This window comes from Nocardioides montaniterrae (assembly GCF_054782655.1).
The window spans coordinates 222,371-278,412 of sequence record NZ_BAAGSB010000002.1; the positions used below are offsets into that span (position 1 = coordinate 222,371).

The 56,042-nt window shown below is 70.8% G+C and carries 54 protein-coding genes and 1 tRNA gene (2 of these 55 running past the window's edge); 32 read left to right on the plus strand and 23 right to left on the minus strand.

The features are described from left to right. Window positions 1–222: the beginning of a hypothetical protein gene (locus ACYVJ3_RS04490; RefSeq protein ID WP_460851312.1), read on the minus strand. The gene continues 498 nt to the left of window position 1, outside the view; only the first 222 of its 720 coding nucleotides appear in the window; the start codon lies at window positions 220–222; its stop codon lies beyond the left edge, outside the window. Between the two features lie 80 nt (window positions 223–302). Here ACYVJ3_RS04490 and ACYVJ3_RS04495 point away from each other — a divergent pair, with 80 nt between their 5' ends. Next, window positions 303–719 carry a Fur family transcriptional regulator gene (locus ACYVJ3_RS04495; protein WP_460851313.1) on the plus strand — a complete coding sequence of 139 codons (417 nt, stop codon included), beginning with the start codon at window positions 303–305 and terminating at the stop codon, window positions 717–719. Window position 720: 1 nt separating this feature from the next. Further along, the gene (locus ACYVJ3_RS04500; RefSeq protein ID WP_460851314.1) at window positions 721–1,476 is read left to right on the plus strand and encodes a trypsin-like serine peptidase; all 756 of its coding nucleotides are present in this window, start codon (window positions 721–723) and stop codon (window positions 1,474–1,476) included. Window positions 1,477–1,515: 39 nt separating this feature from the next. Here the strand turns inward: ACYVJ3_RS04500 and ACYVJ3_RS04505 are convergent, their stop codons facing one another. Further along, on the minus strand, window positions 1,516–2,202 hold the full coding sequence (locus tag ACYVJ3_RS04505; protein WP_460851315.1) for a hypothetical protein: 687 nt from the start codon (window positions 2,200–2,202) through the stop codon (window positions 1,516–1,518). Between the two features lie 35 nt (window positions 2,203–2,237). Then, window positions 2,238–3,386, minus strand: coding sequence for a hypothetical protein (locus tag ACYVJ3_RS04510; RefSeq protein WP_460851316.1), 1,149 nt, complete (start codon window positions 3,384–3,386; stop codon window positions 2,238–2,240). Window positions 3,387–3,706: 320 nt separating this feature from the next. Between ACYVJ3_RS04510 and ACYVJ3_RS04515 the strand changes: the two genes are divergently transcribed. From ACYVJ3_RS04515 to ACYVJ3_RS04535, 5 genes are all read left to right on the plus strand, one after another. After that, window positions 3,707–3,779: transfer RNA gene (locus tag ACYVJ3_RS04515), tRNA-Lys, on the plus strand. 281 nt (window positions 3,780–4,060) lie between these two features. Beyond that, window positions 4,061–4,264, plus strand: a complete 204-nt coding sequence (locus ACYVJ3_RS04520) for a cold-shock protein (protein ID WP_460851317.1) — start codon at window positions 4,061–4,063, stop codon at window positions 4,262–4,264. Between the two features lie 181 nt (window positions 4,265–4,445). After that, window positions 4,446–4,598 (plus strand): hypothetical protein, encoded by a 153-nt coding sequence (locus ACYVJ3_RS04525; protein ID WP_460851318.1) that lies wholly within the window; start codon window positions 4,446–4,448, stop codon window positions 4,596–4,598. Window positions 4,599–4,639: 41 nt separating this feature from the next. Further along, window positions 4,640–4,843, plus strand: coding sequence for a heavy-metal-associated domain-containing protein (locus tag ACYVJ3_RS04530; RefSeq protein WP_460851319.1), 204 nt, complete (start codon window positions 4,640–4,642; stop codon window positions 4,841–4,843). After that, entirely contained in the window at window positions 4,840–6,981 is a 2,142-nt protein-coding gene (locus tag ACYVJ3_RS04535; RefSeq protein ID WP_460851320.1) for a heavy metal translocating P-type ATPase, read from the plus strand. Before ACYVJ3_RS04530 ends, ACYVJ3_RS04535 begins: the two co-directional genes overlap by 4 nt. Window positions 6,982–6,997: 16 nt before the next feature. Here ACYVJ3_RS04535 and ACYVJ3_RS04540 read toward each other — a convergent pair whose 3' ends face one another. Further along, window positions 6,998–8,023, minus strand: coding sequence for a hypothetical protein (locus ACYVJ3_RS04540; protein WP_460851321.1), 1,026 nt, complete (start codon window positions 8,021–8,023; stop codon window positions 6,998–7,000). A gap of 49 nt (window positions 8,024–8,072) precedes the next feature. Between ACYVJ3_RS04540 and ACYVJ3_RS04545 the strand changes: the two genes are divergently transcribed. From ACYVJ3_RS04545 to ACYVJ3_RS04570, 6 genes are all read left to right on the plus strand, one after another. Continuing rightward, window positions 8,073–8,963 carry an NUDIX hydrolase gene (locus ACYVJ3_RS04545; RefSeq protein WP_460851322.1) on the plus strand — a complete coding sequence of 297 codons (891 nt, stop codon included), beginning with the start codon at window positions 8,073–8,075 and terminating at the stop codon, window positions 8,961–8,963. A 151-nt stretch (window positions 8,964–9,114) separates the two neighbouring features. Continuing rightward, the gene (gene pstS / locus ACYVJ3_RS04550) at window positions 9,115–10,185 is read left to right on the plus strand and encodes a phosphate ABC transporter substrate-binding protein PstS (protein WP_460851323.1); all 1,071 of its coding nucleotides are present in this window, start codon (window positions 9,115–9,117) and stop codon (window positions 10,183–10,185) included. A 106-nt stretch (window positions 10,186–10,291) separates the two neighbouring features. Continuing rightward, window positions 10,292–11,227 (plus strand): phosphate ABC transporter permease subunit PstC, encoded by a 936-nt coding sequence (gene pstC / locus ACYVJ3_RS04555; protein ID WP_460851324.1) that lies wholly within the window; start codon window positions 10,292–10,294, stop codon window positions 11,225–11,227. Beyond that, window positions 11,224–12,303 carry a phosphate ABC transporter permease PstA gene (pstA, locus tag ACYVJ3_RS04560; protein WP_460851325.1) on the plus strand — a complete coding sequence of 360 codons (1,080 nt, stop codon included), beginning with the start codon at window positions 11,224–11,226 and terminating at the stop codon, window positions 12,301–12,303. The genes pstC and pstA overlap by 4 nt, the downstream gene beginning before the upstream one ends. A 12-nt stretch (window positions 12,304–12,315) precedes the next feature. After that, the gene (gene pstB / locus ACYVJ3_RS04565; RefSeq protein WP_460851326.1) at window positions 12,316–13,095 is read left to right on the plus strand and encodes a phosphate ABC transporter ATP-binding protein PstB; all 780 of its coding nucleotides are present in this window, start codon (window positions 12,316–12,318) and stop codon (window positions 13,093–13,095) included. Continuing rightward, window positions 13,092–13,775, plus strand: a complete 684-nt coding sequence (locus tag ACYVJ3_RS04570) for a response regulator transcription factor (RefSeq protein ID WP_460851327.1) — start codon at window positions 13,092–13,094, stop codon at window positions 13,773–13,775. Before pstB ends, ACYVJ3_RS04570 begins: the two co-directional genes overlap by 4 nt. Window positions 13,776–13,781: 6 nt before the next feature. Here the strand turns inward: ACYVJ3_RS04570 and ACYVJ3_RS04575 are convergent, their stop codons facing one another. From ACYVJ3_RS04575 to ACYVJ3_RS04585, 3 genes are all read right to left on the minus strand, one after another. After that, window positions 13,782–14,780 carry an inorganic phosphate transporter gene (locus tag ACYVJ3_RS04575; RefSeq protein ID WP_460851328.1) on the minus strand — a complete coding sequence of 333 codons (999 nt, stop codon included), beginning with the start codon at window positions 14,778–14,780 and terminating at the stop codon, window positions 13,782–13,784. Window positions 14,781–14,788: 8 nt separating this feature from the next. Beyond that, window positions 14,789–15,406 carry a DUF47 domain-containing protein gene (locus ACYVJ3_RS04580; protein ID WP_460851329.1) on the minus strand — a complete coding sequence of 206 codons (618 nt, stop codon included), beginning with the start codon at window positions 15,404–15,406 and terminating at the stop codon, window positions 14,789–14,791. A 154-nt stretch (window positions 15,407–15,560) separates the two neighbouring features. Next, window positions 15,561–17,726: an RNA degradosome polyphosphate kinase gene (locus ACYVJ3_RS04585; RefSeq protein WP_460851330.1), complete on the minus strand. Its 2,166-nt coding sequence runs from the start codon at window positions 17,724–17,726 to the stop codon at window positions 15,561–15,563. A gap of 58 nt (window positions 17,727–17,784) precedes the next feature. Between ACYVJ3_RS04585 and ACYVJ3_RS04590 the strand changes: the two genes are divergently transcribed. Then, on the plus strand, window positions 17,785–18,813 hold the full coding sequence (locus tag ACYVJ3_RS04590) for an alpha/beta hydrolase (RefSeq protein ID WP_460851331.1): 1,029 nt from the start codon (window positions 17,785–17,787) through the stop codon (window positions 18,811–18,813). An 18-nt stretch (window positions 18,814–18,831) separates the two neighbouring features. On the opposite strand, the gene ACYVJ3_RS04595 is transcribed toward ACYVJ3_RS04590, so the two are convergent. The 3 genes from ACYVJ3_RS04595 to mshD form a co-directional block, all read right to left on the minus strand. Beyond that, window positions 18,832–19,464: a hypothetical protein gene (locus ACYVJ3_RS04595; protein ID WP_460851332.1), complete on the minus strand. Its 633-nt coding sequence runs from the start codon at window positions 19,462–19,464 to the stop codon at window positions 18,832–18,834. Then, window positions 19,446–24,707 carry a hypothetical protein gene (locus tag ACYVJ3_RS04600; protein WP_460851333.1) on the minus strand — a complete coding sequence of 1,754 codons (5,262 nt, stop codon included), beginning with the start codon at window positions 24,705–24,707 and terminating at the stop codon, window positions 19,446–19,448. The genes ACYVJ3_RS04595 and ACYVJ3_RS04600 overlap by 19 nt, the downstream gene beginning before the upstream one ends. 90 nt (window positions 24,708–24,797) lie before the next feature. Next, entirely contained in the window at window positions 24,798–25,628 is an 831-nt protein-coding gene (gene mshD / locus ACYVJ3_RS04605) for a mycothiol synthase (RefSeq protein WP_460851334.1), read from the minus strand. Window positions 25,629–25,697: 69 nt separating this feature from the next. On the opposite strand from mshD, the gene ACYVJ3_RS04610 reads away from it, so the two are divergent. Further along, the gene (locus ACYVJ3_RS04610) at window positions 25,698–27,242 is read left to right on the plus strand and encodes an FMN-binding glutamate synthase family protein (RefSeq protein ID WP_460851335.1); all 1,545 of its coding nucleotides are present in this window, start codon (window positions 25,698–25,700) and stop codon (window positions 27,240–27,242) included. 240 nt (window positions 27,243–27,482) lie between these two features. Here the strand turns inward: ACYVJ3_RS04610 and ACYVJ3_RS04615 are convergent, their stop codons facing one another. Next, window positions 27,483–28,205, minus strand: coding sequence for a response regulator transcription factor (locus ACYVJ3_RS04615; protein ID WP_460851336.1), 723 nt, complete (start codon window positions 28,203–28,205; stop codon window positions 27,483–27,485). Between the two features lie 80 nt (window positions 28,206–28,285). Between ACYVJ3_RS04615 and ACYVJ3_RS04620 the strand changes: the two genes are divergently transcribed. Beyond that, window positions 28,286–28,564, plus strand: a complete 279-nt coding sequence (locus ACYVJ3_RS04620; RefSeq protein WP_460851337.1) for a MoaD/ThiS family protein — start codon at window positions 28,286–28,288, stop codon at window positions 28,562–28,564. A gap of 29 nt (window positions 28,565–28,593) precedes the next feature. Here ACYVJ3_RS04620 and ACYVJ3_RS04625 read toward each other — a convergent pair whose 3' ends face one another. The 3 genes from ACYVJ3_RS04625 to ACYVJ3_RS04635 form a co-directional block, all read right to left on the minus strand. Further along, complete coding sequence (locus ACYVJ3_RS04625; protein WP_460851338.1) at window positions 28,594–29,307, minus strand: sugar transferase; 714 nt, start codon at window positions 29,305–29,307, stop codon at window positions 28,594–28,596. Window positions 29,308–29,501: 194 nt separating this feature from the next. Beyond that, window positions 29,502–30,695 (minus strand): glycosyltransferase family 4 protein, encoded by a 1,194-nt coding sequence (locus ACYVJ3_RS04630; protein ID WP_460851339.1) that lies wholly within the window; start codon window positions 30,693–30,695, stop codon window positions 29,502–29,504. 32 nt (window positions 30,696–30,727) lie between these two features. Next, window positions 30,728–31,711 (minus strand): NAD-dependent epimerase/dehydratase family protein, encoded by a 984-nt coding sequence (locus ACYVJ3_RS04635; protein ID WP_460851340.1) that lies wholly within the window; start codon window positions 31,709–31,711, stop codon window positions 30,728–30,730. Between the two features lie 203 nt (window positions 31,712–31,914). Between ACYVJ3_RS04635 and ACYVJ3_RS04640 the strand changes: the two genes are divergently transcribed. Next, window positions 31,915–32,868 (plus strand): GDP-mannose 4,6-dehydratase, encoded by a 954-nt coding sequence (locus ACYVJ3_RS04640; RefSeq protein ID WP_460851341.1) that lies wholly within the window; start codon window positions 31,915–31,917, stop codon window positions 32,866–32,868. On the opposite strand, the gene ACYVJ3_RS04645 is transcribed toward ACYVJ3_RS04640, so the two are convergent. Further along, window positions 32,859–33,935, minus strand: a complete 1,077-nt coding sequence (locus ACYVJ3_RS04645; protein WP_460851342.1) for a glycosyltransferase — start codon at window positions 33,933–33,935, stop codon at window positions 32,859–32,861. The two genes, ACYVJ3_RS04640 and ACYVJ3_RS04645, sit on opposite strands and share 10 nt — an antisense overlap. 43 nt (window positions 33,936–33,978) lie before the next feature. Here ACYVJ3_RS04645 and gmd point away from each other — a divergent pair, with 43 nt between their 5' ends. From gmd to ACYVJ3_RS04665, 4 genes are read left to right on the plus strand one after another with little or no spacing between them, the layout of a single operon-like run. After that, complete coding sequence (gmd, locus tag ACYVJ3_RS04650) at window positions 33,979–34,953, plus strand: GDP-mannose 4,6-dehydratase (RefSeq protein WP_460851343.1); 975 nt, start codon at window positions 33,979–33,981, stop codon at window positions 34,951–34,953. Further along, window positions 34,950–36,233 (plus strand): O-antigen ligase family protein, encoded by a 1,284-nt coding sequence (locus ACYVJ3_RS04655; protein WP_460851344.1) that lies wholly within the window; start codon window positions 34,950–34,952, stop codon window positions 36,231–36,233. The genes gmd and ACYVJ3_RS04655 overlap by 4 nt, the downstream gene beginning before the upstream one ends. Then, a complete protein-coding gene (locus ACYVJ3_RS04660; RefSeq protein ID WP_460851345.1) occupies window positions 36,230–37,246 on the plus strand; it encodes a glycosyltransferase family 2 protein in 1,017 nt (338 codons plus the stop codon). Before ACYVJ3_RS04655 ends, ACYVJ3_RS04660 begins: the two co-directional genes overlap by 4 nt. Then, window positions 37,239–38,261: a hypothetical protein gene (locus ACYVJ3_RS04665; RefSeq protein ID WP_460851346.1), complete on the plus strand. Its 1,023-nt coding sequence runs from the start codon at window positions 37,239–37,241 to the stop codon at window positions 38,259–38,261. The genes ACYVJ3_RS04660 and ACYVJ3_RS04665 overlap by 8 nt, the downstream gene beginning before the upstream one ends. Before the next feature lie 180 nt (window positions 38,262–38,441). Here ACYVJ3_RS04665 and ACYVJ3_RS04670 read toward each other — a convergent pair whose 3' ends face one another. The 3 genes from ACYVJ3_RS04670 to ACYVJ3_RS04680 are packed head-to-tail and all read right to left on the minus strand — an operon-like array spanning window position 38,442 to window position 40,646. Then, window positions 38,442–39,218, minus strand: coding sequence for a class I SAM-dependent methyltransferase (locus ACYVJ3_RS04670; RefSeq protein WP_460851347.1), 777 nt, complete (start codon window positions 39,216–39,218; stop codon window positions 38,442–38,444). Window positions 39,219–39,226: 8 nt separating this feature from the next. Next, entirely contained in the window at window positions 39,227–39,793 is a 567-nt protein-coding gene (locus ACYVJ3_RS04675) for a serine O-acetyltransferase (RefSeq protein ID WP_460851348.1), read from the minus strand. A gap of 4 nt (window positions 39,794–39,797) precedes the next feature. Then, complete coding sequence (locus tag ACYVJ3_RS04680; RefSeq protein ID WP_460851349.1) at window positions 39,798–40,646, minus strand: class I SAM-dependent methyltransferase; 849 nt, start codon at window positions 40,644–40,646, stop codon at window positions 39,798–39,800. 139 nt (window positions 40,647–40,785) lie between these two features. Here ACYVJ3_RS04680 and ACYVJ3_RS04685 point away from each other — a divergent pair, with 139 nt between their 5' ends. The 9 genes from ACYVJ3_RS04685 to ACYVJ3_RS04725 all read left to right on the plus strand — a co-directional run bounded on the left by ACYVJ3_RS04685 (window position 40,786) and on the right by ACYVJ3_RS04725 (window position 49,004). Beyond that, on the plus strand, window positions 40,786–41,742 hold the full coding sequence (locus ACYVJ3_RS04685; protein WP_460851350.1) for a hypothetical protein: 957 nt from the start codon (window positions 40,786–40,788) through the stop codon (window positions 41,740–41,742). A 90-nt stretch (window positions 41,743–41,832) separates the two neighbouring features. Beyond that, window positions 41,833–42,780 (plus strand): hypothetical protein, encoded by a 948-nt coding sequence (locus tag ACYVJ3_RS04690; protein ID WP_460851351.1) that lies wholly within the window; start codon window positions 41,833–41,835, stop codon window positions 42,778–42,780. Window positions 42,781–42,815: 35 nt separating this feature from the next. Then, window positions 42,816–43,538: an acyltransferase gene (locus ACYVJ3_RS04695; RefSeq protein WP_460851352.1), complete on the plus strand. Its 723-nt coding sequence runs from the start codon at window positions 42,816–42,818 to the stop codon at window positions 43,536–43,538. 90 nt (window positions 43,539–43,628) lie between these two features. Next, the gene (locus ACYVJ3_RS04700; RefSeq protein ID WP_460851353.1) at window positions 43,629–43,874 is read left to right on the plus strand and encodes a hypothetical protein; all 246 of its coding nucleotides are present in this window, start codon (window positions 43,629–43,631) and stop codon (window positions 43,872–43,874) included. After that, entirely contained in the window at window positions 43,871–44,611 is a 741-nt protein-coding gene (locus tag ACYVJ3_RS04705; RefSeq protein WP_460851354.1) for an SDR family NAD(P)-dependent oxidoreductase, read from the plus strand. The genes ACYVJ3_RS04700 and ACYVJ3_RS04705 overlap by 4 nt, the downstream gene beginning before the upstream one ends. Beyond that, complete coding sequence (locus ACYVJ3_RS04710) at window positions 44,611–45,447, plus strand: SAM-dependent methyltransferase (protein ID WP_460851355.1); 837 nt, start codon at window positions 44,611–44,613, stop codon at window positions 45,445–45,447. Before ACYVJ3_RS04705 ends, ACYVJ3_RS04710 begins: the two co-directional genes overlap by 1 nt. Window positions 45,448–45,460: 13 nt before the next feature. After that, window positions 45,461–46,813 (plus strand): class I adenylate-forming enzyme family protein, encoded by a 1,353-nt coding sequence (locus tag ACYVJ3_RS04715; RefSeq protein WP_460851356.1) that lies wholly within the window; start codon window positions 45,461–45,463, stop codon window positions 46,811–46,813. 17 nt (window positions 46,814–46,830) lie between these two features. Beyond that, entirely contained in the window at window positions 46,831–47,712 is an 882-nt protein-coding gene (locus ACYVJ3_RS04720) for an FkbM family methyltransferase (RefSeq protein ID WP_460851357.1), read from the plus strand. Continuing rightward, complete coding sequence (locus tag ACYVJ3_RS04725) at window positions 47,709–49,004, plus strand: MATE family efflux transporter (RefSeq protein WP_460851358.1); 1,296 nt, start codon at window positions 47,709–47,711, stop codon at window positions 49,002–49,004. The genes ACYVJ3_RS04720 and ACYVJ3_RS04725 overlap by 4 nt, the downstream gene beginning before the upstream one ends. Window positions 49,005–49,207: 203 nt before the next feature. Here the strand turns inward: ACYVJ3_RS04725 and ACYVJ3_RS04730 are convergent, their stop codons facing one another. Next, window positions 49,208–50,269: a sulfotransferase family protein gene (locus ACYVJ3_RS04730; protein ID WP_460851359.1), complete on the minus strand. Its 1,062-nt coding sequence runs from the start codon at window positions 50,267–50,269 to the stop codon at window positions 49,208–49,210. 60 nt (window positions 50,270–50,329) lie between these two features. Between ACYVJ3_RS04730 and ACYVJ3_RS04735 the strand changes: the two genes are divergently transcribed. Further along, on the plus strand, window positions 50,330–51,100 hold the full coding sequence (locus tag ACYVJ3_RS04735) for a methyltransferase domain-containing protein (RefSeq protein ID WP_460851360.1): 771 nt from the start codon (window positions 50,330–50,332) through the stop codon (window positions 51,098–51,100). A gap of 112 nt (window positions 51,101–51,212) precedes the next feature. Here ACYVJ3_RS04735 and ACYVJ3_RS04740 read toward each other — a convergent pair whose 3' ends face one another. The 3 genes from ACYVJ3_RS04740 to ACYVJ3_RS04750 form a co-directional block, all read right to left on the minus strand. Next, a complete protein-coding gene (locus ACYVJ3_RS04740; RefSeq protein ID WP_460851361.1) occupies window positions 51,213–52,265 on the minus strand; it encodes a hypothetical protein in 1,053 nt (350 codons plus the stop codon). Then, window positions 52,262–52,816, minus strand: coding sequence for an RNA polymerase sigma factor (locus ACYVJ3_RS04745; protein WP_460851362.1), 555 nt, complete (start codon window positions 52,814–52,816; stop codon window positions 52,262–52,264). The genes ACYVJ3_RS04740 and ACYVJ3_RS04745 overlap by 4 nt, the downstream gene beginning before the upstream one ends. A gap of 105 nt (window positions 52,817–52,921) precedes the next feature. Beyond that, window positions 52,922–53,989 (minus strand): putative sugar O-methyltransferase, encoded by a 1,068-nt coding sequence (locus ACYVJ3_RS04750; RefSeq protein WP_460851364.1) that lies wholly within the window; start codon window positions 53,987–53,989, stop codon window positions 52,922–52,924. A gap of 164 nt (window positions 53,990–54,153) precedes the next feature. On the opposite strand from ACYVJ3_RS04750, the gene ACYVJ3_RS04755 reads away from it, so the two are divergent. Beyond that, window positions 54,154–55,221, plus strand: a complete 1,068-nt coding sequence (locus tag ACYVJ3_RS04755) for a glycosyltransferase family 61 protein (protein ID WP_460851708.1) — start codon at window positions 54,154–54,156, stop codon at window positions 55,219–55,221. A gap of 4 nt (window positions 55,222–55,225) precedes the next feature. Here the strand turns inward: ACYVJ3_RS04755 and ACYVJ3_RS04760 are convergent, their stop codons facing one another. Continuing rightward, window positions 55,226–56,042 carry the 3' portion of an SGNH/GDSL hydrolase family protein gene (locus ACYVJ3_RS04760; RefSeq protein WP_460851365.1) on the minus strand. 50 nt of this gene lie beyond the right edge of the window, so only the last 817 of its 867 coding nucleotides appear in the window; the start codon falls outside the window, past its right edge — the gene reads right to left on this strand; the stop codon is at window positions 55,226–55,228.

Below are 56,042 nucleotides of genomic sequence, written 5' to 3' on the forward strand. Positions count from 1 at the left end.
GGGTGTGGGAGCGGGTGTGGGAGCGGGTGCGGGAGCCGGGAGCTCGGTCGGCACCGACAACGTCAGCGGGGGCAACGGCTCCTCGGGCGGAGGGGCCGCGGTGGTCGGCTCGGCGCTCGGGATCGGCGCGGAAGACCCGCGATCGGCGGCGTACTCCGCGCGCTTCTCCAGCCAGGCCCGGATCGATGCTGTGTCCGGCCCGAACTCGTCACCGCTGCCCACGACGAGGTCTCCCTTCCTCCGGCGCAGAGGCTACTCCTAGGCTTGACCCGTCCAGCGTGCCGATCGAACGAGGAGGAGCGATGCCGGATCCCGCGCAGCAGACCGCCGGCCTGCGTCCCACGCGACAGCGCCTCGCGATCACCGAGACGCTCGGTCGGGCCGACGACTTCCAGAGCGCGCAGGACATCCACGACGCTCTGCGGCAGGCCGGCGACAAGGTCGGCCTGGCCACCGTCTACCGCACGTTGCAGGCGATGGCCGACGCCGGTGAGGTCGACGTCCTGCACGGTCCTGCCGGCGAGACGACGTACCGCCGCTGCAGTCCTGACCACCACCACCACCTGGTCTGTCGCTCCTGCGGCCGGACCGTCGAGGTCGTCGCGCCGACCGTCGAGGCGTGGGCGCGGTCCGTCGCGGCCGAGCACGACTTCGTCGAGGTCAGCCACACCGTCGAGCTGGTCGGCCTGTGCGCCGACTGCCGGGCGAGCGGCGCCTGACGTGCGCCGCCTCGCCGCCGCTCTCGCCGTCCTGATCGGGACGGTCGTGGGTGGTCCGGCGAGTGCTGCGCCGGTGCCGGCGGTGCCCGTCGCGCCGACGCCGACCACGGGCGCGCTGTTCTTCCCGTCCGTCGCCGGCCTGGCCGTGGCGCTGCACCTGCCGCACTTCTGCACCGCGAGCGTGCTCCACTCGACGACCCGGGACCTCCTGGTCACCGCCGCCCACTGCGTCTACGGCACCGGGGTGACGATGGAGTTCGCGCCCGGCTTCCACGACGGGGTCGCGCCCTACGGCGTGTGGGCCGTACGCCGGGCCTACGTCCCACCCGCCTGGCGATCGGGCCAGGACCCGGCCGCGGACGTCGCCGTCCTGGAGGTCGGCCCGAGGGGTGGTCGGCGGATCGAGGACATCGCCGGCGGCTTGCGTACGACGTCCCCGACGGCCGGTGAGGCGGCGAAGGTGATGGGCTACCCGCTGGGCGTCGGTGGTCGTCCGGTCGCCTGTCGCGCGCCGCTGCGCCTCGTCGACACCTATCCCGCCGTCGACTGCCCCGGTCTGACCGCCGGCGTCAGCGGCGGCCCGTTCCTGCAGGACGGTCGCCTGGTCGGCGTGATCGGTGGGCGTGAGCAGGGCGGCTGCGGCGCGACGACGTACTCCTCGCCGATCGGCCGCTACCTACCCGTCCTCGTCGCCCGCGCCGAGGCGGCGGGGCCGACCGACCTCGTCCCGGTCGGCTTCCTCGCCAACCTCTGCTGACGCTCAGAACGCGTCGCAACCTGCGGCGGTCCGAGCCGCCTACTTGTTCCCCGGCAGATGTGAGATCGGGACGTCGCACTGTGCGCGCAGCGCGCGTGCCGTACCGCACGCCGTGATCTTCCATGGGACCCGCAGCACTCCGGCCTGGCCGTCGCTGTTGAAGTGGATGTCGAACCCGTTGACGGATCCGCCTTGCTTGCCGACCTTCAGCGTGATCACCAGCTCGTAGGCGACCGAGAGGTTCGGCACCCTTCCGTTCAGAACGGCTTGCTGCTGAGTGGCGCGCTGCTTGCAGGTCGCCGCCACGCGGGTGCCAGCAATGGCCGTCGACCATTGGCCGCGTGCGACGAACGTGCGCTGAGGGTCGCGCCACATCGGTGGGGTGCCCTTGGAGTTGACGCCTTCGAAGTCTCTGCGCTTGAAGGCCGGGGTGTTCTTGACGGCAGACCGTGTCGTGGTGCGAAGCCAAGTCGTCACTGACAACGGTGGTGCGGCGGCTGAGGGGTGCGGCACGACGGAGGTAATGGTCGCTTCGGTGGCGGCTCGGGTGACGCAGAGAAAGAACTGACCGTCTGAGAAGTCCCAAGGTGTGTGCGGCGACGCGTCGGCCGCGAAGCCCCCCGGCCCGCTGTACGCCGAAAGGGGGCTCTTTGTTGCCGGCCCATCTACGTAGGTACGCACCATCGAAGGCGCATCGCTCGAGCTGCAGCTGGCCAGGAAGCTCACGGCCAATAGCGCCCCGATCAGACCGCCGGTGCTTCTCACAGACGTGGCTTCTCGATGATCTGGCTGGCGTATGGCGGCATGTCGTTGCTGCCGCACAGGCGCTGGCCTTCCTTGGTGTGGTACTTCAACTCAGCATCCAGATTGTAAGCGCGCTCGCTGCTGCCCGACCAGTTCAAGAACGCGAGTTGGGCTCCTCTTGAGGCGGTGAACGACGACCCGGCGGCCCGGTAGCGCGTGAACGTCCCGGCGGACTGGCGCACGCAATAGTGCCAACTGACAGGCCGCGTGACGTTGTAGACCGAGCGAGTTCCGCCGTTGTATCGGCCCGGCGCCCATGTGCTGTAGCTGCAGTAGACCCCTTGGTAGCACTCGAGGTCGGAGAGGTGGGTGATGGCGTGGACATAGGTGACTCCGACCTGGAACTTCCTTCCCGCGCTGTTCGGATCCCACTCGAAACCGAAGCTGCGACTCACCGTCTGGGTGCCTGACTGATTCCAGTTGGCGGATGCGTCGGCCCCCTTGGCCACGCTGTAGGAGATCGCGACACCGAAGCTGGAAGTGAACGTGGATGAACTGTTGTTCTTCCACGTCATCCATGAAGTCGACCCGCCGACCGGATACCCGGTCCCGATCGTGGCCCACGCTTGCTTCACGCCGACGTAATCGGTGTAGCTGCGCTTCGCGACCGCTCGTGAGGCTCGCGCTGGCGCCGAGGCCGTCGCGGCCACATGCGTGGAAACGTCGACCCCCGAGATTTGGGCGGCGCGCGCCGTTCGCGGACTCGAAACCGCGTGGATCGGGTCGGTCCAGTGGGCCGTCGAGCCGTTCTGTGCGGGGACGTAACGGGCGGTCGCGGTGTGCACCGCGTACTTCAAGGTCGACTGGTTCTCGGTCAAGGTCACGAAGGTGACGTCCCCGTTTCGGTCACGTACCGAGGTCGGCAACGCACCGTTGGAGATGTTGACCGAGTACGACGACCCTGACACCGTGACCGTTGAGTCGGGTAGCCGGTACAGCGTGTTCTTGGAGCCCACTGAGGAGGCCTGCGTCGAGGGCTTTGGCAGCGCGTAGACGGCGACGTACATGTTGGTGCCGCCGCCAGTTATGGACCCGTGCAGTGCGACGGGTGCGGCAGCGTCCGCAATCGCTGGAGCGGACGGGACTGCGATCGTCGCGGTTGGCACGACGATTCCTACGCCGACCAGTGCGCACAGACGCTTCAGATGTGACGGAGACATAGGTGGTTCAACTCCTCCGGTCCGAGATGCCCGCCCTCAACGGGCGGTGCTGGCTCGCCTACCCACGCTGGATCGGCTGCAAACGCAGTGTCTGTGATGCCACTTTGCTCGATGCGATCCGAATGCCGAGCAGCCCCGGTGCGCGTCGGTCACGCCTGTGGCTTCCGCCGGGCGAGTGATCCGCTGAACATTTGGCACCACGCATCACGGCGTACGGCGGCGCTGCGATACTGACGGCGCGCAGGGCCTCGCAACAGGCCTCGTGCGGGCCCCTAGCTCAATTGGCAGAGCTGAGGACTTTTAATCCTTAGGTTGTGGGTTCGAGTCCCACGGGGCCTACCTCTGGAGCATTTCCCGGGCCGTCACATCGGCGTCGCGCAACTTTCACGAACGATCTTGAGAAGTGTTGTGTTGAGAGGTTTCGGCCGTCGTTCAGATTGATAGTGTCCCTGTTGCACCCGGTGCAAGGTTCGAAAGGTTTTGACGCCTGGAGTCTTTGTGGCCGACGGCGTTTCTGGTTTGTGGTACCACCAATCACGGGTCCGGAGCGACGTGTCATTCGCAGCGGGTGCGGGTCGTCGAGGTGACGGCTCTCGCCCAGACACAAGGAGTAACGAGCAATGGCTCAGGGCACCGTGAAGTGGTTCAGCGCCGAGAAGGGCTTCGGTTTCATCGAGCAGGACGGCGGCGGCGACGACGTCTTCGTCCACTACTCGGCGATCCAGACCAACGGCTACAAGTCCCTCGAGGACGGCCAGAAGGTCGAGTTCGACGTCACCGCCGGCCCCAAGGGCCCGCAGGCCGAGAACGTCCGCGCTCTCTGATCGAACCACTCGATCGCACTCGCGCCCCGCTGCTCCGGCAGCGGGGCGCGAGTCGCTTTTCGGTCGCATTTCCTGCGTGATCCTGGTTTGGCGCGGTGGCACAGTGGGTAAGGCGGCATGCAGATTTATGTTCTGTCGGTTGGGGGGCCGGCGTGGCTTGCCGATCGGGAGGAGCAAGCACGTGGAGGACCAGTTCGAGGTGCAGCTGGACGACGACGACCTGTTGTCCGAGGTCGAGCTGACGACCAACCTGATCATCGCGGCGACCGCCTCGGAGCGTCGCCTGCCTCAGGTGGAGATCGACCGGATCCTCGGCATCCGCCCCGCGTCGTAGGGACACTGGATCGATATACCCCTGGGGGGTATGCTGGCCACATGGAGACCAGCACCTGGATCGTTGACGGCATGACCTGCGGCCACTGCGTCGCCTCCGTGACCGAGGAGCTCGGCGAGATCGACGGCGTCAGCGCTGTCGACGTGACGCTCGAGGACGGCACGGTCGTCGTCACCAGCGCCGCCGCGCTCACCCGTGAGGCCGTCGAGGCGGCGGTCACCGAGGCGGGGTACACGTTGCGATGAGCACCGTCGACCTCGAGCTGACCGGGATGACCTGCGCCTCGTGCGCGAACCGGATCGAGCGCAAGCTCAACAAGCTCGAGGGCGTCACGGCGTCGGTCAACTATGCGACCGAGAGGGCGCGGGTCGAGTTCCCACCCGGCACCGCGCTCGGCGAGCTGATCGGTGCGGTGGAGGCAGCCGGTTACGGCGCTTCGCCGTACGTCGAGAGCGCCGACGTCACCGCTCCGAGCGAGCTGGACGCCCTGCGCCGCCGCCTGCTCGTCAGCGCCGCCCTCGCGGTCCCCGTCCTGCTCGTCGCGATGGTCCCGCCGCTCCAGGTCACGGCCTGGCCGTGGATCGCGTGGGCGCTCGCCACGCCGGTCGCCACCTGGGGCGCCTGGCCGTTCCACCGCGCCGCCCTGGCCAACCTCCGCCACGGCAGCGCGACGATGGACACGCTCGTCTCGACCGGCGTGAGCGCGGCGTACCTCTGGTCGGTGGTCGCGCTGCTCGTGGGCGATGCCGACATGACCTACTTCGAGACGGCGGCGGGCGTGACCACCTTCCTCCTCGCGGGGAGGTACGCCGAGAAGCGGGCCAAGCGGCGAGCGGGCTCCGCGATGCGTGCCCTCGCCGCGTTGCGCGCGCGGGAGGTGACGCTGCTGCCCGACGGCCTGGGCGGTCCCGAGTCGGTCGTCCCGATCGAGCGGCTCGGGGTGGGCGAGCTGTTCGTCGTACGACCGGGGGAGCGGGTGGCGACCGACGGCGTGGTCGTGACGGGCTCGTCGGCCATCGACGCCGCCGCGTTCACCGGTGAGTCCGTGCCGGTCGAGGTCGGCGACGGTGACGACGTGCTCGGCGCGACGCTCAACACGACCGGCCGGCTGGTGGTGCGTGCGACCGGGGTGGGCGAGTCCACCCAGCTCGCGCAGATCGCGCGGCTGGTCGAGGACGCCCAGGCGGGCAAGGCCGCCGTGCAGCGCCTGGCCGACCGGGTCTCGGCGGTCTTCGTGCCGTTCGTGATCGCCCTGTCGCTGGCCACGCTCGCCGGCTGGGCGATCCTTGGGCCGACCTGGACCGACGCCTTCACCGCAGCCGTCGCCGTCCTGATCATCGCCTGCCCGTGCGCGCTCGGGCTCGCCACGCCGACGGCGCTGATGGTCGGCACGGCCCGGGGTGCCCAGCTCGGCATCCTGATCCGCGGACCCGAGGTGCTCGAGGCCGCGCGTGCGATCGACACGGTCGCGCTGGACAAGACCGGCACTGTCACCGAGGGGCGGATGCGCGTGGTGTCGGTGGTCGCGGAGGGCTCCGCCGAGGACGTCGTACGCCGCAACGCCGCCACCGTCGAGTCCGCCTCCGAGCACCCGATCGCCCGGGCGATCGCCGGCAGCGCCGGCGCCACCGGCACGGGCGAGCTGACGGAGTTCAGCAACCACGCCGGCCTCGGCGTGACCGGCTCCGTCGACGGGACCCAGGTCGTGGTGGGCCGCGCCGGGTTCCTGCGCGAGCAGGGCATGACCGTCCCGGCCGCGCTCGAGCGCGCCGTCGACGAGGGCGAGGGTGCCGGCGCGACGGTCGTCCTCGTCGGCTGGGAGGGCGTCGCGCGGGGGGCGTTCACCGTGGCCGACACGGTCGCTGCGGGGGCGGCCACCGCCGTCGAGCGGCTGCACGCGCTCGGCCAGCGGGTCGTGCTGCTGACCGGCGACAACGAGCGCGCCGCCCGCCACGTCGCCGACCAGGTGGGGATCGACGAGGTCGTGGCCGGCGTGATGCCGGCCGACAAGGCGGCGTACGTCTCGCGCCTGCAGGACGAGGGTCGCCGGGTCGCGATGGTGGGGGACGGCATCAACGACGCCGCCGCCCTGGCCGGCGCCGACCTCGGCATCGCGATGGGCGCCGGCACCGATGTCGCCCAGGCCGCGGCCGACCTGACCATCCTCGGCTCGGACCTCGGGCTCGCCGTCGACGGCATCCGGCTGTCGCGGCGTACGTTCCGGATCATCCGGTCCAACCTGGTCTGGGCCTTCGGCTACAACGTGGCCGCGCTCCCGCTCGCCGTCGCCGGCCTGGCGACCCCGATGCTCGCCGGCGCCGCCATGGCGCTGTCCAGCGTGTTCGTGGTCGGCAACTCGCTCCGGTTGCGACGATTCCGGTAGGGACTACCGAGCCCCCTCAGCAGCTGGCGAACAGCAACGGCCCGTTGTCCAGGTCGGAGAGGACGTACGTGTCGGGCTTGGGCCGGAGATCCATGGTGACGACGTCGCCGTCGGCGGCGACCCGGCCGAGGGTGAACCGGTCGGTGAACGAGCCGCCCTGGCCGGGGGCGGGACCGACGGCCAGCCGGGAGCGGGTGTCGGCGTTGGTGCGTGCCTGGTCGGAGCTCTCGAAGGCCATCGCGACGCGCACGAGCGAGGCCGACCGGTGCGCGATCGCGAAGGCGTCCATCGGGTTGAGCTTCCCGGCCTCCTGGATCAGTCGGGCGCCCTCGACCTGGTCGGCGTCGTCGGCGCGGTTCATGGCCAGGGCGCTGCAGGCGTAGTCGCCGGCGTAAACCGACGCGGAGCGCGCGGAGCCGATCGCGTCGGTGACCGAGGCCAGCGCGTCCGAGGACGTGCCCCGCTCGAGACCACGCCACCTGCCGAGGAAGGCGGCGTTGTCGGAGGCGGCCAGCACGTGGTGGTCGGAGTCGATGGTCAGCGCTGTCAGCTCGGGGGTCAGGTCGCCGATGTCGCCCAGCGATGGATGCGTCCACAACCCGTCGGCGCTGGACGGCGCGCGGTAGCCGATCTTCTCCAGCGTGCGGCGCAGGTCGCCGAGGTCGAGGTCGGCCGGCAGGCCCATCAGCTCGACGGCGCCGTCGGTGCCCTGGGCGTAGAGCTCCCAGTCGAGGTCGGCGGGGGAGAACCCGAACGACCGGGCGAGCACGGGAGCGGAGTCGACCAGGGCCGACTCGGAGTCGAGGTCGTGGTCGAAGGCCGTGCTCAACAGCTGCGCCACCGGCGTCGAGGACGACAGGCCGAGCTCATCGCGTACGCCGGCCCAGTCGGTCCAGCTGAACCGGACCGCCGTGCGCGGGGCGAGCGCGAGGGCGGCGGCCAGGCGGCTGGACGGCTCGGAGCGGTGGTGGAGCCAGGCGAGCGCCCCGCCACCGAGGAGGAGTGCGACCAGCACGGTCAGCACCACCCAGCGCCGCTTCATCCATCGACCTTCTTCCGCTGCAGGAGCCCGGATAGGTGACACTAGCGCCGTGGCCACCACCACCCGCCCCCCGATCGTCGCTGCCGGCGTCGTGGTCTTCCGCCCTGGGCGGCAGGTCCTGCTGGTGCACCGCCCGAAGTACGACGACTGGTCCTTCCCCAAGGGCAAGCTCGAGCGCGGCGAGCACCGCGTGGCCGCTGCGGTCCGTGAGGTGGCCGAGGAGACCGGCCTGCACGTGCGGCTCGGCCCACCGCTGCCGGACCAGGGCTACCCGGTCAACGGGCGTCCGAAGGTGGTCCACTACTGGACCGGCCGCGTGGTCGGCGACGACGACGTGTCCGGCTACCGGCCCAACGCCGAGATCGACGAGGTCGCCTGGGTGCCCGTCGACCGGGCCACGGACCTGCTGACCTACGACTACGACCGCGAGACGCTGGCCGAGGCCCTCGGCGTACGTCGACGTACGCGGGCGCTGGTCGTCCTGCGGCACGCCAACGCGCGCTCCCGCACCCACTGGGCGGGCGACGACCGCCTCCGTCCGCTCCTGCAGACCGGGCTCACCCAGTCGGACCGGCTGGTGCCGCTGCTCGCGGCGTACGACGTCAGCCACGTGGTGACCTCCTCGAGCACCCGCTGCGTCCAGACGGTCGAGCCGTACGCCGCCACCACGGGCTTCGACCTCGACCTCCGGCGTCAGCTCAGCGAGGAGGACGCCTCGCCGCGCAGCGTGGAGAGGATCGTCGACGAGCTGCTCGAGGACGAGCACGGCGCGGTCCTGTGCAGCCACCGGCCCGTGCTGCCACTCGTGTACGACGCGCTCGGGCTGAGCAAGAAGCAGCGCTCGACAGCCCTCGCCGAACCGCTCGCGCCCGCCGAGATGCTGGTGCTGCACACCCGCAAGGGCGCGGTCGTCGCGTTCGAGCGACACCGGACGGCGTGACGCCGACCACGTGCCGTCGTACGTCGCTCAGCGACTGTTCACCTCGCGTTCAGGCATGCCGCAGGGTTGCGTTACCCGGCCTCCCTAGCTTCGTCCTGTCCAGTTCGAAAGCCGAGGGTGCACAGAGCCCCTCAACTCGAGAGGCATCGTCTTGAACCTCAACACCATCCGCCGTGCCGCCCTCCCCGGCATCGCCGCCGTCGCGCTCGCGACCTCCCTCGCCGCGTGTGGCTCCAGCAACGACTCGGGCAGCAGCTCGGTCGCCGCCGGCGGCTCGACCGCCCAGGAGAAGGCTCAGGAGTCGTGGCGCGGTGGCTACGCCGCCACCAACTCCGACGCCACGATCACCTACGACGCCATCGGCTCGGGTGACGGTCGCGCGGGATTCATCAAGGGCACCTACTCGTTCGTGGGCTCGGACTCCCCGATGGACGCCGACGAGCTGAAGCAGGCCAAGGCGACCTGTGGCGCCGACCCGATCGAGTTCCCGGTCTTCATCTCGCCGATCGACGTGGCCTTCCACCTCAAGGGCGTCGACACCCTCAACCTCGACTCCTCGACGATCGCCAAGATCTTCACCGGCAAGATCACCACGTGGAACGACAAGGCCATCGCCGCCCAGAACAAGGGCGTCAAGCTGCCGGCCGAGAAGATCATCCCGGTCCACCGCTCGGACTCCTCCGGCACGACCGACAACTTCACCGACTACCTGCACCAGACGGCCGCTGCCGACTGGTCCACCGAGCACGACTCGGACTGGCCGACCACCAAGGGTGAGGCGCAGGACGGTGGCTCCGGCGTCGTCGGCGCCGTCGTCGACAACGAGGGTGCCATCACCTACGCCGACGACTCGGCCGTGCAGGGCCAGGGCCTCGGCCTGGTCAGCATCAAGGTCGGCGGCACGTACGTCGCCCCGTCCGCCGACGGTGCGGCCAAGGCGCTCTCCTCGTCCAAGAAGACCGCCGGTACGCCGGCCAGCGTCCTGCAGTACGACCTGAACCGCACCTCGACCGACCCGTCGACGTACCCGCTGTTCATGGCGTCCTCCGAGATCGCCTGCCCGTCGTACAAGGACAAGGGCACCGCCGACGTCGTCAAGGGCTTCCTGACCTACATGCTCTCCGAGCAGGGCCAGGCCGTCGCCGCGAAGAACGCGTTCTCCGCGCCCCTGCCGACCGAGATCTCCGCTGCCGCGCAGAAGCTGGTCGACCAGATCAGCTGATCGCCGCGTCGATCACCACGGTGAGCGGCGGACCCTTCGGGGTCCGCCGCTTCGCCCATGTTCCGCCCGATGCGCCCCCGGCGCAGCAACCACCTGGAGGTCCGGAGTGACCGCGACCGAACCCACCGCCACGCGACGTCATCGTGCGATCGGGGACACCCTCTTCTTCTCGACGGCCCTGTCGGCCGGCGTGCTGATCATGGTCGTCCTGGCCGCGGTGTTCGTCTTCCTCGCCGTGCAGGGCGTACCCGGCCTGCACACGGCCAAGGAGGTCTACGAGCCGGCCGCGTCGAGCTTCTGGTCCTACGCCGGCAAGCTCCTCTTCGGCACCGCGTTCGTGGCCGTGCTGGCGATGTGCCTGGCGGTCCCCTTCTCGCTCGGTCTCGCGCTCTTCATCTCGCACTACGCGCCGCGCCGGCTGGCCGTGCCGGTGGCCTACCTGATCGACCTGCTGGCCGCCGTGCCGTCGGTCATCTTCGGCCTGTGGGGTGGGCGGGTCGTCACCCACGCCAGCATCCCGCTGCAGGTCTGGCTCCACGAGCACCTCGGCTGGATCCCGCTGTTCGGCGGCGAGCCGTCGGGCACGGGCTCGACGGTCCTGATCGCGGTCATCGTGCTCGCCATCATGATCATCCCGATCACCACCGCCATCGCGCGTGAGGTCTTCCAGCAGACGCCCAAGCTCCAGGAGGAGGCCGCGCTCGGCCTCGGCGCCACCCGCTGGGAGATGATCCGGCTGGCAGTGCTGCCGCACTCGCGCTCGGGCATCGTCGCCGGCGCCATGCTCGGCCTGGGTCGCGCGCTCGGCGAGACGATGGCCGTCGCGATGGTGCTCAACGGCAACCCGCTCGTGTCGATCCACATCCTGACGACCGAGGCGCCGGCGACGATCGCGTCGAACATCGCCTCGCAGTACAAGAACGAGGACTCCCGCATGCAGGCGGTCCTGATCGCCACCGGTCTGGTGCTCTTCGTCTTCACCTTCATCGTCAACTTCGCCGCGCGAGCGATCGTGGCCCGTGCGGAGAGGAAGCTCCGATGAGCGCCGCCGTCGCTGTCACCGCCCCGCCCTCCACCCTGTCGATCCGTGGGAACCGGCTGCCGGTCTTCGCGCCGTACCTCGTGCTGGTCGGCTCGGCCTCCGCCGCCGCCCTGGTCGCGCTGCTGCTCGGGTGGGGCTGGGTCCCCATCGGGATCCTCACCGTGCTCATCGCCGACGTCGCCCTGCCGCTCTGGTCGCGGATCGTCGAGGGCCGCCGCGCCGCCGCCGACCGGTTCATCACCTGCCTGGTGTGGACCGCGCTCGCCTGCGCGCTCGTCCCGCTGGTCTGGGTGCTCACCGAGGTCGTCATCAAGGGGGCGCCGCACATCGACGGCTACTTCCTGACCCACGACTCGACCCCGCACTTCGACCCGAAGACCCTCGAGGTCAGCGGTGGTGGCGGCGCGCTGCACGCCCTCGTCGGCACGCTGCTGGTCACGCTCGGCGCGATCGTCATCTCGGTGCCGGTCGGCCTGATGGCCGCTATCTACCTCGTCGAGTACGGCCGCGGCACCTGGATCGCCCGGGGCATCACGCTGCTGGTCGACGTGATGACCGGCATCCCCTCGATCGTCGCGGGTCTGTTCGCGCTCGCGCTGTTCACCGAGTTCGGCAGCCCCGGCACCCGCATGGGCCTGATGGGCTCGGTCGCGCTGTCGCTGCTGATGGTCCCCACGGTCGTCCGCGCGGCCGAGGAGATGATGCGGCTGGTCCCGAACGACCTGCGCGAGGCGGCGTACGCCCTCGGCGTGCCGAAGTGGCGCACCATCGTCAAGGTGGTCCTGCCGACCGCCATCGGTGGCGTCGTCACCGGTGTGATGCTCGCCGTCAGCCGGGTGATCGGCGAGACCGCGCCGCTGCTGGTCGCGGTCGGGACCGTCGACTCGATGAACTGGAACCTGTTCAACAGCCGCATGGAGACGCTGCCGACCTTCATCATGCAGAACTACTCCGGCACCCACGACATGTACAAATGGGCGTGGAGCGGGGCCCTGCTGCTGATCCTGATCGTCATGATCCTCAACCTCGTCGCCCGCATCGTCGGGAAGATCTTCGCCCCCAAGACCGGGCGCTAAGGAGTCACTGCAATGGCCAAGAGCATCGACGTCTCCGACGTCAACATCTACTACGGCGACTTCCTCGCGGTCGAGGGCGTCAACATGTCCATCAAGGCCGGCGCGGTCACCGCGTTCATCGGGCCCTCGGGCTGCGGCAAGTCGACCATGCTCCGCTCGCTCAACCGCATGCACGAGGTCATCCCCGGCGCGCGCGTCGACGGACAGATCATCGTCGACGGACAGGACCTCTACGGTCCGGGCATCGACCCCGTCGCCGTACGCCGGACCGTGGGCATGGTGTTCCAGCGGCCGAACCCGTTCCCGACGATGTCGATCTACGACAACGTCCTGGCCGGCAGCAGGCTGAACGCCAAGAAGATCAAGAAGGCCGACGCCGACGTGATCGTGGAGCGCTCCCTCCAGGGCGCCAACCTCTGGAACGAGGTCAAGGACCGCCTGGGCAAGCCGGGCATGGGCCTCTCCGGAGGCCAGCAGCAGCGCCTGTGCATCGCCCGGGCGATCGCCGTGCAGCCCGAGATCCTGCTGATGGACGAGCCGTGCTCGGCCCTCGACCCGATCTCGACCTCGGCCGTGGAGGACCTGATCCACGAGCTCAAGAGCGACTACACGATCGTGATCGTCACCCACAACATGCAGCAGGCGGCGCGGGTCTCGGACGACACCGGCTTCTTCAACCTCAAGGCGACCGGCGAGCCCGGTCACCTGGTCGAGTTCAACCCGACCAAGAAGATGTTCGCCAACCCGGACAACGAGTCGACCGAGGCCTACATCTCGGGCCGCTTCGGATGAGCCTGAGCCGCCGGTGGGCCGAGGCGACGGGCGCGCAGCTGCTCGTGGTCGACCCGTCGGCGGACAAGGAGCACCTCACGGACGCGATGGCCGACCGCGGCGTGCACCTGGTGTGGGTCGACTCGACGGTCGACGGGCTGGTCGAGTTCGGCCGGGTCCACCCCAACGCGGTCATCGTCGACCCGAGGGCGCCCGGCATCCCGGCGGCCGAGTTCGTCGCCGCGATCCGCCGGCACGGTGCGGCGTACGTCGTGGCGGTGCTGGAGCGCAGCGATCCCGAGCGTGCCGGTGAGCTGCTGCGGGCGGGCGCGAGTGCGTTGATGCCGACGTCGTACACCGCGCACCACCTGTGGGAGGCGCTGACGGCGTCGCCCGAGCCGCTCTCGGAGCGGGCGCACCTCAGCGTCGGGCCGATCGAGCTGGACGCGGACGCCTACACCGTCTCGATCGACGGCGTACGCCTCAAGGACCTGCCGCTCAAGGAGTTCGAGCTGTTGCGGGAGCTGATGCGTCGCGCCCCGCGAGTGGTCACCGACGAGGACCTCAGGGCCGCCCTGTGGGGCGAGGGCGAGGCCACCGGCAACACCATCGCCATGCACGTCACGCGGCTGCGTGCGCGGCTGGGAGCGGCCGCGACGGTACGCCGGATCCGCGGCCGGGGCTACGGGTTGATGGTCTGAGCCGGCTCAGGTGAGGATCGGGTTGAGCAGGCCGTACGCCGCTGCCGCGACCAGAGCGGCGCAGGGGAAGGTCAGCACCCAAGCCAGCACGATCGCGCCGGCCATGTTCCACTTCACCGCGCCCTTGCCCCGGGTCGCTCCGGCACCCATCACCGCCGAGGTGATGGTGTGCGTGGTGGAGACGGGCGCCTTGAAGTGCAGCGCCATGACGTAGAGGACGCCGGTGGCCACGGTCTCGGCGGCGAAGCCGGACGGCGGGTCGAGCTTGATGATCTTGCGTCCGATGGTGCGCATGATCCGCCAGCCGCCGGAGTAGGTGCCGAAGGAGATCGCTGCGGCCGAGCCCAGGATGACCCAGAGCGGGAGGTGGTCGATGTTGTACTTCTGCGGGTCGTAGGTGACCAGCGCGAGCAGGATGACACCCATCGTCTTCTGCGCGTCCTGCAGACCGTGACCGAGGGCCAGCGTCGCTGCCGAGAAGACCTGGAGGGCCCGGAAGTTGCGGTTGATGGCGTGCGGGTTGCGCTTCCGCAGCAGCCACAGGAACGACATCATCAGCGCGAACGCCATGGTGAAACCGATGACCGGGGAGGCCACCATCGGGACCAGGACCTTCTCCTTGATGGTGGTCCAGTTGACCGTTCCCCCGCCGACGATGCCGGCGCCGACCAGCGCGCCGATGAGGGCGTGCGAGGAGGACGAGGGGAGGCCGAAGTACCAGGTGACGAGGTTCCAGGCGATGGCGCCGATGAGGGCGCCGAGGATGATGACCAGGCCTTGGCGCCCGTCGATCGTGCCGATGGTGTCGGCGACCGTGTGGGCGACCTCGGTGCCGATGAGGGCACCGATGAAGTTCATGACCGCGGCGAGGGTGAGGGCGATGCGCGGGGTCAGCGCCCGCGTGGAGACCGAGGTCGCGATCGCGTTCGCCGCGTCGTGGAATCCGTTGGTGTAGTCGAACGCCAGGGCGATGACGACCAACGCGATGAGGATCGCGAGCTCCATGGCGTTGCTCAGGACTCCTTGACGGCGATCTGCTCGACGATGTTCGCCACCCGCTCGAACGCGTCGATCGCAGCCTCGAGCGACTCCACGATGTCCTTGAGCTTGAGGACCTCGATCGTCTTGTACTCGCCCGAGAAGAGGTGGGCCAGCATCCGGCGGTGGTTGCGGTCACCGGTGTTCTCGAGGCGGTTGACCTCGATCCAGTAGTCCTCCAGCGACTTCATCGACTGCAGGCGCGGCATCGCGGCGGCGGTGAGCTCGGCGCAGCGCTGGATCACGTCGACCTGGGCCGAGAGCTCGGCCGGGAAGATGGCGACCTCGTACAGCAGGATCAGGTCGACGGTCTCGTCCATCATGTCCATGACGTCGTCGAGACCGGAGCCGAGGGCGTAGATGTCCTCGCGCTCGAAGGGCGTGACGAAGGTGCTGTTCACCTTCTTGACGATCGCGTGCGTCGTCTCGTCGGCCTCGTGCTCGGCCGTGCGCATGCGCTCGGCGACGGCCTCGTGATCGGCGTTGTCGGCGAGCATCTCGGCGAGCAGGCCGGCGCCCTTGACGAGGTGCTGGGCGGACTCGGTGAACAGGTCGTAGAACGACGTGTCGACCGGGCGAAGTCGGAATCCCACGGTTTACTCCCGTTGAGGCATAGGCGAACGCGCTCAGCCTAGGGGGTGAACGAGCGGAGTTGGCAACATCGGCGTGCCCAGAACGCCCCGAAGTGGCGATCCGCACGCAGAGCCGGGCTGCGGCGTGAACAGCGGGTGAATGGACGGTGAACGATCAGCGGTTGCGGCGGCGCTGGCGCTCGATCAGCGTCTCGTGCAGGTGGTCGGTCCCGGCGTTGGCCTCCCAGTGGCCGTCCACACCGAGCTCCCACGCCTGCGTGCTCGGCGCGAACGCCAGGTCGAGCAGAGCCTGGACCTCCTGCTTGGCCTTGTCGCCCGGCAGCCGCACCAGCACCTCGACGCGGCGGTCGAGGTTGCGGTGCATCATGTCGGCCGAGCCGATCCAGTACGTCGGGTCGCCACCGTTCTCGAACGTGAAGATCCGGCTGTGCTCGAGGAACCGGCCCAGGATCGACCGGACGCTGATGTTCTCGGACAGGCCGGGTACGCCGGGCCGCAGCGCGCAGATGCCCCGCACCAGGAGCTCGACCGGCACGCCCTCGGCAGAGGCGAGGTAGAGCGTGTCGATCAGCTTCTCGTCCACGATCGAGTTGGCCTTGATCCGGATCCGGGCGGGTCGTCCGGCACGGTGGTGGGCGATCTCGTCGTGGATCTGCTCGATCAGGCCCGAACGCACCGAGTCGGGTGCGACCAGGAGCTGGTCGTACTTGGCGTTGCGCGACCAGCCCGAGAGGTTGTTGAACAGGTGGGCGACGTCCTCGCCGATCACCTCGTCGATGGTCAGCAGGCCCAGGTCCTCGTACATCCGCGAGGTCTTCGGGTTGTAGTTGCCCGTGCCGATGTGGGTGTAGCGGCGGATGCCCTCGGGTTCGTCGCGGACGACCATGGCCAGCTTGCAGTGGGTCTTGAGCCCGACCAGGCCGTAGACCACGTGGCAGCCCGCCTGCTCGAGCTTGCGCGCCCACCTGATGTTGGCGGTCTCGTCGAAGCGGGCCTTGATCTCGACCAGGACCAGGACCTGCTTGCCGGCCTCGGCGGCGTCGATCAGGGCGTCGACGATGGGGGAGTCGCCGGAGGTGCGGTAGAGCGTCTGCTTGATGGCCAGGACGTGCGGGTCGGCCGCGGCCTGCTCGATGAACCGCTGCACCGAGGTGGCGAAGGAGTCGTAGGGGTGGTGCAGCAGCACGTCGGTGCGGCGTACGGCCTTGAAGACGTCGACCGGGGCCGCGGACTCGACCGGTGCCAGGTCGGCGTGGGTGGTCGGCACGAAGGAGGGGTACTTCAGGTCCTCGCGCGGGAGGTCGGCGATGCCGTGCAGGCCGCGCAGGTCGAGCGGACCGGGGACCTTGAAGACCTCCGCCTCGCTGATGTCGAGCTCGGAGACGAGCAGCTCGAGAACGGTCGGCGCGATCGACTGCTCCACCTCGAGACGCACCGGTGGGCCGAACTTGCGCCGCAGCAGCTCCTTCTCGAGGGCGGCGAGCAGGTTCTCGGCGTCGTCCTCCTCGACCTCGACGTCCTCGTTGCGGGTGACGCGGAAGGTGTGGGCCTCGAGCACCTCCATGCCTGGGAAGAGCCGACGCAGGTGGGCGCTGATCAGGTCCTCGAGCGGCACGAAGCGCGAGTTGCCGAGCTTGATGAACCGGTCGATGTTCGAGGGCACCTTCACGCGGGCGAAGTGCTCCTTGCCCGTCTTGGGGTTGCGGATCACGACGGCGAGGTTGAGCGAGAGGCCCGAGATGTAGGGGAACGGGTGGGCCGGGTCGACCGCCAGCGGCGTCAGGACGGGGAAGATCCGGTCCTTGAAGAGCTTCTTGCAGGCCTTCTGCTCGTCGCGGTCGAGGTCGGCCCAGCGGACGAGGTGGATCTCCTCCTTCTCCAGCGCAGGGATCAGCCGGTCCCGGAAGATCTCGGCGTGGCGCTGGCTGAGCTGGTCGGCGCGCTCCCAGATCATGTCCAGCTGCTCGCGTGGCATGAAGCCGCTCGCCGCCCGGACCGCCAGGGCGGTCGCGATGCGGCGCTTCAGGCCGGCCACCCGGACCATGAAGAACTCGTCGAGGTTGCTGGCGAAGATCGCCAGGAAGCGCGTGCGCTCCAGCAGCGGGATCGACTCGTCCTCGGCCAGCTCGAGCACGCGCTCGTTGAAGCGGAGCCAGGACAGCTCGCGGTCCAGGAAGCGGTTGCCGACGGCCTCGATGGTGGCGACGAGCGCCTCGTCGGGGACATATCCGGGGGTGAGGTCCTCGGCCGGGGCGGGCTCGATCGAGTCCTCGGATCCATCGCTCGGGTGGTGCACGGAGCGCTGCGCTTCGATCGACATGAGCCGATCTTCCCACCGCCGGGTGAACGTCGGGTGACGTGCTGCGTAGGGTGCTGGCGTGAACCTTCGCTCGACCGTCGAGGGCCTCGGCCTGCGCGCCCTCACCGCCCTGCCCGCCCAGGTCCAGCGCACCCTCTCCGGGGGCGCGACCGTGCGCGACGGCCAGACCCTCGCACCGGACCTCGGCCTGATGCTGAAGGTGCAGAACCTGACCCGCAGCGACGCCGAGCTCCCGGTGGAGCAGCTGCGCGAGCGGATGCGCGTCGATGCGGCGCTGGTCGGCGGCCGTCAGCCGATCGGATCGGTCCGATCGCTGACCGTGGCCGGCCGTCCCGCGCGCCACTTCCTGCCGTCGGTGCCCCTCGCCGCCTCCGGCGAGGCGGGACCGCTGCTGGTGTACGTCCACGGCGGCGGCTTCGTCGAGGGCGACCTCGACACCCACGACGCCACCTGTCGGCTGCTGGCCGAGCTGTCCGGCGTACCCGTCGTGGCCGTGACGTACGGCCTCGCGCCGGAGGCGAAGTTCCCGATCGGGCACGACGACGCGTACGCCGCCTACCTCGACGTGCTCAACCGGGCCGACGAGCTCGGTGCGGACCCCGCACGGATCGCCGTCGGCGGCGACTCGGCGGGCGGCAACCTCGCGGCGTGGATCGCGATCCGGGCTGCTCGCGAGCGGTTGCCCGTCGCGTTCCAGCTGCTGATCTACCCGACGGTCGACGGCCACCACGCGACCGAGAGCAAGCGGCTCTTCGGCAACGGCTTCTTCCTGACCGACGAGTCGATGGCCCGCTACGACCGCGAGCTCATCAACGGACCCGCCGACCTCGACGACGAGCGGATCAGCACGATCCGTGCCGAGCTGCCGGCCGGCCTCGCGCCGGCGTACGTCTGCACCGCGGGCTTCGACCCGTTGCGCGACGAGGCCGAGGCCTACGCCAAGCGGATGGCGACCGAGGGCCACGTGGTGGAGCTGGAGCGCTTCAGCGACCAGATCCACGGGTTCGTGAACATGCTCCTGGTGCCGAGCTGCCGAGCGGCCACCGGTGCGGTGGCCGCGCGGCTGCGGACGGCGATGACCGCCTGAGTCAGGGCGTCGCGGCCCTCAGACGTCGGCGCGCCACTGGCGCACCTGCGCCATGAAGTCGGTGGGGTCCGGCACCATCGAGGCGTTGATGACGTAGGGCTCCATGCCCTTGCGGTCGAACTCGAGGCGCCAGTCGGCATCGCCCGGGCGACCGACCTCGCGCACGACGGTCGCAGGACTGCGTACGTCGAACCGGTTGGTGTTCTCGCCCTTCTTCACGTAGACGAGACCACGCACGACGCTGACCTCGATCGGCTCGACCTTGGTGCGCATGGCGGCGTACGCCAGACCGATGGTCACCGCGAGCATGAAGATGCCGAAGATGCTGAACAGGTTGTGGTTGAGCAGCGCGAGCAGCACGACCATGCCGGAGACGACGGCCGTCGCCCACAGCACTGCCGAGAGCACCCGCGGGTCGCTGCCGTCGCCGGTCAGGCCGCCGCCGTTGTAGTCGCCTCCCTCGAAGAGGGACAGCTGCGTCTCGTCGGTGGTCGGCGGTCGCGACTCGAGGGCAGCGATGCGCTCACGCGCCTGCTGGAGCTCGGCGGTCAGCCGTTGGACGTTCGCCTCGCTCTCGGCGTACTTGAGAGCGAGGTTGTCGTCGGCCTGAACGTGCTTGGCCGGGTCTGCTTCTACAGGTCCGGTCGCCACTGGCGGAGTGCCTCCATGAACTTCTTGGGGTCAACGAGCTTGGCGTCGATGGTCACCGGCGACATGCTCTTTCGCAAGACCATGATCTTCCATCCCCGTTCGCCGGCGTTACCCGCCTGGTCGATCTTGGTGTTGGGGCTGGTCAGGTCGAAGCGACTGCTCATGTCTCCGACGGAGACCTTGAGCAGTCCGTTCTCGTCGATGTCGACGGACTTCTGCGAGCTGTTGACCTTCAGGGCGTAGCCCAGGAGGACCGCTGCGATGCCCGACAGGATGGCCGCGAGGGGGATGTCGCTGCGGAGCGTGTGCAGGAACGCCATTCGCCCGACGACCGCCGCGCAGCCGAGCGCGATCAGGATCGCCACGGGCGCGAGGCTTCCGGAGCCGCGCTTGGCGTGGAACGTCTTGCCGGTGCCCGGCGCTGCGGCAGCCGGGGCCTCGATCGCGGCAGCGTGCTCCTCGGCCTCGTCGGCCTCGGGGTCGGCCTCGGGGTCGGCCTCGGGCTCGGCGGCGACGACCGGAAGTACGGCGGTCTCCGGCTCGGTCTCGGGCTCTACCTCGGGCTCGGTCGGGGTCGGGGCCAGGGAGAATGCCGGCTCGGGGTCGGCCGTGACGTCGTCGCCGGCCTCGGGGGCCTCGCGGGCCTCGGGGGCCTCGGGGGCCTCGGGCTCCTGCAGGTCGGGCTCGTCCGCGGTGGAGTCGTCGTCGGTGGCGTCTACGGCGACGTCGTCCGCAGCGGCCGGCTGGGCGATCTCGTCCGCGTCGTCCTCGACGATCGCACGGCTGCGCCAGCTGTCGAGCAGGCTGCTGGTCGGGGTGAGCGTCTCCTCGACCTCCGGCTCGTCCTCGTCGGGCTCGGTCGCTTCGGGCTCTGCGACGGCCTCGGTCTCGGCCTCGGCCTCGGGAGTGACGTCAGTGGTCTCCGCGACCGGCTCGGCGGCGTCGGTCTCGGCGACAGACTCGGCCTCGGGCGTGATGTCAGCAGTCTCCGCGACAGGCTCGGCGGAGGTCGGCTCGGCGATCGTGGGGGTCTCGCCGGTGGCTGCGCGAGCAGCGTTCCAGCGGTCGAAGAGATCGGCGCCCGCGGCCGGCTCAGCGGTGTCGGCGGACTCGGCGGGCTCAGCGGTGTCGGCGGACTCGGCGGGCTCGGCAGTGTCGGCGGACTCGGCGGGAACCTGGGCGGCGGGTTCGTCCTGCGTCGCGGTCTCGTCATCGGCGCTGTCGGACTCGTCGTCGTGGTGCGCGACGATGGCGGCGCCGGCCAGGCCGGCCGCGACAGCTGCTGCCGCGCCGGCCGACTGGCGGCTGGCCGCCAGGTTGCGCCACCTGTCGACGACCGATGCCCGCTCGTGGTCGGGCTGGGCCTCGGCAGCGGGCGTCTCGGCTTCTGCTGCGGGAGTCTCGGGCGCGGTCGGCTCCTCCGTGTGACGCGAAGCGCTCCAGCGGTCGAGCAGCTCGTTGGGCTCGGCGGTCTCGCTTGACGCAGCGTCGGCCTCGACCGGCGTCTCGGCCGGAGCGTCGACAGGCGCCTCGACGTCGCGCGCCGCGCTCCAGCGGTCGAGCAGGTCATGGGGCTCGGCTTCCACGGCCGGCGTCTGATCGGCGTCGGCGGAGCCGGACATCTCCTCGACCGCGTCCGTCGGGGGAACCGCTGCGGCGGCCTCGGCCTGGCGGCGGGCCTCTTCCTCGGCGGCGGCCTCGGCTTGGCGGCGGGCCTCTTCCTCGGCGGCGGCCTCGGCCTGGCGGCGGGCTTCCTCCTCGGCGGCGGCCTCGGCGGCGAGCCGGGTCTTCTCGTCGGCAGCCTTCGCGCGCTCCTCCTCCGCGAGGCGTGCCTGCTCAGCGGCTGCCTTGGCGCGCTCCTCAGCCTCGGCACGAGCCTCGGCCCGGGCGGCCTCGAGGGCACGCTCGCGCTCGTCGGCCCGTTCCTGGGCCTCGGCGGCTGCGGCGTCCTCGCGGGCCTTGGTGGCCGCTGCGTCGGCGGCCTCGCGAGCCTGGAGCTCCTGACGGGCTGCCTCGACCTCGGCGGCGAGGGCGGTGGCGCGGGCCTCCGCCTCCTCGCGGGCACGGGCGTGCTCGGCTGCGCGGCGCTCGGCGTCCTCGCGGGCGGCGGCGGCCTCGGCGGCCAGCTCCTCGGCGCGCTGCTCGGCGCTCTGTCGTGCATTGGTCTGTGCCTCGAGGTCGGCCATGCTGCGCTGGTGGGCGTCGACCAGCTCGGCCGACCGGGAGTCGGCGTCGCGGGTGGCGTTCTCGTGGGCGGTGGCCGCGCTCTCGGCGGCAGTACGGGCCTCGGCCGCCTCAGCGGCCAGCTGCTCGGCGCGCGCTTCCGCATGCAGACGGGCCTGCTCGTGGAGCTGGGTCACCTCGGCGGCCTCAGCACGGGCCTGCGCGGCCTCGGCGGCGAGCGCGTTCGCGCGTGCCTCGGCCTCGGCACGGGCCTGGGCGTGCTCGGCGGTGGTGGCATCGGCGGTGGCACGGGCTTCGGCTGCCTCGTGGGCGAGGGCGAGCGCCCGGTCGTCGGCGTCGGCGAGTGCCTGGGCGTGCAGCTCGATCGTGGCGCGGGCGTCCGCCTTGGCCTGGGCGGCCTCGGCGGCGAGCTGGTGGGCGCGCGCCTCGGCTGCGGTGCGGGCGGCGGCGTGCTCGGCGGTGATCCGGGCGGCGTCTGCCTTGGCACGCTCGACCTCGGCGGCGAGCTCCTCGGCACGCGCCTCGGCCGCGGCGCGCGCCTCGGCCTGGCTGTGGGCGACCTCGAGACCCCGCTGGTGGGCGACGACCAGCTCGGCGGCGCGGGCTTCGGCCTCGGCACGTGCCTGGGCCTGCGCGGCGGCAGCCTTCTCGGCCTCCGCGCGTCCGCGGGCAGCCTCGAGCAGCTGCTGCTGCACGGCGACGAGCTCGCTCTGCACGACGGACAGCGAGGCGCGGTGGTCCTCGGCCGCCTGCTGCAGCTGGGTGAGCGCGGTGGCGGCGCGCTGCTCGGCCTCGGTGCGGGCCATGTTCGCGCTGGTCGCGATCTCGGCGGCCTGGGCGAGCGCGGCGGTGGTGGCCTTGTTCTCCTCGGCGAGCGAGGCGGCGGTCTGGTGGGCGGCGGCAGCCGCGGCCTGTGCCTCACGGGCCAGGTCGAGCTGTTCGCGCGCGGCGACCTCGGCGAGGCGGCGGGCCTCGTGGGCCTGCTCGGCCGCGCGGGCCTGAGCGGCGGCGGACTCGTCGGCGGCAGCGCGTGCGGTGATGTGCTCCTCGGCCCGGGCGGCCGCTTCCTGGGCACGACCCTGCGCGGCCTCCGCGGTCTCCAGGGCGATGCGCGCGAGCTCGGCCTGCTGGCGGGCGGCGTCCTCGGCGGCACTGCGGGCGTCGTGGGCCTCCTGGGCGAGGCGGGCGTGCTCGGCGGCAGCGGCTTCGGCGGCGGCACGTTCGGCGGCGGCCTGGCGAGTGCGCTCGCCGTGCTCCTCGGCGCTGGCGGCGGCCTGCTCGGCCAGCATCAGCGCGCGCTCCTCGGCGGCGGTCGACGCCTCGTGCGCAGCGAGGGCGAGTGCTGCCTGCTGGCGGGCAGCTTCTTCAGCGAGGGTGCGGGCCGCGGCGATCTCGGCCGAGCTGCGCTCCGCGGCCTCGCGGGCCTCGAGCATGTGGCGGGCGAAGTCGGCGTGCTCGGCGGCCATCGCGGCGGCCTGCTCGGCGAGCGAGCGGGCGCGGTTCTCGGCGGCGGTGCGGCCTTCGTGGGCCCGGCTGGCGGCGGCGGCGTACTCCTGTGCCTGGGCCTCCGCCTGCTGGCGCGCCTGTGCGGCGGCGGCGGCGAGCTCGGCCTGCTCGCGGGCGTGCCGCTCTGCCTCCTCACGCTTGGCATGCGCGGCGGCGGCGAGCTCGGCCTGCTCGCGGGCGAGGCGGTCGGCCTCCTCGCGCTTGGCCGACTCGGCGTCGGCGAACTCGGCGCGCTCGCGTGCCGCGCTCTCGGCGGCCTCGCGGGCCTCGGCGGCCTCGCGGGCGAGCGTCTCGGCCTCGGCTCGGGCGTGATGGGCCTCGGCAGCGGCCTCGGACTGCTCGCGGGCCAGGCGGTCGGCCTCCTCGCGGGCCTGGCTGGCCTTGTGAGCGGCCTCGTCGGCGGCGATGCGCTCAGCGGCCTGCACGGCGGCCGCCATCTCCGCGTCGCGCCGCAACCGCGCAGCCTGCTCGGCAACGGCATGGGCGCGCGCGGCGTCGGCGCCGCTCAGCGGCTCGGCGACCTCGGCGGCAGCGGCGGCCAGGTCGGCCTCGGGCATGGGCGCGGCGACCTGCGGAGGCGCGGGCAGCGGCTGGGTGCCGGCCTCCTTGCGCCGGTTCCACATGCGGCGCTGGACGGCAGGCGGGTTCGGATCGGCGAAGCCGCCGCTGAAGGCCTGCGCGATGACGCGTCGGCTGTCCTCGTCGGTGTCCTCGTGCAGGCCGGGGCCGTCGTCATGGGCGTCGTCATGGGCGTCGACGGTGGGCTCGTCGATCGGCTCGTCGGCGACCGCAGGCAGGGGGTCGGTGAGCGGGTCGACGGCGGTGGGCTCCTCGGCAGCAGGGGCCTCGGCAGGCTCGACCACCGGTTCGTCGGCCGCGTGCTCGTCGGACGGGGTCTCGGCAGGCTCGACGACCGCTTCGTCGACCTGCGGCTCGTCCCAGACCAGGGGCAGCTCGGCGGTCTCGCCGGCGTCGGCGGCGGACCCGGCGGGCTTGACGGTCGCCCACCAGTCGTCGAGCGTGGCGTCCTGCGGTGCGCCGGTCGCCGTGGGAACGGCGTCCGCGGTCGCGTCCTGGTCGCCCTCCGGCTCGGTCGGGAGGTCGATCAGCTGGGTGGCCGGTACGTCGTCCGTCTCGGGCGCCTCGTCCTCAGCCGTGGCGGGCTCGTCGGCGGGCGCGGCGGGCGTCTCGTCGACGGGAGCATCCGGGGTGGTCGACGTGGCGGGCTCGGGCATGCCGCGAGCGCCATCGGGGATCACGAACGCCGACCAGTTGACGCTGGGATCGCCGTCCGGGACCTCGGTGTTGGTCGACGTGCGGCTGGGACCACGGTTGGCCACGAGCTGGGCGATGTCGTCACCGTCGTCGTCGCCATGGTCCAGCTGAGCGCCGTCGAGCGCGATCAGCGCCGCGGCATCGGCAGCGTCGAGCTCCTCGATCTCGGGGACCTCGTCCTTGTGCCGACGGAATCGGTCGACGATGCCGCGCTTGGGGCGCGAGCCTCCGAGACCGGACCCCTCAGGGGTCGGCTCGTCGTCAGTGACCGAACTCATAACGGCAGATGCTACCTAGGGGAAGAGGTGAAGTAGGCAGGTTGGCCGGATCGACCACCTCCCGGACCTTAGCCCGATCGGTGTTCCTCGTCAGGCCTCTCGGCGGTACTGGACGTGCGTGTCGGTGCGCAGATGGGTGAAGCCGAGCGAGGTGTAGAGCCGGACGGCGGGCACGTTGTCGGCCTCGACGTACAGGATCACCTCGCGAACGCCGCGCTCGGCGAGGTGGTGCAGACCGGCCACCGTGAGCAGCCGGCCGAGGCCGCGACCCTGCGCCGACGGCGAGACACCGACGACGTACACCTCGCCGTGGTCGGCGTCGTGACGCTTGGTCCAGTGGAACCCGAGCAGGGTGCCGTCCGGGTCCTCCGCGAGCAGCAGGTCGACCGGGTCGAACCACGGCTCCGCCATGCGTACGGCGAGCCCGAGTCGGTCCAGCGCCCCCTGTTCCGGGTGGTGCGCGAACGCGGCCGCGTTGACCTCCAGCAGCCCGGCGACGTCCTGCTCGCCCTCGAAGTGGCGGATCCGGACGTTGCTGCGCTCCTGGGGGAGCACGCCGGCAGCGCGCCGCATCACCCACAGCTCACGCACCGCGGCGAACCCGAGCGCGGGCGCGAGGCGGCGGGCGGCCGGGTGGTCGCCGTGCGACCAGGCGCCGAGCGCGCCTGCCTGCCGACAGGCAGCCTGGGCGAGCCGGCCGCCGAGACCCGTGCCGCGGGCGTCGGGGGCGACGACGAGGTCGAGCGTCCCAGACGAGCGCAGCGCGAAGCCGTCGCCGAGGGCCCAGGACTCGCCGAGCCCCTCATGCCGCAGGCGGAGGTCGGCCGCCTCGTCGAGCGGGTCGGGCTCGCCGGCGTCGCGGCAGCGTCGGCGTACGTCCTCGATGGCCGCGACCGCGGCCTCTCCGCTCAACCACTCCACGGGTGAACGTTAACCAGGACAATCGGTGATCCGTTTACATGCGACACCGTGAAGGGGTAAACACGCCCCATGAAGATGAGCCACGTGGTGGGGGCGGCGACGGCGGCGCTCGGAGTCGTCGCTGTGAAGGACCTGACGCAGAAGAAGCACGCGCTCCAGCGCAACTTCCCGGTTCTCGGTCACGCCCGCTACTGGCTGGAGACGATTGGACCCGAGCTGCGGCAGTACATCGTCACCTCCAACGAGGAGGAGCGACCGTTCAGCCGCGACCAGCGCACGTGGATCTACGCCTCCTCCAAGGAGGAGAACAACTACTTCGGCTTCGGCACCGACATGGACGTCGAGCACACGCAGGGCCACGCCTACATCAAGCAGCGCACGTTCGCGCACTCCCTGCCCGACGACCACGACGCCAACTGGACGCTCCCGAGCGCCAAGGTGCTCGGTGGTCCGCGCAAGCGGGCCAAGGCGTTCCGTCCCGAGTCGGTCGTCAACGTCTCCGCGATGAGCTTCGGCTCGATGTCCTCGGCCGCCATCACCGCCCTCAACAAGGGCGCGGCGGCTGCCGGCTGCCTGCACAACACCGGCGAGGGTGCGATCTCGCCGTACCACCGCAGCGGCGGCGACCTGATCATGCAGATCGGTACGGCGTACTTCGGCTGCCGTGACGAGAAGGGTGCCTTCTCCATCGACAAGCTGAAGGAGTCGATCGACAGCGCCCCGGTCCGCGCTCTGGAGATCAAGCTCAGCCAGGGCGCCAAGCCCGGTCTGGGCGGCCTGCTGCCCGCCGCCAAGATCACCGAGGAGATCGCCGCGATCCGCGGTATCCCGATGGGCAAGGACTGCGCGTCGCCCTCACGCCACAGCGCGTTCCACGACGTCGACTCGATGCTCGACTTCGTCGAGATGCTGGCCAGCGAGACGGGCCTGCCGGTCGGCATCAAGTCGGCGGTCGGCGAGGACGGCTTCTGGCTCGACCTCGCCCGGCACATGGCCACCGATGAGCGCGGCGTCGACTTCATCACCATCGACGGCGGCGAGGGCGGCACCGGCGCCGCCCCCCTGATCTTCGCCGACTCCGTCTCGCTGCCGTGGCGGATGGGTTTCTCGCGTGCGTACGGCGCGTTCGCGGAGCTCGGTCTCACCGACGAGGTCACCTTCATCGGCTCCGGCAAGCTCGGCCTGCCCGACAACGCGATCGTGGCGTTCGCGCTGGGCGTCGACATGGTCAACGTCGCCCGCGAGGCGATGCTCTCCATCGGCTGCATCCAGTCCCAGAAGTGCCACACCGACCACTGCCCGACCGGCGTCGCCACCCAGAACCCGTGGCTCGTCCGCGGCCTCGACCCGACGTTGAAGGCCGAGCGCTGCGCGGTCTACCTGCGCACCCTGCGCAAGGAGCTCACCCGCGTCTCCGCGGCCGTCGGCGTGGCCCACCCGGCACTGATCACCACCGGCGACGTCGACATCTTCCAGGGCGACTACGACGCTCGCTCGCTCGGGAGCGTCTACGGCTACAAGGACGGCTGGGGTGAGCTGGGTGACCGCCTCCGCGCCGAGCTGATCGACCTGATGCACACCAGCGAGTCGTTCAACGAGGCCGATCCCGCCTGAGCGTCACCCTGCAGGGAGGTCGTGACCCAGAGGGCCGGGGTCCTGGGCGGGCACCCTCGGCGACCCATCACGGACTATGGGCCAGTTGGCCCATAGTCCGTCGAATGTCGTACGGGTCCGGGACCTGGTCGAGAGGTAGGGACTATGGGCCAACTGGCCCATAGTCCGTAGCGGTCGCCGAGGGTGCCCGACGACGGACCCCGCCCCTCTGGATCACGACCGAGCGGCGTCGGGCGAGGCTCAGGCGTCTTGGTGGTCGAGGTCCTCGGAGGCGGCCTTGTCCTTGCTCGGCAGCACGAAGCGGTAGCCGACGTTGCGGACGGTGCCGATGAGGATCTCGTTCTCGGGGCCGAGCTTGGCGCGGAGGCGACGTACGTGGACGTCGACGGTGCGGGTGCCGCCGAAGTAGTCGTAGCCCCAGACCTCCTGCAGCAGCTGCTGGCGGCTGAAGACGCGACCGGGGTGCTGGGCGAGGTACTTGAGGAGCTCGAACTCCTTGAAGGTCAGGTCGAGCACGCGTCCGCCGACCTTGGCGGTGTACGTCGCGTCGTCGACCACGACCTCGCCCGACCGGATCAGGTGGGAGTCGGGGTCGGAGGCGTTGCGCTCGGCGGCCAGCTTGCCGATGGCCAGACGGATGCGTGCCTCGAGCTCGGCGGGACCGCAGGTGTGCAGCACGACGTCGTCCATGCCCCAGTCGTGGGCGACGACGGACAGGCCGCCCTCGGTGACGATGAGGAGGACCGGGGCGTCGCTGCCGGTCGTGCGGATCAGGCGGCACAGGTCGCGCGCGCCGGCGAGGTCCTGCCGGCCGTCGACCAGCAGGAGGTCGGCGTCGGGCGCCTCGAGGAGGGCCGCGCCCTCCGCGGGGAGGATCTTGACGTGATGGGGCAGCAGGGCGAGCCCGGGCAGCACCTCGGCGGAGGGCTGCAGCGCGCTGGTCAACAGCAGCAGACTGCTCATGAGCGCTCCTCCCTGATCCGATGGACCACGTGAGGGGCAAGATTAACGGAACACCGACTTCGCGGGAAAGGACATCGGGCTTGACTGAGACGGAGGTCATTCGGGTCCGCTACTGGGCAGGGGCGCGCGCAGCGGCCGGTGTGGCGGAGGAATCGGTGCAGGTCAACGGTCCGATGACGCTCGCGGAGCTCCGCTCCGAGGTCGTACGCCGGCACGCCGACACCGGTCGGCTGGCGGCCGTCCTCGCCGTGTGCTCGGTCCTTCTGGGGGAGGTCCCGGTCGGTTCCGCGGACCCCGGGCAGGTCGTCGTGGGGCCGGGGGAGACGGTCGAGTTCCTCCCGCCGTTCGCCGGAGGGTGACGCAGGGGCCCTCGCGGGCCCCGCTGGCCTCAGGAAGCGACCGGGTCGGCGTCCGCGGCGCCGGCGAAGCTCGCCGGCGGCTGCGGGACGTGCAGGTGGTGCGGCTGGTGGCGGTCGGCGAGGGACATCGCCTGCTCGAAGCTCATCGGCCGCTTGAGCCGGAGCACGATCATCACGGTGTAGAGCAGGATCATGAAGTCGGTCGTGACGCGGTAGCGCTGACCGGCCATCCGGTCGTACGCCTCTTCGAGCATGAGGCGCTGGGTGTCGGTGAGGTCCTCGCGGCCGACGAGCTGCGGCAGGCCGGTGAGGCCGGCGCGCTCGTGGGTCCAGCGCTGGTCCAGGTCGGGGTGCTGCTCGAGCAGGCACTCGCGCACCTTGTCGGTGAGCGGGCGGGGACCGACGATGGTCATCTCGCCGCTGAGGACGTGGAAGAGCTGCGGCAGCTCGGTGAAGCCGACGCGCTCGAGCACCCGGCCGATGCCGGTGTAGAGCGGCGAGGACGACGGGGTGTTGAGGAAGCGGCCGGCCTCGATCGGCTCGGTGATCCGGTCGGCGTCACGGATCATCACGCGGAACTTCAGCATGACGATCGCGTCCTTGGCGCTGACCCAACGACGCGAACGGTAGAAGACCGGGCGACCCGAGAGCAGCAGGACGGCGATGCTGGTGAGGACGACGACGGGTATCCAGGCAAGAGCGGCCAACGACACGACCACCACGTCAAAGAGGCGCTTCTTCACGTACGTGTACCTCCCACTCGGTCAGACCCCGGTGCCGACCTGCGCGAACCCCAGTGCGACCCCCCGCGTCCTTCCTCAACGAGAGACCCATGCCCGGGTAACGGTCTCTGGTCAAGAAATTCCACACTTCCAGGGACCAAGTTAGGGCGACGGGTGTTTCCTGTCACGTCATCGACCGAATTCGCTCGAGGGCGTCAACGGTGCGCGGCCGCAGTCAGCAGCTGCTCGAAGCGATCGGCGCATCGGGGCAGGGCGAACTCCTCCTCGGCCAGGCTGCGCGAGGACTGGCCGATCTGCCGGCGACGCTCGTCGTCGGCGAGCACGCCGGCGACCCAGACGGCCGCCGCCTCGAGATCGTGCTCCTCGGGCTCGACCACCCGTCCGTCGGCGCGGGCGATCAGGTCGGCGGCGAGGTTCTCCGCGGGGAGCATGCCCAGCACGGGTCGCCCGGAGCAGAGGTAGGAGAGCGTCTTGGAGGGCACCGAGAACGCGCCGGCCTCCTTGTCCAGCAGCACGAGCAGGACGTCGCCGGCGCCGAGCACCTCGGGCAGGCGCTCGTAGGGCTGGAACGGCAGGAGCGTGACCGGTACGCCGAGCTGGTCGGCCTCGTCGCGGATGACGTCGATCGCCGGGCCGCTGTTCACCACGACCAGCCGCACGTCCTGGCCGCGATCCAGGACCCGCCGGGTCAGGCGCACCAGGAGCCGCGGGTTGTGCTTGAGGCCGAGGGTGCCGGAGTACAGCAGGGTCGGCGTCGCGTCGAGGTCGTTCTCGGTGGCCCAGTCGTTCTTGCGCTCGACCGGGAAGATCTCGTCGAGCGGCGCCCAGTTGGGGATCACGGTCGTCTTGTCCGCCGTACCCCACTTCTCGTGGACCGGGACGAACGACGGGGCGATCACGACGATCGCCTTCGCCCGCCGCGAGCAGAAGCGCTCGGCGACCTCGAAGGCGGCAGCCACCACGGCGAAGCGCTTGGGCAGCTTGGTGCCGGTCAGCGAGCGCACGGCGACGGCGTACACGTCCTGGTGCCACAGCACCCACGGCCGGCGCAGCACGATCATCGCCAGCGAGAAGATCACCAGGGTCGGGATCTGCACGTTGGACAGCATGGTGATGTCGGGGTCGACGCGGCGGACGTGCGCGACGAGCTCGAACCCGCGCTTGACCTCGCGCACCAGGCGCTCGCGCATGCGCATGTTGTCGATCGGAGCCTCGCCGCCGATGCCCTCGAAGGTGATGGTCTCGCCGGGCTCGGCGGCGAGCTTGCCCTTGCCGGAGACATACCCGGCGACGTAGGAGTGCGTGACGATGTGGCCGCGCCGGGCGAGCTCACGGCTGAGCTCGGCCTGGAACGGATGGCCGGAGTGGTCGTGGACCAGGATCCGCAAGGTGGGAGCTCCCTCGCTGGAAGGTGGGATGGTCAGCCGTGCGTGCGCTTGACCTGGTTGTAGACCCACTCGTAGGTCTTCTCCATGCCCTCGAGCAGGGTGATCGACGGCTCCCAGCCGTAGATCTCCTTGATCATGGTGTTGTCGGAGTTGCGGCCGCGGACTCCCTGAGGAGCGTCGAGCTGGTAGTTGCGCTTGCACTTGATGCCGGCGAAGCCCTCGACCATCGAGTAGAGGTCGTTGATCGAGATCAGCTCGGACGAGCCGAGGTTGACCGGCACGGAGCTGTCGCCCTTGAGGAACATCTGCGAGCCCTTGACGCAGTCGTCGACGTACATGAAGGAACGGGTCTGCTCGCCGTCGCCCCAGATGTCGATCTCGTGGTTGCCGGAGATGACCGCCTCGGCGATCTTGCGGCAGGTCGCGGCGGGGGCCTTCTCGCGGCCGCCGTTCCACGTGCCCTCCGGGCCGTAGACGTTGTGGTAGCGGGCGACGCGGGTCTGCAGGCCGAAGTCCTCGAGGAAGTGGCGGGCCATCCGCTCGGAGAAGAGCTTCTCCCAGCCGTAGCCGTCCTCGGGGTCGGCCGGGTAGGCGTCGGACTCCTTGAGCGCGGTGACGTTCGGGTCCGTCTGCTTGGAGCCGTTGTAGACGCACGCGGAGGAGGAGTAGAAGTAGCGCTCCACGCCGGCGTTGCGCGCGGCCTCGAGCATGTGCGTGCTCGTGTTGACCGTGAGCATGCACAGGGCCTTGTTGTTCTCGATGAAGCCCATGCCGCCCATGTCGGCGGCCAGCATGTAGACCTCGCGAGCGCCGTCGGTCTGCTCGAACGCGTTCTCCCGCAGGGAGAGATCGGCGACGACGTTCTCGGCACCCTCGTGGACCTGGTACCACTCGCTCTGCGGCTTGACGTCCACCGAGCGGACCGTCAGGCCCTGCTGCAGGAGGTCGGCGACCAAGTGGCCACCGATGAAACCGCCGCCGCCGGCGACAAGGACGTCGACTGGACCCGTGCTCATGAACAACTCCCGGAGTTGGTGTAGATGCCGCCCCCCAGCGAAATCGGCGACGGCTGGACCCTACGACGTGTGTCGTCCACCACAGTGAGCCGTCCACGTACGCCGATGCCAGCCGAGCACCGCGGCACACCATAACGGGTGGGCTGGACCAGTGGGCCGCAGGCGCCGAGGAGCGGTCGGCCGCGCCTTCGTAGACTCCGGGCGTGGCTTCCCGACCGACGGCTCTCATCACCGGGGCCGGTGGTCAGGACGGCATCTACCTCGCCCGCAGGTTGCTCTCCGACGGTCGGCGTGTCGTCGGCACGGTCTCGCCCCACGGCGACGGGACGGCTCGTACGTCGATCTACGCGCCCGGTCTCGAGACGGTCGTGCTCGACGTACGCGACACGGCGGCGCTGGCCGCGCTGGTCGCCGCTGTCGCCCCCGGCGAGATCTACAACCTCGCGGGCATGACGTCGGTGGGGCGCAGCTGGGAGGAGCCGGAGCTCACCTTCGCCTGCAACACCGCGCCGGTGGCGGCGCTGCTCGACGCGTGTGTCGCGCTCCCCGGGCCGGCGCCCCGGCTGTTCCAGGCCTCCTCCGCCGAGGCCCGGGTGGGGGAGAGCCCGTACGCCCGCTCCAAGGCCGAGGCCGCCGCACTCGTCGAGAAGACGCGTGCCGAGCGCGGCCTGCACGCCGTCGTGGCCACCCTGTTCAACCACGAGAGCCCGTTGCGCGACCAGCGCTTCGTGACCCGCAAGATCACCGCGGGGGCAGCCGCGATCGCGCTGGGCCGGGCCGAGACGCTCGAGCTGGGCAACCTGGATGTCACGCGGGACTGGGGCTTCGCCGGCGACTACGTCGAGGCGATGCGGCTGATGCTCGCCGCCGACGAGCCGGTCGACGTCGAGATCGGCACGGGCGTGGGACACACGCTGCGCGAGCTGGTCGAGACGGCGTTCGCCGCGGCGGGGGTCGACGACGTGTGGTCGCGGGTGGTCACCGACGAGGCACTGCTCCGGCCGGCGGACACCGGGGTGACGGTCGCCGACCCGCGGGCCGCGGCGGCGCTGGGCTGGAGCGCGACCGTCGGCTTCGAGGAGCTCGTCGCCCGGATGGTCGAGGTCGACCTGGCGCGGCTGCGCACCGGCATGGTCGAGGACCCGGCCTACGTCTGAGGGGCCAGGCCCCGGCGTACGACCTCGGCGGTACGCCGCCAGGTGAAGTCCTCCGCGAACGCGCGGCCGGCCGCGCGCTGCTCGTCGGTGCTGGCGATGGCGCGCCGGTAGGCAGCGGCGAGCGCGTCGGGTGTCATCGCGTCCGCGACGGCGGCGTGACCGCCGGTGACCTCCTGCAACGCCTCGTCGGACGAGACGACCGTCGGGATGCCCAGCCGCAGCGCCTCGGCCGCGGGCAGCCCGAAGCCCTCGAAGTCCGACGGGAAGATCACCAGGCCGGCGTCGACGAAGCAACGCTGGAACTGGTCGTCGTCCAGCCACGGCATCAGCGTGATCCGGTCGGACATGCCGAGGCGCTCGACCTCGGCCGCCGCGGCGGCCCGGTCTGCCGAGCCCATGCCGACCAGCCGCAGCTGCCACGCGGTGTCGGTCTCGCAGAAGCGCGCCCAGCCGGCGACGACGGCGTCGGCGTTCTTGTTGGCGAAGTGCCCGAACGCCAGGGCGTACGGCGCAGCCGCCGGATCGGGTGCCGGCGTCGGCCAGGCCTCGGCGTGGTCGGAGCCGAGCACGGCGGCGCTCGCGCGAGCGGCCCAGCGCGGGTGCAGCGTGGCCAGGTCGGACAGGGTCCGCTCGGAGATCGTGAAGATCGCCTGCGAGCGCTCCATGCTCCATGCCCAGGACAGGTTGCGGGCGATGCGGGTCGCCCGGGAGAACTGGTGCGGGCGCAGCTCGTGGCGCAGGTCGTAGAGGATCAGCCCGCGCCGTGCGCGGGTGCCGAGCAGGCCGGAGGCGGGCACTCCCTCGAGGACGGCGTCGGCCCGCAGGCGGCGGGCCGCCCGGCGTACGGCCCCTGAGCGGAGCCAGGCCTTGCCGGCCGCGCCGCGGAGCCGGGTCTCGAGCCGGACCACGGCAGCGCCGGGGGGCGGCGTGAACGCCGGCCCCTCGGGACCGGTCAGGATCGTGATGCGGTCGTCGTGGGGGAGCTGCGTCCACCCGTTGAGAAGGTGCTCGACCACGATTCCGGCGCTTCCGGACTGGACGGCGACGGCGTCGACAACGAGATGCACGGCGCCGACGTTAGCGTCCGGATCGGTGGTCTACTCTTCCGGCGTGACCAAGCGCGCGCTCATCACCGGTGTCACCGGCCAGGACGGCTCCTACCTCGCCGAGCTGCTGCTCAGCAAGGGGTACGAGGTGCACGGCCTGGTACGCCGGGCCTCGACCCTGAACCGCTCGCGCATCGACCACATCAAGGACGAGAACCTCAAGCTCCACTACGGCGACCTGACCGACGGCGTCAGCCTGGTCAACCTGGTCCGCGACCTGGAGCCGCACGAGGTCTACAACCTCGGCGCGCAGAGCCACGTGAAGGTCTCTTTCGAGGTGCCCGAGTACACCGCCGACACCGACGCGACCGGCACGCTGCGGCTGCTCGAGGCGATCCGTGCGGCCAAGCTGGACACCCGCTTCTACCAGGCCTCCACCTCGGAGATGTTCGGCGCGACGCCGCCTCCGCAGAAGGAGGACACGGTCTTCTACCCGCGTTCGCCGTACGGCGCCGCGAAGCTCTACTCGCACTGGGTCACGGTCAACTACCGTGAGGCCTACGACATGTTCGCGGTCTCCGGCATCCTGTTCAACCACGAGTCGCCCCGCCGTGGTGAGTCCTTCGTGACCCGCAAGATCACCCTCGGCGTCGCCGCGATCAAGCTGGGCGTCACCGACCACCTCACGCTCGGCAACCTCGAGGCGATCCGTGACTGGGGCTACGCCAAGGAGTACGTCGAGGGCATGTGGCGGATGCTGCAGGCCGACGAGCCGTCCGACTACGTGCTCGCGACCGGCGTCGGCACGACCGTGCGCGAGTTCTGCGGGTACGCCTTCTCCCACGCGGGCCTCGACTGGGAGGACCACGTCAGGTACGACAAGCACTTCGAGCGCCCGACCGAGGTCGACGCGCTGATCGGTGACTACTCCAAGGCCCACGACGTCCTCGGCTGGAAGCCGCAGACCGAGGCGAAGGGTCTCGCCGCACTCATGGTCGACGCCGACCTCGAGCAGATGAGCCGACTGCTCGGCCGGTGACCTCCCTCGAGACCCGCCTGGTCACCGCCGCGATGTTCGTCGTGGCGGCGGTCTTCGGCGCTGCCGTCACGCTCGGGCCGCTGGTCGGCGTGGCGATCGCGGTCCTCGCGCTCGGCCTGTGCGGGGTGACGGTCCTCGGACCCCGCAGGGCGGGCACGGTCGCGCTGGCCGGCGCCTTCATGACCGCGCCGATGTACCGCGGCCTCGGCGGGGTCGGCCCGATCACGCCGACCGACGGACTCCTGCTGGTGGGCCTGGCCCTGCTCCTGCCCGTCGTCTTCCGTCGACGCCTGGAGATCCAGGGCGGGTTCGTGATGGCGGTGATGGCCCTCTCGATCATCGGCCTGATCTGCTCGGCGGCGAACGCCAGCCCGATCGCGGCGGTCGTCTATCTCTTCCAGTGGTTGCTGGTCGCGGTGCTCTTCCCGGTCTTCCTGGTGATGTGGTCGCCCGATCGCACGATCATCGACCGCCTGCTCGGCTGCTACGTCGTCGGCCAGCTGGCCAGCATCGCCAAGGGCCTGGTCTCGGGGCCGAACCTCTTCACCGGCCGCTACCAGGGGTTCTCGCACCACCCCAACGACTTCGGTCTGGCCGGCGCTGCCGCGGTCGCGATCCTGCTCTACCTCTTCCCGCGCTGCGAGACGCTCAAGAGCAAGGTCGTCGTCCTCGGCCTGATCGCGATCAACCTGTACTCGGTCGTGATCATGAGCGGCAGCCGCGGCGCCACCCTCGCGGTCGCGATCGTGATCGCGCTCATCCCGATCGCCGAGCGGTCGGGCGTGTGGGCGCTGCTGATGACCTTCGCCGGGGCCGCCGTGCTGGCCCTGATGCCGTTCGTCCTGCACGCCGGTGGCTCCGGCAGCTCGCTGTCCCGCCTGGCCGGTGACAAGACGTCGCAGGGCTCGGACAGCGAGCGGACCGCGGCGCTCTCCGACGGCTGGCACAAGTTCGTGCACTCGCCGTTCCTCGGACACGGCCTGGACCCGCTGGTCGGGATCTACCACAACGTCTTCATGGAGGCGGCGATCGCGTTCGGCGTCTTCGGCCTCGCCGCGTACCTCGCGTACTGCTACTTCTTCGCGCGTCCGCTGTTCACCACGCACCCGCTGCGCCGGCTGGCGTACCTGACCTGGCTGTTCCTGGTCATCGGCGTGACCTTCCCGGGCCTCAACGACCGCACCATCGCGATCCCGATGGCGATGGGCATGCTGGCGACCGTGCCGTGGCGCGGTGAGCGCGCGCTGTCGCAGGCACCCGAGGTCGTGGCGGCCCGATGACCGCGGTCGTCCTGATCGGGTTCAACCGGCCCGCGCACACCGCACGCACCCTCGACGCGATCCGGGCGGTGCGTCCCGAGCAGCTGTTCCTGCTCGCCGACGGTCCGCGAGCCGACCGGCCCGACGACGTACGCCTGTGTGCCGAGACGCGCGCCGCGATGGATGCGGTCGACTGGCCGTGCGACGTACGCCGCCGCTACAGCGACGCCAACCTCGGCTGCGAGGGCAACGTCGAGACCGGCCTGGACTGGGTCTTCGGCCAGACCGACGCCGCGATCATCCTCGAGGACGACTGCGTCGCCGACCCGACCTTCTTCGCGTACGCCGCCGAGCTGCTCGAGCGCTACCGCGACGACCCGCGCGTCTGGCAGGTCGCGGGCAACGGGCACGGCGTGCCGTCGGCGTACTTCGGCGGCGACAGCTACCGCTTCTCGGCCTGGGCGAGTGTCTGGGGCTGGGCGACGTGGGCGGACCGCTGGCAGCGGCACCGTACGGCGTTCCCGCGCGACCACCGCGGCCCCGGTGGTGACGCTCCCCTCCGAGCGATCCCTGCCGCGCCGCGGCCCGAGCTGCTGGTCACCCGCGCCGGCCGTGCGCACTTCGCCGAGGCGGCCACCTCCGCGGACATCGTGCGCCACGGCTGGGACAAGCAGTGGTGGCTGACGATGATGACCGAGGGCGGCCTCGCGGCCACGCCCGCCGTGAACATGGTGCAGAACGTCGGCTTCGGCGCCGGGGCGACCCACGGGGTCTTCGAGCGGGAGACCGAGGCCGCGCTGCCGATGCCGATGCCGCTGCGCCACCCGGCCGCCGTCGCGCTCGACGTGGAGGTCGAGCGTGACCTCGAGCTGCTGCTCAGCCGCGTCGGCGGTCGCAGCGTCGAGCTGGCCCGCCGGATGGTGACCAACCCGCGCCTGCGCGCCGTCGGCCGCAAGGTCCTGCACAGCAAGGCGATGGCCAGCACCACGCGCATCGCCTCCCGCCTCACCGACCGAGGAGCCACCCGTGACTGACGTCCCGGTCGTCCTGATCGCCTTCAACCGCCCGCGTGTCACCGCCCGCGTGATCGAGGCGTTCCGCGACGTGAAGCCGAGCCGGGTCTTCGTGATCGCCGACGGCCCGCGTCCCGGCAATGCCGAGGATGCCGAGCGCTGCGCCGAGGTCCGCGCGATCATCGACAGCATCGACTGGGAGTGCCAGGTCGAGCGCCGGTTCGCCGCCTCCAACATCGGCCTCGAGGCCAACGTCGAGCTCGGCCTGGACTGGGTGTTCTCCCAGGTCGACCGCGCCATCGTCTTCGAGGACGACTGCATCCCGGACCCGACGTTCTTCCGGTTCTGCGACGAGCTGCTCGAGAGGTACGCCGACGACGACCGCGTCTGGATGATCGCCGGCGACAAGAAGCTGGTGCCGTTCGAGGCCTTCAAGGGCCAGAGCTACGCGTTCTCCACGTGGACCAGCGTGTGGGGCTGGGCGACCTGGGCCGACCGGTGGAAGGCGCACCGCGCCGTCTTCCCGCGCCGGCACGAGGGCGCCGAGGGGCGTGCCGGGCAGGACCCGCGCACCGCGGACGCCGTACGCACCGTGCCGGCGCCCCCGCATCCCGACGCGCTGGTCACCGAGGCCGGCCGCCGCCACTTCCTGAAGGTCTCCCAGACCGTCAACGGCGACCACTACGGCTGGGACCACCACCTGTGGGTCACCATCATCAGCCGGGCCGGGCTGAGCGTGACCCCGTCGCTCTACCTCGTCGAGAACGACGGCTTCGGCCCCGACGCCACTCACACCCGCGCCAACCGCACTCCGCGTCCCGCCCAGCAGATGGCCTTCCCGATGGTGCACCCGCCCGAGGTCGCCCTGGACCGCGACGTGGAGCGCGAGCTGGAGCTGATCCTGCTGCGCATCGACGGCGGCATCTCCCGCATCGCCAAGCAGATCGTGCGGCCGCTGTGGCTGCGGAAGATCGTGCGGCGGATCATCACCCAGAAGTACATCTGGAAGGTCGTCAGTCGGCTCGTCGCCCGCTGAGCGGTTGTCGGTGTGGTGGGGCTCCGGTTTCAAATTCGGGACCCAAATTCAAAACTCACTCACATGTGAGTGAGCGCGGCGCCGCGGCAGCGGCGCTTCGCGCCGCTCACTCACATGTGAGTGAGTTTTGAATTTGGGTCCCGAATTTGAAACCGGAGCCCCACCACACCATTCCGGAAGTCAGCGGGCCCGGAGGCGCTGCTTGGTGTGGTGGATCGTGTCGCGGACGAACCGGGCGCGGCGGTTGAGGTCGGCCGAGAGGAGCAGCCTGGTGCGCGGGTCCAGGGGAGCGCGGTGCCACAGGTGCCAGTTGCGGCCGTTGCTGGTCAGCTGGAAGCCGAGCGACTCACCGATCGCGCGTAGTGACGGGACGGTCTGCAGCGAGATGTGCTGGCCGACCTCGGGCCAGTAGTACCACCACTCGTCGAGCTTCGGAGCCGGCTCCGGGAGCAGCTCGGTGGTGAACAGGAAGTAGTCGGTGCGCGCCGCGATCTCGGCGAGCTCCTGCCGGGGTGCCGCGAGGTGCTCGAGCACCTCGAAGGCGGTCACGAGGCCGAGCGGCCCCTCGCCCTCGTCGCGGTAGTCGCGGGCGAAGACGGGCTCGGCGTACGCGTCGTGGTGCCAGAAGTCGTGGCCCTTGTCGCGCATGACCTGCGCGAGGACGCCGTAGCCGCCGGCCCAGTCGAGCATCCGGCCGGACAGCTTCTCGAAGCGGATGACGGCCGAGGCGACCTGGCTGTAGCGGCGGGCGCGACGCAGCAGTCCGGCGTCGGCGTCGTGGATGGGGGAGGTGTACGCCTCCTCGAGCCACGGGGTGTCGAGCGCGGCGACCATGCCGCACGCGGTGCAGCGGTGGTACGTCGCGTCGTACTTGCCGAGGACGGTGATGGAGTCGAAGACCTGCATGGCGCCGTCACACGCGGGACAGGTGCCGGACGGCTCCACTTCTGCGCGCATTCCTGGGCTCACTCCTGGGCTCCCGAGATCGGCCGGTCGAGCATGCGCACGACCTTGGCCGGGTTGCCCGAGACGACCGCGAGAGGAGGTACGTCGCGGGTGACCACCGAGTTCGCACCGACGACGCAGCCGTCGCCGAGGTGGCAGTCCTGGAGCACCATGGCGTGGGCGCCGATGAACACGTCGTCGCCGATGTACGTCGGGCGCGACGGGTCGAGCGGGTCCGTCAGTCGCATGGCGCCGATCTGGGTGCCGGTGTTGACGCGCAGGTTGCGGCCGGCCTTGACGTCGGCGCCGATGGTGACGCCCGTGCCGTGGGCCATCACGAAGCCGGGGCCGATCTCGGCCTTCGGGTGCACGTCGGCGCCGGCCCAGACGATGCCGAAGGCCTTGAGGACGAACGCGAACGGCCAGAACGGCGTGCCGCGCAGCGACGAGCCGATCCGGTAGGCCACCAGCGCATGGACGGCGGGCGCCAGGGTCGCCTTGCCGAGCAGGTAGACGAGGTACTTCACGCCCGTGCGGCGGCCGCCGTCGACGGAGTTGCGCAGGTCCTCGGACAGGACGTCGAGCATCTGTTCAGGCCTTCCGGGCGCGCACGTCGAGGACGATGCGGGGAGCGAGCGGGCCGGTGATCGCGAGGTCCATCGCCTTGGACGCCGGACCGACCGCCCACTTCGGCGTACGCAGGGAGGAGAGGTAGGCCTCCGAGGACAGCGAGTAGCGCGCCTGGGGCTGCACGTCGATGTCGGTGAAGCCGTGGCGCTCGAGGAGCGCGGTGATGCTCTTCTTCGTGTGCAGGAAGCGGTGGTGCACGGCCAGGCGGCGGTCGGACAGGCGGCTCCACCGGCCACGGCTGGCCGTCTTGGCGCCGATGAACGCGGCGTCGGCCAGGGTGCGGTGCGGGGTCTGCGCGAACAGGATCCCGCCGGGCTTGAGGATCGAGGCGGCGCCGGCCACCATGCCGGGGCCGTCGGAGGTGTGCGCGAGCACGCACCACATCGTCACCGCGTCGACCGGCTCACGGTCGAGGGTGGAGAGGTCGCCGAGGTCGAGGTCGACGTCGTACCGCTTCTTCGCGGTGAGGACGGCGCCCTCGAGGATGTCGTTGCCGCCGACCCGGAAGCCGAAGTCGTCACGGGCGACCGCGAGGAACTCGCCATCGCCGGCACCGAGGTCGTAGACCATCGGTGCGTGGTCGTCGGTGAACTCGTCGGCGAGCTCGCCCTTGAGCCACTCCAGCTGCTTGCGCCACTCGCCGGTGCCGACCGTCTCGCGCTTGTTGTCGACCCACACGTCGACGTAGTCCTCACGGACCTCGTCGACGGAGTACGACGTCTGCTGGTGCGGCGGGTTCGTCAGCCACGCGGCGCCGCAGTCGCGGCACCGGGCCACGATCTGGAAGCGCGTCCGGGACTTCGGACCCACGACGGTGCGTCGCGATTCACAAGCCGGACAGGGGAGGTTTGCCGTGACCTGAGCCATGCCGCGGATGTTATCCGTCCGGAAGAACGGGCTGGGTAGCATCCCATTGCCTGGGGGGATCTCGGGTGGTGAAGGGCTTGTCGTGTCAGAGATCGTGATGAGGGCGCGCGCCCGCGCGCGCCGTGCACGGGACCGTTGGATCGACCAGACGCTGCAGAAGCTGGAGCAGGCGCGGGTCGCGATCGAGGCCGACGAGGCCGACGTCCTCGTCCTCGCCGAGAGCTCCTGCCTCGCGTGGGCGTACGCCGACACGGACACCACCCTGGTGCCCGACCTGATCGCCGAGCAGTCCGGGCAGCGCGTCGTCCCGATCGCCGGCGCGGGGTACGACGCCCGCATGTTCGACGCCCTGATCGGGTCGCTGTCCGGGATGGCGAAGCGACCGAAGGCCGTCGTGGTCGCGATCAACGTCCGCACCAACACCTCGACCGGCGTCATCGCGCACCCGGTCCACGGCCACCCGCGGTCCCTGCAGGCGCTCGCCGCGCTGGGGCCGATCTCGGGCCCGGTGAAGGCGTTCGGCTACGGCGGTACCGTCCAGGGCAAGAAGGAGATCGAGGAGTTCCGCACCGTCCCGATCACCACCCGCTGGGGCGGCACGTCGACGACGGGCGAGCACCTCGCCCGGCTCGAGGGCCAGGGCCCGCCGCCGTGGCCGATCGAGCTCGAGCGGGGCCGCTTCGACTACTTCCACGGCGAGGTCGTCGGTGACGACCACCCGGCCCTGGAGTCGCTGGCATCCCTCGGCGAGAGCCTGGTGGCGTACGGCGTACCCGTCGTCGGCTACTGGGCCCTCCCGCCCGTCGAGCATGGCGAGTCCCTGTTCCCGGGGGAGTTCGCGCAGCACGTGGCGGCCAACCTCGACAAGGTCGAGCGGGCCCTGGATCTCGAGGGCCACGGGTTCGACGCGCTGGTGCGGCCGGTGCTCGCCGAGGACGAGTTCCAGGACGCCCGCAACGGCACCGAGCACTACGCGTACGCCGGCCGGGTGAAGGTCGCGGCGACCGTCTCGGAGAATTTGCAGAACATCCTGTCCTGATTTCGCCCCGCAGACCTCCGTGCGGCCACTAGCATCCGGCTACCCCATCTCGTCCGGCTTGCCCCGTTGCCCCCGCGGAGGTTCGTCCCAGTGGTCTCGACCATTCTCAAGACCCGTTCCGCGCTGCGTCGTGCGCGCGATCGGTGGATCGACCAGACCCTCGTGCAGGTCGCGCACGCGCGCTCGGCGCTGATCGCCGGTGAGGTCGACGTGCTCGTCCTCGGCGACAGCTCCTGCCTCGCGTGGGCGCGCACCGACACCGACCGGACGTCGATCCCGGAGATGGTCGCCGCCCGCACCGGTGCGCGGGTCGTGACCGTCGCGGGCGGTGGCTACAGCGCGCCGGTCTACGCCGGCATCCTGCGCCTGCTCGCCGAGGTCGCGGAGCGACCGAGGGCGGTCATCACGACCGCGTGCATCCGCACCAGCACCGCCGCCCATGTGCGCCAGCACCCCATCCACGGCCACGCCCGCTCGCTGGCGGCGATGGAGAAGCTGTCCGGCAGCAAGCCGATCCGTGCGTTCGCGCAGGGCGGCAGCACCTGGCGCGAGGAGGAGCTCGCCGCCTTCCGGGCGCTCGAGGTCACCACTCGCTGGAGCGGGTCCGCAACGGTCGGGTCGCACCTGGCCAGGATCGAGAACCAGCCCGAGCCCTGGCCGGTCGAGGTCGAGCTCGCGCGGTACGACTACTTCCACGGCGAGGTGCTCGACCGCAGCAACCCGGAGCTGGCCTCCGTCGACCTCCTCGGGCGTCGGCTCGAGGAGTACGGCGTACCCGTCGCGGCGTACTGGGTCACTCCTCCGGTGGAGCACGGTGAGCGGCTGTACGCCGGCTTCGGCGACCACGTGCGGGCCAACCTGGAGGTGCTGGAGTCGACGCTCGACCTCCCGGGTCGTGGGCTGCCCGGGCTGATCCACCCCGAGCTGGAGCTGGCCGACTTCCAGGACGCGCGCAACGGGACCGAGCACTTCTCGTTCAGCGGGCGCACCAAGATCGCCGACGCGGTCGTCGCCGCGCTCGAACCCGCCCTGGCCTGAACGCGGCCCGGCGGCGGTGGGCTAGCCTTCGCGGCGTGCGCAGCCTGCTGACCACCCTCGTCTTCCTGCTCCCGTCGTCCGGCCTCAAGGTCCGGATCCTCAACCGCCTCGGCCACGACATCCACCCGGCGTCCATCGTCGGGATCAACCTGGTGCGCGGCCTGGTCCGGCTGGAGATCGCCGAGGGCGCGGGCATCGGCAACTTCAACATCTTCCTGGGCGTGCAGCAGGTCCGCCTCGGCGTCGGTGCCCGCGTGCACTACCTGAACCACTTCAGCACCGGCTACAGCGGGCCCTCGGACAGCGAGCGCCAGGAGTACCGCAACACCCTGCAGATGGGCCCGCACTCGCGGATCATCACGATGCACAACATCGACTGCACCGGCGGCTTCCTGGTCGGCGAGGAGTGCTGGGTCACCGGTCTGCGCTCGACCGTGCTGACCCACGCGTTCGACCCGGTCAACGGCGGCATCATCGTCGAGCCGGTCGAGATGAAGAAGGGCTCGGTCCTGGCGACCAACTGCACGCTGCTGCCCGGCGCGACCGTCGGCGAGGGCGCGCTCCTGGCCGCCGGATCGACCCTGTGGACCGGCCAGCAGCTGGCGGCCGAGTGCCTGCACGGCGGCGTACCGGCTCGCCGGCTGTCGCCGATCAAGATCAACGACTGGGTCTATGAGTGGCAGCGGTACGGCGGACCGCGCAGCGTGCCCTCGACCGCGACGACCGAGGTCGAGCCGAAGGCTGAGCCGACCGACTGAAACACCCGTTGATACGGCCCGTGGGGGCTGGGTCACACCCTGCTAGTGTCCGGCAGGTCTGAGCGGTCTTTACCTGGAGGCAACCCCCTGATGAACGACGTACAGGACTCGATCGTCACGATCATCGAGTCGCTCCTGGAGCAGGCCGACAAGGCCGGCACCCCGGTGGCGATGGACACGCTGCTGCACGGCGACGAGGGCCTGGGCCTGGACTCGCTGCAGACGGCGGAGCTCTCGGCCACGCTCGAGGACGAGCTCGGCACGGACCCGTTCAGCGCGGGCGAGATGCCGGAGACCGTCGGCGAGATCGTCGCCTTCTACGCCAAGTCCGCATGACCCTGAAGGCGGGCGAGCGCACCGTCATCATCACCGGCGGCAGCAAGGGCCTCGGTGAGGGGATCGTCCAGTCCTTCCTGGACTCCGGCGACCGGGTGGCCACCTGCGCGCGGTCCGAGACCGACGCCGTACGCCGCTGGCGCGAGAAGTACCCCGAGACGTTCCTGTTCACCACGACCGACATCGCCGACCGCGAGCAGTCGACGGCCTTCGTCAAGGAGGTCATCGCCCGCTGGGGCTCGATCGACGTGCTGGTCAACAACGCCGGCGTCGCCCGCGACGGCATCATGGCGCTGTTCTCCGACGACGACACCGACACCGTCATCGACCTGAACCTCAAGGCGACGTTCCACGTCTCCAAGCAGGTCGTGCGCAACATGCTCGCCCACGGCGGCGGCCGGATCGTGAACATCTCCTCGATCACCGGTCTGACCGGCTACCGCGGCCTGGCCGTGTACGGCGCCTCGAAGGCCGGCCTGGACGGCTTCACCCGTGGCCTGGCCCGCGAGGTCGGGTCGCGGAAGATCACCGTCAACTCGATCGCGTCGGGCTACCTGCGCACCGAGATGAGCCACGGTCTCGACGAGGGCCAGCTCAACCAGATCGTCCGCCGTACGCCGGCAGGACGACTCGGCGAGCCCGACGACATCGCGCGCGCCGTGCAGTTCCTCGTCGACGAGCCCAACGACTGGATCACCGGCCAGGTGCTGGTGATCGACGGAGGCCTGACTTCCTGATGAGCCAGCAGTCCTACACGCCGGCCGAGCACTACAACCGGGTCACGCGGGCATGGGCGCTCATGCTCGGGGCCGAGCTCCACTACGGCGTCTTCGCCTCTCCTGACGAGCCGCTCGACGAGGCGACCCACCACCTGACCGAGCGGATGGCGGCCGGCGCCCGCTTCGAGGCCGGCAACCGGGTCCTCGACATCGGCTGTGGCACCGGCGCGCAGGCGCGCTGGAACGCCACCACGCACGGCGTGGACGTCCTCGGCATCACGACCTCCACGGTCGGCGTACAGGTCGCGACGGAGGCCTCCGTGGCCGCCGGTCTCGGTGACCGGGTCCGCTTCGAGGAGCGCGACGGCACCGACAACGGTCTGCCCGACGCGAGCTTCGACCGGGTCTGGATCCTGGAGTCCTCGCACCTGATGGACAACCGCGTCGGCCTCGTCGATGAGGCCGCGCGCGTGCTCAAGCCCGGGGGCCGCCTGGTGTGGTGCGACCTGGTCCGCCACCGCGACATCCCGTTCGCCGAGCTCCGCGAGCGCCGCGAGGAGTTCGCGATCCTGCGCGAGGGCTTCGGCAACGCGCGCATGGAGCCGCTGGCGTCGTACGTCTCGTGGTTCGAGGACGCCGGCCTGGTGGTCGAGCAGGCCGACGACCTGACCGAGCAGACGCTGCCGACGTTCGACGCCTGGCGCGCCAACGCCGAGACGAACAAGGCCGAGATCGTCGAGCTGCTCGGCGAGCGCGGTCACGAGGCGTTCGTGCGCAGCTGCGACATCCTCGAGGGCCTCTGGCGCGACGGCACCTTCGGCTACGGCCTGGTCGCCGCGGCCAAGCCGCTCTGATCGGCGCCGTCCGATGATCGAGCTGCTGCGCCGGGTCCGCGACGAGGAGCCCGATCGGGTCGCCGTGATCGGCGAGGCCGGTCCCGTCTCGTACGCCGCCCTGACCGCCGACTCCGAGTCCCTCGCCGGCGGCCTGCGGGCGGCGGGCGTGGAGCGCTTCGCGCTGGTGACGTACGACGTCGCGCTCATCGTCGCCGTCCTCGCGGCTGCGTCGCTGGCCGGCGTCGAGGCGTGCGTCTATGCGCCCGACATCAGCGCCGAGGGCCTTGCCGAGCAGGCGGCCGTCATCGACCACACCGTGCTGCTGACCACCCGGCCGGAGGACTTCGCCTCGCTCGGTCTGCAGGTCCTGACGCCGGACGCGCTGCGCGGGACGGGCGAGGCGATCGCCTCGCCGCCGCAAGGGCGCCCGCACCTGGTGCTGACCACGGGCACGACCGGCCTGCCCCGCGGCGTACGCCACGACTGGGCTCGCCAGCTCTCCCGCGTGCCCGCCGAGCCGAAGGGTGGCGACCAGCGTTGGCTGCTCGTCTACGGCCCGAACCAGTTCGCCGGCCTCCAGGTGCTCATCCACGTCTTGGGTGCGGGCGCGACCCTGGTCGCCCCGCCGGTGCGGCGGCCGAAGATGGTCAAGGACGACATCTACGACCACGGGGTGACCCACATCAGCGCGACGCCGACGTTCTGGCGGTTCCTGCTCGCCGAGCTGCGCGCCGACGGGCGGCCCGTGCCGACCCTGCGCCAGATCACGCTCGGAGGCGAGGCTGCGCCCGCGAGCCTGCTCGACGAGCTCGAGGCGGCCTTCCCACAGGCCCGGATCTCCCATGTCTACGCGGGTTCCGAGTTCGGCTCGACCGGCTCGGTCAGCGACCGGCGCAACGGCCTGCCCGCCTCGCTCCTCGAGCGCGACGGCAGCGGCGAGGTCACCCTCAAGGTCGAGGACGGCCAGCTCCTGGTCAGGAGCAGCGCCTCGATGCTCGGCTACTACGGCGAGCCGGACCTGGCCGACGAGTGGTGGCCGACCGGGGACATGGTCGAGATCGTCGACGGCCGCATCGAGTTCCGCGGCCGCGCGTCCGACGTCATCAACGTGGGTGGCGTGAAGGTGCACCCGCTGCCCGTCGAGGAGCGCGTCGCGCGCGTTCCCGGCGTACGTGCCGCGCGGGTGTACGGCCGGGCCAATGCCCTCGTCGGCGCCGTCGTGGCCGTCGACGTGGTGCCTGAGCCGGGGACCGACGAGACCGAGCTGAAGCGTGAGGTCAAGGCCGCGTGTGCCGACCTCCCGCGCCCCGCACAGCCCAAGAGCGTGCGGATCGTGGAGGAGCTGGAGATGAAGGGCGGCAAGACCGTGCGAGGCAACGAGTGATGACTAGCATCCGCAGTGTGAGCTCTCTGGTCGGATCCGTACGCCGCCGCGCGGGCTGGTTCGTCCGGGACCGGTTCCCGCGACGTGCGGTCGTGCGCGAGGTCCAGGGCGTCGAGATGGTGCTGCCGTGGTCGCACCGCCTGCCCGACTACACCGGCAACGGCTCGATCTACGGCCAGAACCTGGTCGAGCTGGCCAAGCTGCTCGCCGAGACCTCCGAGCTGACCGTGCTCGACGTCGGCGCGAACGTCGGCGACTCGACGCTGCAGATCCTCGATGCCGCGGACGGTCGCGTGCTCTGCGTCGAGGCCGACAAGTTCTACCTCGACTTCCTGCACCGCAACGTCGACGCCGACCCGCGGGTCACCGTCGTCGAGTCGCTGCTCGCGGTCGACGACGCGGCCGCGAAGACCACGGCCGTGCGCTCCGGCGGCACCACCCGCTTCGTGGAGGCCACCGGCGCCGAGGACGCGATGCCCTCGATCACGCCGACGCGGCTGCGCGAGACGCAGCCCGACTTCGCCGACATGCGGCTGGTCAAGTCCGACACCGACGGCTACGACTGCACCCTGATCCCGGTCATCGCCGAGGCCTGGGCGGAGTCCAAGCCGGTGCTTTTCTTCGAGTACGACCCGTATCTCACCCGGATCGCGGGCTACGACCCCGTGGAGGTCTGGACCCGGCTCGACGCGCTGGGCTACCACCGCGCCGCCGTGTGGATGCACCACGGCGGCGTCGTGGGCCAGCTCACCGGCGAGGAGATCGCGGCCCGCCACACCGAGCTCGACGACTTCAACCACAAGCGCCCCGGCAGCCGCTCCTACTGGGACATCGCGGTCGTGCACGACGACGACGCCGCGGGTCTCGCGGTGCTCGACCGGTTGATGCCGCGCAGGTGAGCGAACCGGAGGCCATCGAGGAGATCGAGACCGCGGCCCTGGCCGCGCCTCGGGGCTCGACCGGTGGCCGCGCCGTGGTCGTCACGATCGACCAGGCGCTCTCCAGCGCGAGCAACCTGCTGGCGATGCTCTGGGTCGCGCACGCCGTCTCAGCGGTCGACTTCGGGTCGTTCAGCCTGCTGATGCTGGTCTACACGTTCGTGATGGGTCCGATCCACGCCCTGGTCAGCATGCGTGTGGTGGTCCATCCCGAGGACGCCGACGAGCGCCCGCGCTGGGTGCTCGGGAGCTCGTTCGTCCTCGGCGCCATCGGTGGCATCGGCTGCGCCGTCGTCGGCGGCCTGCAGGTCGCCGCCGGGATCGGCATCGGCCCTGCCATGCTCACGCTCGGCCTGGCGCTGCCGTTCCTGGTCGTGCAGGACGTGGGCCGCTGGGTCGCGATCGCGCGGAGCCGCCCGATGGGCTCGATCCTGCTCGACGGGACCTGGCTGGTGCTGATGCTGACGGTCTTCGTCGTCATCCACCTCACCGGCTCGGCCTCGTTGCTGACGCTCACGCTCGCGTGGGCCGGCACCGGCGCGCTGTCGGCGCTGATCCTCGTCGTGCAGTACGGCGTGCTGCGACCCCGCGAGATCTCGCTGGTCTGGCTCCGGGAGCGCTGGGAGGCGTCCTGGCGGCTGCTGGTCGGCAACCTGGCGGCAGGTGGCTCGGTGTTGATCGGCGCCACCCTCGTCGCGGTGGTCTCCAGCCCGATCGCCGTCGCTGCCGCCCGGACGGCGATCTTCCTGGGTCGTCCCGCCTCGGCCGTCCAGAACGCGGTCGCCTCCTCGATGGCGGCCGATGTCGCGCGCGAGCAGCCTGACAACCGCGCGCTGATGCGCCACCAGCGGCGTACCTTGCTGATCGCGGCCGTCGTGGCCCTGATCAACATGGTCTGCCTGGTGCTGCTGCCCGACGCCATCGGCTCGCGTCTGCTCGGCAACGTGTGGCCGGTGATCAAGGGGCTGATGCTGCCGACGTCGCTGTGGCTCGTCGTGGCCGCGGCCCAGGCCGGTGTACCTCCCGCCCTCATCGGCCGGCACCAGTTCCACCTCGCCATGGTCGTCCAGGTCATCACCGGCCTCATCTCCGCGGCGGGCCTGGTCATCGGCGCGACCATCGACGGTGCCGCAGGTGCCGTGTGGGGCCTGGTCGGCGGCCAGGCCGCCACCGCGCTCGCCTGGTGGATGGCGCTGTGGTGGCACTTCACCGGCAGCGGTCAGGGCGGTCGGGTCGCCAAGCACCGCGGCTGAGGTCCTGAGGCCCCTGAGCGGGGACCTCGGCGGAGACCCTCGGTGACCCATCACGGACTATGGGCCACTTGGCCCATAGTCCGTCGAATCTCGTACGGGTCGAGGACCTGACCAGAGGTGGGGACTATGGGCCAAGTGGCCCATAGTCCGTAGCGGTCACCGAGGGTCTCCGACGACGGTCCTCGCTCAGGGGCCTCAGGACCTCAGACGGACCAGTGGGCGAGGTCGAGGCCGGTCATCTCGCGGAGACGTGCGGCGTCGGGGCTCAGCACGTCCTCGAGGCGGGCCATCAGGTCCGCAGGCAGGTCGGGCGTCGGCACGGGCTTGCGGAGCAGCTTGCGGGCCGGCGCGATGACCGCGTTGCGCACCGGCGCCGGCATCCGGCGTACGGCGCGCGCGGGTGCGCTGAAGCGGAGCCGGTGGCCCAGGCCGCCGTACTCGAGCTTGGTGCCACCCTCGTTGTAGCGCGTGGTCGTGTCGATGTCGTACGCCGGCAGGCCGAGGAACTCGACCACGCGCGCGACGACCGCCGCGGCGTCGGTGGCGAGCTCGCGCTGGTCGAGCACCAGGACCTGCTCGCGCGGGAAGTGCTCGAGGTAGTTGTCCAGCTGCTCGGCGTACCGGCTCGCGGCGACGTAGGCGTTGTGCGGGTCCTCGGGGTGGGCGAAGGCCACCTCCGCGGGACGCCGCTCGGTCACGTGGAAGCGCTCCTCGCGCCAGGAGGCCAGCGCGCGCTCGACCGGGTCGCGCACCAGGTAGATCAGCTTGGCGTCCGGGACGGTAGCGGCGATGCGGGCGGCAACCCCGGGGATGGCGGGGGAGCGGGTGTAGAGCGTCGAGCCCTCGCCGCGGCGTACGGCGTCGACCGGGAAGTGGGCACGGTAGAGCGACTCCCACTCGGCGAAGCGCGGGTCGCAGAAGTAGTGCAGCTCCTTGGCCTCGGCCATGAACAGGTCGGGGTGCTGGTCGAGGTAGTAGTGCAGCGATGTCGTGCCGGCCTTGGCGGCGCCGATGATGAAGAAGTTCGGCAGGTGGCCCTGCGCGGGGTCGGCCGCCGGAGCCCTGTCCACGCGGGGCGTCTGGCCCTGGAACGGCTCGTAGCGGCACATGTTGCACATGTCCTTCGGCTCGCCGTTGAGCCTCAGCATCCAGCCGCGATCGACCAGCTCGGCGATCGTGGTGGTCGCGATGTGCTGGGGGAAGCAGATGTCGCACTCGACGGTGACGAGATCGGGCTCGACCGTGCTGCGGGAGAGGATCGCCATGGCGCTCCACAGGATAGACGCGAGGCCGCTGGTCGGGAGGGATGGCTTAGCCTTCGGATCGTGACCGAGCCCGGAGCCACCACCTTCGCCCGACTCCTTCGCGAGCACATCAGCAACGGCGTCATCAGGACCGATGACTCGGTGCTGGTCCAGTTCGCCGGGACCTTCGACGAGATGGTGTGCCAGGAGGTCGGGCTCACCAACGTCACCTTCGTGAACATCGCGCCGGACAGCCCCTCCAGCGAGATCGGCGGCACCGCGTTCGACGCGCACAAGATGCCGCAGGCCGACGAGAGCTACGACCACGTGATGGGTCATTCCGGGATCCACCACTGCAGCCGCCCGCACGAGGCGCTGCACGAGATGTACCGGATCGCCCGCAAGACCGTGCTGTTCGTGGAGAACCAGGACTCCGCGCTGATGCGCGCGGCCTCCAAGGCCGGCGTGGTCGGCTGGTACGAGCTCGCCGCCGTCGTCGCGGACGGCTACGACACCGGCGGCGTCGACGGCACCGGGATCCCGAACTTCGTCTATCGCTGGACCCGCCGCGACCTCTACAAGACGGTCGCGACGTACGACCCGGCGTACGACATCCCGATCGAGGTCCACACCGAGTGGAACCTCGGCACCGGCCGCGTCGCCTCCGAGGTGCTGCGCAAGAAGCTGCGGATGAGCCAGGCCACGGCCGAGCGCACCTTCGTCCAGGGCCAGAGGGTGATGAACGCGATCGCCGGTCGCCAGGGCAACATCTTCGCCGCGACGATCCGCAAGGACCTCCGCACGCTGCACCCGTGGATGGAGACGCCGGAGCAGATGCGCCGCGACGCCTGATCCGACGGACGTACCAAAGTGGCTCCAACAGCACGAAGGCCCGCGGTGCCCCGCGGGCCTTCGGTGTCGGTGCCGACTTTGGTACGTCCGTCGGAACGTCGGTGCGCTCAGCTCAGCGCGTGCACCCGATGCCCTGGTCGTACTCGGTCTGGGGCCGCAGGTCGCCCTTCGCGATGCCGTCGGCGTACTCCCAGATCACCTCGGGCCAGTCTCCCGTGGCGTCCATGTCGTGGAGGACCTTCCAGTGGTGGCTGGTCTCCAGCGCGGTGGCTGCCTGCTGCTGGGCCGCCGCGTCGCCGTGACGGTAGACGTCGATCCACGCGCAGGTGACCTGACCGGTCACCAGGGCGCCGAACTGGTAGGGGTCGAGGGTCTCGCCGTCGGGCTTGAAGCTGAACCCCGGCGGCACGGGGATGTCGGCCAGCACCTGCTGGGCGCGGGTGCTCTGCGAGCCGGGCGTGGTGACGTCGGCGGGCAGTGCGGCGAGGAACTCGTCGACGGTCGCCTTGCGCAGCTGCGCGGTCAGCGTGAGGTAGTCGGCCTTGGACAGGCCCTGCCCGCGCATCTCGACGAAGCTGTCGCCGTCGGGCTTGAGCATCGTCGCGTGGTCGTCGGCGCTGTAGGTGAACAGCTTGACGGTGTCGCCGAGCAGCTGGGTGTCCTCATGAGCGATCGACGGGTCGTCGAAGCGGTCGTGGAAGTAGGAGTCGTACTGGTCCCCCGGGTACCAGTTGAGCTCCAGGTCCTGCCGGTCCGCGCCCGTGCCACGGCTGAACCCCAGCGTGCCCTCGGACTTGCCGAACCCGTAGACGGTCGTGATCGTCCAGCCGGGTGCGTCGAGCAGGAACCGGGGCATGCGCTGTGCCATCGCCACCAGCCGGAGGTGGGCGGCCGCCTGCGCGTTGGTGGACGGCGACGTCGGGTGGCCGGGCTGCGCGACGGGGACGTCCGCGGGCCGGTTGACGGCGATGCTGATGCCGACCGCGGCCACGGCAGCGGCGGCCGCGCCGGCGAGCACCAGGCGGTAGGTACGCCGGTGCCGGCCGAGCGGGCTGACAGGGGCGGCGGCGTCCGAGGCGAGCACCGCGTCGAGGAGGTCGGCCTTGGCCTCGCCGAGCGGCAGCGCAGCGACCTCGGCTTCGGTGTAGGTGGCGTGGTCGTTCATGAGGGACTTCCTTCGGTGGTCGGGGCGACGGGCCGGATGGCTGCTGGCACTTGTCCACCCAGCGGTGGATCGTCACCGAGCTCCTTCCTCAGCCGGCCACGGGCGCGGGAGAGCCGGGTGCGCGCGGCTCCCTCGGCGATGTCCAGCACGAGGGCGATCTCACGCGGCTCCAGGCCCTCCCACAGGGACAGCTCCAGGACCTCACGGTCGGCAGCGCCGAGGGCACGCAGCGCACGGCGTACGTCGGTCGTCGCCGCCACCCTGCTCGCGTGGTCGGGCACCGCAGCAGCCAGGTCGTGCCGCAGCCGCGAGCCGAGGGCGGCCCGTCGGCGGTGGGCGCGATGGCTGTTGGCGATCGCGTGCCGGGCGGTTCCGAAGAGCCACAGCCGCTCGGCGCCGACGGGCAGCTCGTCCAGGCGCCGCCAGGCGGCGAGGAACGTGTCGCTGACGACGTCGGCGGCGTCCTCCGGCGTGGGTGCGCGCCGCAGCGCGAACGCGAGGATGGCGTCGACGTGGGCGTCGTACAGGGCACGCAACCGGGTTTCGCGCATGACACCACCTGTCCGGCACCGGGACGATCGTTACCGGATCCTAGGCCGCGAAAAAGGCGAGGGGCCCCGGATCGACCGGGGCCCCTCGCGACGTCGTACGCCGGATCAGCTCTTCTTCTTGAACAGGTAGAACTCGTCGTGCAGCCCGACCATGTCGCACATCTCCTGCGTGGAGTAGATCTGCCGGTGGTCGACCTGCTCGTAGCCGGCGCCGAGGACGACCGGCTCGAAGTCCAGACGCGTGCCGTCGGCCTCGGTCGAGAGCAGCGCACCCTGGGTGTTCGGCACGATCAGGACGTAGCCGATGTCGCGCTTGCCGATCTGCTCGAACCACCACTGGATCGAGGCGAGGGTCTGCTCGGAGAACGAGTGCACGTTGACGGCGAGGTCGTAGGAGTCGTGCAGCGTCTCGATCTCCGACAGCGGCACCACGCGCACGGCGTCGGAGAGGCCGCGGAACTTGGTGTAGTACTCGCACAGGAACGTCGAGATCGGTACGCCGTCGGTGCAGTCGTAGACCGCGACGTTGTCCAGGCCCTCGTCGATGCGGTGGGCCAGGCGGCCGTAGCCGGCGCCGATGTCGAGGATCTTGGCGTCCTTGATCGAGGACAGGCCCATGTGCTCGTCGAGGTAGTTGATCTCGTTGATCGAGTCGAGCAGGTCGCGGCTGACGACGCGGTCGCCGAAGGAGAAGGTGTAGGCACCGAACAGCCCGTCCTCCGTGACCTTGCCGAACAGGCCGAGGCGGTCGCGCGACTCGATGTCGGTCATCGCCACGAAGTTGCGGGTCTTGGCCTCGCCGGTGAACAGGCGCAGCTGCCAGACGTAGGCGTTGTCGCCGCGGAACCAGGCGAGCGAGAGGTTCTTGGCGAGGAACTCGTCGCTCCACTGGCTCGGGACGGCCGAGGGGTAGGTGAGCTCGGCGTACGCCGCGCGCAGCTCGGTCAGGCGCGGGTTGTCGGCGCGCAGCTCGGCCTCGGCGCCGGGCGGCAGCGGTACGTCGGAGTCGTGGCCGACCTGGAAGTGCCGGCGACCCTCCTCGTCGATGCGCGAGATCAGGATGCCGCGACGGGCCAGGCCCATGCGCACTCGGCGCTGCACGGCGTCCTTCACGAGCGCCGGGTTGGCGCGCTTCGCCTTGGCGATCAGGTTCTTGGTGTTGGGGGAGGCCACGAGCGCAGAGACTATCTGGTGGAATGTGACCCGTGCCGCTCCCTTCCGCTCTGCGTCGCTGGTGGCCCCTCTTCAAGCGGCTCCATCGCGGCATCACCCGCATCAGTGGGGCTTTCTCCCGCTTCCTGGCGTTGTTCCTCGGAGCGCGCGGGGTTCCTCGCGGCGTGTCGGAGCGGTCGGTCGACACGGCCCGGCTCGAGCAGCACGACGTCGTCGTCCACCCGGCCGAGCCTGCCGCCCTGGTCGTGCGTACGCCGGTCAGCGGCTCGCCCGAGCGCCACTGGGTGTTCGAGGAGGAGCCGTCGGCGAGCATCCCGCCGGGCTTCGTGGTGGACATCCGCAACGGGCGGCTCGCCGGCGACTTCGCCGCCGCGATCACGCCCGGCAACCGGCTCGACCACGAGACCAGTCGCTACTTCGGCACCTGGGACTGGCGCGAGCACCCGGTCTACCTCCGCCCCAGCCTCGGCGAGCTGGTCCAGGTCCCGGGCACCGTGCTGAGCCTGGGCAACCGGGGCACGAGCGGCAACTACTACCACTTCCTCTACGACGCGATCGCTCGCTACGGCCTGTTCGAGAAGGCGCTGCCGGGCCTGGTCCCCGACGCGGTCGTGGTCGCCCACGGCAGCGGCTACCAGCGCCAGCTGCTCGAGCTGGCCGGCATCCCCGGCCCCTACCTGCAGCCGGCCAACGGGACGACGTACCAGGCCGACCGCCTGCTGGTCCCGAACAACCCCAACTGGGCGCTGCAGGCACCGCCGTCGATGGTCGACTGGCTGCGTGACCGCCTGCGCGCGAAGAACCCGCCGGCCGAGCCCCAGCGCCTGTTCCTGACCCGCGGCTCCACGCCGACGACGCGCATCTACGTCGAGGAGGCCGAGCTGATGGGCCTGCTCGCCCCGCAGGGCTTCCAGCGGGTCGACCCCGGGACCCTCAGCGTCCAGGAGCAGATCGACCTGTTCAGCCGGGCGGAGATCATCGTCGCCCCGCACGGCGCCGGGCTGACCAACCTCACCTTCAGCCCGCGCGGGGTGAAGGTGCTCGAGCTCTTCCCGTCGACGTACGTCCACCGGGGGCTCTACGCGATCGCCCAGGCCCTCGACGCCGACTACCGCTACCTGGTCGCGGACGGCCGCGGTGGTCCGGACGGCCCGAACGCCGGTATCGCCGACGACGTCTCCATCCCGGCGCAGCGAGTGCTCGTGGCGATCGAGGCGATGCTCGCCGCCTGACGGCTCAGTGGAGCCGCGCCTCGACCAGCTTGGCGACGGCGGCCTGCTCCTCGGCGTACGGGTGCCAGGGCGCGCCCTGCTTGCCAGGCAGCAGCTTGGCGCCGGCGATCCACGGGTGGGCCGCGCAGATGTCGTGGCCGCGGGTGGCCCGGGTCGTGTCGACGTACGTCGAGCCCGTGGCCTTGGCGGCCTTGGACTCCATCCGGTTGAGCCCGTCGACGATGCTGCGGGCGAACGCCAGGTCGCCCGGCGCGATCGGCAGCAGGTCGCAGACCGAGTCGGTGGGCAGGATCGTCGGGTAGCCGATGACCAGGACCTGCGCGTCCGGAGCGTCGCCGTGCACCTGCCGGAGAACGCCGTCGAGCCGCTGGCCCATCTGGTCGAGCAGCTGGTGGACGGACACCGCGCCGCTGTCGGCGGCGTCGGTGCAGGGGCTCGGCGCGGTCGGGTCGTGCCGGTGCATCGTGGGACAGGTTCCCTTGACCAGGCTGATCAGGCCGAAGTCGTTCGCGCCGATGCCGATCGTGACGACCTTGGTACCGGGGCCGAGTGGCCCGGACTGGGCCAGGACCGTCCGGTGGGTGATCGTGGTCTGGACGCTCTCGATCGCGGTCGTGTCGGCGTTCGAGCAGCTCCGGTCGGCCAGCTCCATCCCGGTCGCCCGGGCGACCAGGTGCGGGTAGTTGTCGTCGGAGCGGTAGCACCCCGACCGGTCGTCGGCCGTCGAGATGCCGGGAGCGGCGGTGTAGGAGTCGCCGAGTGCGACGTACTCGGCGCCGAGCGTGCTCGGGGCCGCACCGGGCCCGCCACAGGCCGCCAGA

What these genes read in the sequence shown, in the direction of transcription:
- ACYVJ3_RS04745 (WP_460851362.1), bottom strand. Translation starts at nt 52,816, where the DNA reads ATGCGCGAAACCCGGTTGCGTGCCCTGTACGACGCCCACGTCGACGCC.
- ACYVJ3_RS04705 (WP_460851354.1), top strand. Translation starts at nt 43,871, where the DNA reads ATGACCCTGAAGGCGGGCGAGCGCACCGTCATCATCACCGGCGGCAGC.
- ACYVJ3_RS04575 (WP_460851328.1), bottom strand. Translation starts at nt 14,780, where the DNA reads ATGGAGCTCGCGATCCTCATCGCGTTGGTCGTCATCGCCCTGGCGTTC.
- ACYVJ3_RS04530 (WP_460851319.1), top strand. Translation starts at nt 4,640, where the DNA reads ATGGAGACCAGCACCTGGATCGTTGACGGCATGACCTGCGGCCACTGC.
- ACYVJ3_RS04660 (WP_460851345.1), top strand. Translation starts at nt 36,230, where the DNA reads ATGACCGCGGTCGTCCTGATCGGGTTCAACCGGCCCGCGCACACCGCA.
- ACYVJ3_RS04540 (WP_460851321.1), bottom strand. Translation starts at nt 8,023, where the DNA reads ATGAAGCGGCGCTGGGTGGTGCTGACCGTGCTGGTCGCACTCCTCCTC.
- ACYVJ3_RS04610 (WP_460851335.1), top strand. Translation starts at nt 25,698, where the DNA reads ATGAAGATGAGCCACGTGGTGGGGGCGGCGACGGCGGCGCTCGGAGTC.
- ACYVJ3_RS04700 (WP_460851353.1), top strand. Translation starts at nt 43,629, where the DNA reads ATGAACGACGTACAGGACTCGATCGTCACGATCATCGAGTCGCTCCTG.
- pstB (WP_460851326.1), top strand. Translation starts at nt 12,316, where the DNA reads ATGGCCAAGAGCATCGACGTCTCCGACGTCAACATCTACTACGGCGAC.
- ACYVJ3_RS04570 (WP_460851327.1), top strand. Translation starts at nt 13,092, where the DNA reads ATGAGCCTGAGCCGCCGGTGGGCCGAGGCGACGGGCGCGCAGCTGCTC.
- ACYVJ3_RS04670 (WP_460851347.1), bottom strand. Translation starts at nt 39,218, where the DNA reads ATGCGCGCAGAAGTGGAGCCGTCCGGCACCTGTCCCGCGTGTGACGGC.
- ACYVJ3_RS04585 (WP_460851330.1), bottom strand. Translation starts at nt 17,726, where the DNA reads ATGTCGATCGAAGCGCAGCGCTCCGTGCACCACCCGAGCGATGGATCC.
- ACYVJ3_RS04520 (WP_460851317.1), top strand. Translation starts at nt 4,061, where the DNA reads ATGGCTCAGGGCACCGTGAAGTGGTTCAGCGCCGAGAAGGGCTTCGGT.
- ACYVJ3_RS04740 (WP_460851361.1), bottom strand. Translation starts at nt 52,265, where the DNA reads ATGAACGACCACGCCACCTACACCGAAGCCGAGGTCGCTGCGCTGCCG.
- ACYVJ3_RS04600 (WP_460851333.1), bottom strand. Translation starts at nt 24,707, where the DNA reads ATGAGTTCGGTCACTGACGACGAGCCGACCCCTGAGGGGTCCGGTCTC.
- ACYVJ3_RS04675 (WP_460851348.1), bottom strand. Translation starts at nt 39,793, where the DNA reads ATGCTCGACGTCCTGTCCGAGGACCTGCGCAACTCCGTCGACGGCGGC.
- ACYVJ3_RS04495 (WP_460851313.1), top strand. Translation starts at nt 303, where the DNA reads ATGCCGGATCCCGCGCAGCAGACCGCCGGCCTGCGTCCCACGCGACAG.
- ACYVJ3_RS04715 (WP_460851356.1), top strand. Translation starts at nt 45,461, where the DNA reads ATGATCGAGCTGCTGCGCCGGGTCCGCGACGAGGAGCCCGATCGGGTC.
- ACYVJ3_RS04730 (WP_460851359.1), bottom strand. Translation starts at nt 50,269, where the DNA reads ATGGCGATCCTCTCCCGCAGCACGGTCGAGCCCGATCTCGTCACCGTC.
- ACYVJ3_RS04615 (WP_460851336.1), bottom strand. Translation starts at nt 28,205, where the DNA reads ATGAGCAGTCTGCTGCTGTTGACCAGCGCGCTGCAGCCCTCCGCCGAG.
- ACYVJ3_RS04535 (WP_460851320.1), top strand. Translation starts at nt 4,840, where the DNA reads ATGAGCACCGTCGACCTCGAGCTGACCGGGATGACCTGCGCCTCGTGC.
- ACYVJ3_RS04710 (WP_460851355.1), top strand. Translation starts at nt 44,611, where the DNA reads ATGAGCCAGCAGTCCTACACGCCGGCCGAGCACTACAACCGGGTCACG.
- pstA (WP_460851325.1), top strand. Translation starts at nt 11,224, where the DNA reads ATGAGCGCCGCCGTCGCTGTCACCGCCCCGCCCTCCACCCTGTCGATC.
- ACYVJ3_RS04635 (WP_460851340.1), bottom strand. Translation starts at nt 31,711, where the DNA reads ATGAGCACGGGTCCAGTCGACGTCCTTGTCGCCGGCGGCGGCGGTTTC.